Source organism: Marinobacter metalliresistant (genome assembly GCF_038098645.1).
GTDB classification, from domain to species: domain Bacteria; phylum Pseudomonadota; class Gammaproteobacteria; order Pseudomonadales; family Oleiphilaceae; genus Marinobacter; species Marinobacter metalliresistant.
Genome location: NZ_CP101118.1, coordinates 3,903,961 through 3,961,631, shown reverse-complemented (window position 1 = coordinate 3,961,631; position 57,671 = coordinate 3,903,961). Strand labels below are relative to the sequence as shown.

General features: G+C 58.0%; 52 protein-coding genes and 1 pseudogene (2 of these 53 only partly in view). 24 read left to right on the top strand and 29 right to left on the bottom strand.

Annotation, left to right across the window (positions count from 1 at the left end; translation table 11 throughout):
- Nucleotides 1–680: the 5' portion of an RNA polymerase sigma factor RpoE gene (gene rpoE, locus NLK58_RS18510; RefSeq protein ID WP_341581427.1), read on the bottom strand. 7 nt of this gene lie to the left of the window's left edge; 680 of the gene's 687 nt are visible here — the first part of the coding sequence; the start codon lies at nucleotides 678–680; the stop codon falls past the left edge of the window.
- A gap of 133 nt (nucleotides 681–813) precedes the next feature.
- Between rpoE and nadB the strand changes: the two genes are divergently transcribed.
- From nadB to NLK58_RS18485, 5 genes are all read left to right on the top strand, one after another.
- A complete protein-coding gene (gene nadB / locus NLK58_RS18505) occupies nucleotides 814–2,418 on the top strand; it encodes an L-aspartate oxidase (RefSeq protein WP_205422233.1) in 1,605 nt (534 codons plus the stop codon).
- 40 nt (nucleotides 2,419–2,458) lie between these two features.
- Nucleotides 2,459–2,731, top strand: coding sequence for a succinate dehydrogenase assembly factor 2 (locus tag NLK58_RS18500; protein WP_117619796.1), 273 nt, complete (start codon nucleotides 2,459–2,461; stop codon nucleotides 2,729–2,731).
- Nucleotides 2,715–3,179: a hypothetical protein gene (locus tag NLK58_RS18495; protein ID WP_341581426.1), complete on the top strand. Its 465-nt coding sequence runs from the start codon at nucleotides 2,715–2,717 to the stop codon at nucleotides 3,177–3,179. The genes NLK58_RS18500 and NLK58_RS18495 overlap by 17 nt, the downstream gene beginning before the upstream one ends.
- 21 nt (nucleotides 3,180–3,200) lie before the next feature.
- Complete coding sequence (locus NLK58_RS18490; protein WP_117619794.1) at nucleotides 3,201–4,196, top strand: folate-binding protein YgfZ; 996 nt, start codon at nucleotides 3,201–3,203, stop codon at nucleotides 4,194–4,196.
- Nucleotides 4,197–4,322: 126 nt separating this feature from the next.
- A complete protein-coding gene (locus NLK58_RS18485) occupies nucleotides 4,323–5,156 on the top strand; it encodes an HDOD domain-containing protein (RefSeq protein ID WP_117619793.1) in 834 nt (277 codons plus the stop codon).
- A 130-nt stretch (nucleotides 5,157–5,286) separates the two neighbouring features.
- Here the strand turns inward: NLK58_RS18485 and ung are convergent.
- From ung to ffh, 13 genes and pseudogenes are all read right to left on the bottom strand, one after another.
- Nucleotides 5,287–6,022: pseudogene (gene ung, locus NLK58_RS18480) on the bottom strand (uracil-DNA glycosylase).
- A gap of 3 nt (nucleotides 6,023–6,025) precedes the next feature.
- Nucleotides 6,026–7,561: a lysine--tRNA ligase gene (lysS, locus tag NLK58_RS18475; protein ID WP_117619791.1), complete on the bottom strand. Its 1,536-nt coding sequence runs from the start codon at nucleotides 7,559–7,561 to the stop codon at nucleotides 6,026–6,028.
- A gap of 52 nt (nucleotides 7,562–7,613) precedes the next feature.
- Nucleotides 7,614–8,709 (bottom strand): peptide chain release factor 2 gene (gene prfB, locus NLK58_RS18470; RefSeq protein WP_117619790.1). Its coding sequence is split into 2 segments (ribosomal slippage): nucleotides 7,614–8,636 and nucleotides 8,638–8,709, totalling 1,095 coding nucleotides; the frame shifts between segments, so codons are not numbered across the junction.
- A 243-nt stretch (nucleotides 8,710–8,952) separates the two neighbouring features.
- Nucleotides 8,953–10,686: a single-stranded-DNA-specific exonuclease RecJ gene (gene recJ / locus NLK58_RS18465; RefSeq protein WP_341581425.1), complete on the bottom strand. Its 1,734-nt coding sequence runs from the start codon at nucleotides 10,684–10,686 to the stop codon at nucleotides 8,953–8,955.
- A 6-nt stretch (nucleotides 10,687–10,692) separates the two neighbouring features.
- Nucleotides 10,693–12,093: a threonine synthase gene (gene thrC / locus NLK58_RS18460; RefSeq protein WP_117619788.1), complete on the bottom strand. Its 1,401-nt coding sequence runs from the start codon at nucleotides 12,091–12,093 to the stop codon at nucleotides 10,693–10,695.
- Nucleotides 12,094–12,104: 11 nt separating this feature from the next.
- Nucleotides 12,105–13,406, bottom strand: a complete 1,302-nt coding sequence (locus tag NLK58_RS18455; RefSeq protein ID WP_117619787.1) for a homoserine dehydrogenase — start codon at nucleotides 13,404–13,406, stop codon at nucleotides 12,105–12,107.
- Nucleotides 13,407–13,551: 145 nt separating this feature from the next.
- Entirely contained in the window at nucleotides 13,552–14,283 is a 732-nt protein-coding gene (locus NLK58_RS18450; RefSeq protein ID WP_117620452.1) for a DsbC family protein, read from the bottom strand.
- A gap of 138 nt (nucleotides 14,284–14,421) precedes the next feature.
- Complete coding sequence (xerD, locus tag NLK58_RS18445; protein WP_117620451.1) at nucleotides 14,422–15,324, bottom strand: site-specific tyrosine recombinase XerD; 903 nt, start codon at nucleotides 15,322–15,324, stop codon at nucleotides 14,422–14,424.
- A 111-nt stretch (nucleotides 15,325–15,435) separates the two neighbouring features.
- Complete coding sequence (rplS, locus tag NLK58_RS18440; protein ID WP_099619311.1) at nucleotides 15,436–15,792, bottom strand: 50S ribosomal protein L19; 357 nt, start codon at nucleotides 15,790–15,792, stop codon at nucleotides 15,436–15,438.
- Nucleotides 15,793–15,829: 37 nt separating this feature from the next.
- Nucleotides 15,830–16,543: a tRNA (guanosine(37)-N1)-methyltransferase TrmD gene (gene trmD, locus NLK58_RS18435; RefSeq protein ID WP_264756490.1), complete on the bottom strand. Its 714-nt coding sequence runs from the start codon at nucleotides 16,541–16,543 to the stop codon at nucleotides 15,830–15,832.
- A 36-nt stretch (nucleotides 16,544–16,579) separates the two neighbouring features.
- A complete protein-coding gene (gene rimM / locus NLK58_RS18430; RefSeq protein ID WP_117619785.1) occupies nucleotides 16,580–17,107 on the bottom strand; it encodes a ribosome maturation factor RimM in 528 nt (175 codons plus the stop codon).
- Between the two features lie 27 nt (nucleotides 17,108–17,134).
- A complete protein-coding gene (gene rpsP, locus NLK58_RS18425; protein WP_117619784.1) occupies nucleotides 17,135–17,377 on the bottom strand; it encodes a 30S ribosomal protein S16 in 243 nt (80 codons plus the stop codon).
- Between the two features lie 163 nt (nucleotides 17,378–17,540).
- Nucleotides 17,541–18,929 carry a signal recognition particle protein gene (ffh, locus tag NLK58_RS18420; protein WP_117619783.1) on the bottom strand — a complete coding sequence of 463 codons (1,389 nt, stop codon included), beginning with the start codon at nucleotides 18,927–18,929 and terminating at the stop codon, nucleotides 17,541–17,543.
- 181 nt (nucleotides 18,930–19,110) lie between these two features.
- On the opposite strand from ffh, the gene NLK58_RS18415 reads away from it, so the two are divergent.
- From NLK58_RS18415 to NLK58_RS18395, 5 genes are all read left to right on the top strand, one after another.
- Nucleotides 19,111–19,917, top strand: a complete 807-nt coding sequence (locus NLK58_RS18415; protein ID WP_117619782.1) for an inner membrane protein YpjD — start codon at nucleotides 19,111–19,113, stop codon at nucleotides 19,915–19,917.
- 85 nt (nucleotides 19,918–20,002) lie between these two features.
- The gene (locus NLK58_RS18410; RefSeq protein WP_117619781.1) at nucleotides 20,003–21,286 is read left to right on the top strand and encodes an HlyC/CorC family transporter; all 1,284 of its coding nucleotides are present in this window, start codon (nucleotides 20,003–20,005) and stop codon (nucleotides 21,284–21,286) included.
- 213 nt (nucleotides 21,287–21,499) lie between these two features.
- The gene (locus NLK58_RS18405) at nucleotides 21,500–22,102 is read left to right on the top strand and encodes a Yip1 family protein (protein WP_117619780.1); all 603 of its coding nucleotides are present in this window, start codon (nucleotides 21,500–21,502) and stop codon (nucleotides 22,100–22,102) included.
- A gap of 195 nt (nucleotides 22,103–22,297) precedes the next feature.
- Nucleotides 22,298–24,520, top strand: a complete 2,223-nt coding sequence (locus NLK58_RS18400) for a DUF1631 domain-containing protein (RefSeq protein ID WP_341581424.1) — start codon at nucleotides 22,298–22,300, stop codon at nucleotides 24,518–24,520.
- Nucleotides 24,521–24,525: 5 nt separating this feature from the next.
- Complete coding sequence (locus NLK58_RS18395) at nucleotides 24,526–25,281, top strand: TonB family protein (protein ID WP_117619778.1); 756 nt, start codon at nucleotides 24,526–24,528, stop codon at nucleotides 25,279–25,281.
- Nucleotides 25,282–25,294: 13 nt separating this feature from the next.
- Here the strand turns inward: NLK58_RS18395 and grxD are convergent, their stop codons facing one another.
- A complete protein-coding gene (gene grxD, locus NLK58_RS18390) occupies nucleotides 25,295–25,621 on the bottom strand; it encodes a Grx4 family monothiol glutaredoxin (protein WP_117620450.1) in 327 nt (108 codons plus the stop codon).
- Between the two features lie 238 nt (nucleotides 25,622–25,859).
- On the opposite strand from grxD, the gene argF reads away from it, so the two are divergent.
- Entirely contained in the window at nucleotides 25,860–26,774 is a 915-nt protein-coding gene (gene argF, locus NLK58_RS18385) for an ornithine carbamoyltransferase (protein ID WP_117619777.1), read from the top strand.
- Nucleotides 26,775–26,778: 4 nt separating this feature from the next.
- Nucleotides 26,779–27,852: an ABC transporter ATP-binding protein gene (locus NLK58_RS18380; RefSeq protein WP_117619776.1), complete on the top strand. Its 1,074-nt coding sequence runs from the start codon at nucleotides 26,779–26,781 to the stop codon at nucleotides 27,850–27,852.
- A 7-nt stretch (nucleotides 27,853–27,859) separates the two neighbouring features.
- On the opposite strand, the gene glpK is transcribed toward NLK58_RS18380, so the two are convergent.
- The 7 genes from glpK to NLK58_RS18345 form a co-directional block, all read right to left on the bottom strand.
- Nucleotides 27,860–29,341, bottom strand: a complete 1,482-nt coding sequence (glpK, locus tag NLK58_RS18375; protein WP_341581423.1) for a glycerol kinase GlpK — start codon at nucleotides 29,339–29,341, stop codon at nucleotides 27,860–27,862.
- Between the two features lie 254 nt (nucleotides 29,342–29,595).
- Nucleotides 29,596–31,215: an ATP-binding protein gene (locus NLK58_RS18370; RefSeq protein ID WP_227539342.1), complete on the bottom strand. Its 1,620-nt coding sequence runs from the start codon at nucleotides 31,213–31,215 to the stop codon at nucleotides 29,596–29,598.
- Nucleotides 31,216–31,237: 22 nt separating this feature from the next.
- Nucleotides 31,238–31,966: a response regulator gene (locus NLK58_RS18365; protein WP_117619774.1), complete on the bottom strand. Its 729-nt coding sequence runs from the start codon at nucleotides 31,964–31,966 to the stop codon at nucleotides 31,238–31,240.
- A gap of 277 nt (nucleotides 31,967–32,243) precedes the next feature.
- Nucleotides 32,244–32,714, bottom strand: coding sequence for a peptidylprolyl isomerase (locus NLK58_RS18360; protein WP_117619773.1), 471 nt, complete (start codon nucleotides 32,712–32,714; stop codon nucleotides 32,244–32,246).
- Complete coding sequence (locus NLK58_RS18355; RefSeq protein ID WP_117619772.1) at nucleotides 32,714–34,924, bottom strand: acetyl-CoA hydrolase/transferase C-terminal domain-containing protein; 2,211 nt, start codon at nucleotides 34,922–34,924, stop codon at nucleotides 32,714–32,716. The genes NLK58_RS18360 and NLK58_RS18355 overlap by 1 nt, the downstream gene beginning before the upstream one ends.
- 171 nt (nucleotides 34,925–35,095) lie before the next feature.
- Nucleotides 35,096–35,419 carry a hypothetical protein gene (locus NLK58_RS18350; protein ID WP_117619771.1) on the bottom strand — a complete coding sequence of 108 codons (324 nt, stop codon included), beginning with the start codon at nucleotides 35,417–35,419 and terminating at the stop codon, nucleotides 35,096–35,098.
- Nucleotides 35,420–35,645: 226 nt separating this feature from the next.
- A complete protein-coding gene (locus NLK58_RS18345) occupies nucleotides 35,646–36,683 on the bottom strand; it encodes an NADP(H)-dependent aldo-keto reductase (protein WP_341581422.1) in 1,038 nt (345 codons plus the stop codon).
- Between the two features lie 126 nt (nucleotides 36,684–36,809).
- Between NLK58_RS18345 and NLK58_RS18340 the strand changes: the two genes are divergently transcribed.
- Both NLK58_RS18340 and NLK58_RS18335 read left to right on the top strand, forming a co-directional pair.
- Nucleotides 36,810–38,018, top strand: a complete 1,209-nt coding sequence (locus NLK58_RS18340) for a glycosyltransferase family 1 protein (RefSeq protein ID WP_117620448.1) — start codon at nucleotides 36,810–36,812, stop codon at nucleotides 38,016–38,018.
- Nucleotides 37,984–38,562, top strand: a complete 579-nt coding sequence (locus NLK58_RS18335) for a phosphatase PAP2 family protein (protein ID WP_117619769.1) — start codon at nucleotides 37,984–37,986, stop codon at nucleotides 38,560–38,562. The genes NLK58_RS18340 and NLK58_RS18335 overlap by 35 nt, the downstream gene beginning before the upstream one ends.
- A gap of 3 nt (nucleotides 38,563–38,565) precedes the next feature.
- Here the strand turns inward: NLK58_RS18335 and dinB are convergent, their stop codons facing one another.
- Nucleotides 38,566–39,630, bottom strand: coding sequence for a DNA polymerase IV (dinB, locus tag NLK58_RS18330; RefSeq protein ID WP_117620447.1), 1,065 nt, complete (start codon nucleotides 39,628–39,630; stop codon nucleotides 38,566–38,568).
- 113 nt (nucleotides 39,631–39,743) lie between these two features.
- Between dinB and NLK58_RS18325 the strand changes: the two genes are divergently transcribed.
- The 5 genes from NLK58_RS18325 (at nucleotide 39,744) to minE (ending at nucleotide 42,317) form a co-directional block, all read left to right on the top strand.
- Complete coding sequence (locus tag NLK58_RS18325; protein ID WP_117619768.1) at nucleotides 39,744–40,022, top strand: DUF1244 domain-containing protein; 279 nt, start codon at nucleotides 39,744–39,746, stop codon at nucleotides 40,020–40,022.
- A complete protein-coding gene (locus NLK58_RS18320; protein WP_117619767.1) occupies nucleotides 40,022–40,411 on the top strand; it encodes a HopJ type III effector protein in 390 nt (129 codons plus the stop codon). Before NLK58_RS18325 ends, NLK58_RS18320 begins: the two co-directional genes overlap by 1 nt.
- Nucleotides 40,408–41,169, top strand: a complete 762-nt coding sequence (gene minC, locus NLK58_RS18315) for a septum site-determining protein MinC (RefSeq protein ID WP_117619766.1) — start codon at nucleotides 40,408–40,410, stop codon at nucleotides 41,167–41,169. Before NLK58_RS18320 ends, minC begins: the two co-directional genes overlap by 4 nt.
- Before the next feature lie 77 nt (nucleotides 41,170–41,246).
- Nucleotides 41,247–42,059: a septum site-determining protein MinD gene (gene minD, locus NLK58_RS18310; protein WP_117619765.1), complete on the top strand. Its 813-nt coding sequence runs from the start codon at nucleotides 41,247–41,249 to the stop codon at nucleotides 42,057–42,059.
- Between the two features lie 3 nt (nucleotides 42,060–42,062).
- Nucleotides 42,063–42,317, top strand: a complete 255-nt coding sequence (minE, locus tag NLK58_RS18305; protein WP_117619764.1) for a cell division topological specificity factor MinE — start codon at nucleotides 42,063–42,065, stop codon at nucleotides 42,315–42,317.
- Between the two features lie 35 nt (nucleotides 42,318–42,352).
- Here minE and NLK58_RS18300 read toward each other — a convergent pair whose 3' ends face one another.
- Nucleotides 42,353–43,360, bottom strand: a complete 1,008-nt coding sequence (locus tag NLK58_RS18300) for a DUF2804 domain-containing protein (RefSeq protein ID WP_117619763.1) — start codon at nucleotides 43,358–43,360, stop codon at nucleotides 42,353–42,355.
- A gap of 136 nt (nucleotides 43,361–43,496) precedes the next feature.
- Between NLK58_RS18300 and NLK58_RS18295 the strand changes: the two genes are divergently transcribed.
- The 3 genes from NLK58_RS18295 (at nucleotide 43,497) to NLK58_RS18285 (ending at nucleotide 46,203) form a co-directional block, all read left to right on the top strand.
- Entirely contained in the window at nucleotides 43,497–44,234 is a 738-nt protein-coding gene (locus NLK58_RS18295; protein ID WP_341581421.1) for an START domain-containing protein, read from the top strand.
- Nucleotides 44,235–44,301: 67 nt separating this feature from the next.
- Nucleotides 44,302–44,793: a CBS domain-containing protein gene (locus NLK58_RS18290; RefSeq protein ID WP_117619761.1), complete on the top strand. Its 492-nt coding sequence runs from the start codon at nucleotides 44,302–44,304 to the stop codon at nucleotides 44,791–44,793.
- A 24-nt stretch (nucleotides 44,794–44,817) separates the two neighbouring features.
- Nucleotides 44,818–46,203, top strand: a complete 1,386-nt coding sequence (locus tag NLK58_RS18285) for a PhoH family protein (protein WP_205422231.1) — start codon at nucleotides 44,818–44,820, stop codon at nucleotides 46,201–46,203.
- A 133-nt stretch (nucleotides 46,204–46,336) separates the two neighbouring features.
- Here NLK58_RS18285 and NLK58_RS18280 read toward each other — a convergent pair whose 3' ends face one another.
- The 5 genes from NLK58_RS18280 to NLK58_RS18260 all read right to left on the bottom strand — a co-directional run bounded on the left by NLK58_RS18280 (nucleotide 46,337) and on the right by NLK58_RS18260 (nucleotide 54,692).
- The gene (locus NLK58_RS18280; protein WP_117619759.1) at nucleotides 46,337–48,031 is read right to left on the bottom strand and encodes a methyl-accepting chemotaxis protein; all 1,695 of its coding nucleotides are present in this window, start codon (nucleotides 48,029–48,031) and stop codon (nucleotides 46,337–46,339) included.
- A 153-nt stretch (nucleotides 48,032–48,184) separates the two neighbouring features.
- On the bottom strand, nucleotides 48,185–49,537 hold the full coding sequence (locus NLK58_RS18275; RefSeq protein WP_117619758.1) for a sigma-54 dependent transcriptional regulator: 1,353 nt from the start codon (nucleotides 49,535–49,537) through the stop codon (nucleotides 48,185–48,187).
- Nucleotides 49,534–51,348 (bottom strand): ATP-binding protein, encoded by a 1,815-nt coding sequence (locus NLK58_RS18270; protein ID WP_117619757.1) that lies wholly within the window; start codon nucleotides 51,346–51,348, stop codon nucleotides 49,534–49,536. The genes NLK58_RS18275 and NLK58_RS18270 overlap by 4 nt, the downstream gene beginning before the upstream one ends.
- A gap of 90 nt (nucleotides 51,349–51,438) precedes the next feature.
- The gene (locus NLK58_RS18265) at nucleotides 51,439–53,625 is read right to left on the bottom strand and encodes a TRAP transporter permease (RefSeq protein ID WP_117619756.1); all 2,187 of its coding nucleotides are present in this window, start codon (nucleotides 53,623–53,625) and stop codon (nucleotides 51,439–51,441) included.
- 89 nt (nucleotides 53,626–53,714) lie between these two features.
- Complete coding sequence (locus NLK58_RS18260) at nucleotides 53,715–54,692, bottom strand: TAXI family TRAP transporter solute-binding subunit (RefSeq protein WP_117619755.1); 978 nt, start codon at nucleotides 54,690–54,692, stop codon at nucleotides 53,715–53,717.
- A 487-nt stretch (nucleotides 54,693–55,179) separates the two neighbouring features.
- Here NLK58_RS18260 and NLK58_RS18255 point away from each other — a divergent pair, with 487 nt between their 5' ends.
- Nucleotides 55,180–56,439, top strand: a complete 1,260-nt coding sequence (locus NLK58_RS18255; protein ID WP_341581420.1) for a DNA-processing protein DprA — start codon at nucleotides 55,180–55,182, stop codon at nucleotides 56,437–56,439.
- A gap of 23 nt (nucleotides 56,440–56,462) precedes the next feature.
- Nucleotides 56,463–57,671, top strand: partial view of a type I restriction endonuclease subunit R gene (locus NLK58_RS18250; protein ID WP_341581419.1) — the start only. It continues 2,028 nt past the right edge of the window; only the first 1,209 of its 3,237 coding nucleotides appear in the window; it begins with the start codon at nucleotides 56,463–56,465; the stop codon falls past the right edge of the window.

Genomic DNA, 57,671 nt, shown 5'->3' with positions numbered 1-57,671 from the left:
ACCGAGTGGTTGAGCAAAGGTCCGAGATGACGATCAACCGCATCCCGGGCCCTGAAAATTCGTGAACGCACGGTACCGATGGGGCACTCCAGTATCCCGGCAATATCTTCATAACTGAGGCCGTCATATTCCCGTAGCAAAAACGCCGAACGCAGTTCTTCCGGCAACTGGGCAATGGCCTTGGTCAACTCCTTCTGGAGCTGTTCCCTCTGCAGCAGCCGTTCCGGTGAAGCGGTATCCCGAAGCCTCGAGCCTTCATCAAAATTCTCCGCTTCAGCCGAATCGGCACTGCCCTGGGGACGCCGCCCCCGGGATTCCAGATAGTTCTTGGCAGTATTCACGGCAATCCGGTAAAGCCAGGTATAGAAGGCGCTGTCACCACGGAAGCGTTCGATCGCCCGGAATACCTTAACGAAGGTTTCCTGGGTCAGATCCATGACTTCCTGGCTATCGTAAACGTAACGGCTGATGATAGACGCAACCCTGGACTGATACTTGACTACCAGCAGGTCGAACGCGGCACGGTCACCGCTCTTGACCTTGCGCACCAACTGCAGGTCTGTCTGGCTGTCGGGGTGCTCACCCTGTTGCTTGTCTTTATCAGGAGTCATGGACTGTTTGCCGGGGTTCCCTGATTTGACGGCCAGCTGTCCGGCCTGTACCAAGTATCGTTGCGTCATTGATGCTATCCGGCGTCCGTTCATGAAACGGGTGCGCCACCTGCCGGGCGGCTCACCCTGTCAGGCCAAATAGACAGCAAGCGTAAAGTTTAGTTCAATACACGTCCACATTATGGCCTGCGATAACGACCCGATGCCACAGTCCTGCGAATACGATGTTCTTATTATCGGCAGTGGTGCTGCCGGCCTGACCGTTGCTCTCAATCTGCCAGAGCACCTGAAAGTATGCGTGGTGAGCAAGGCCGAGATCAGCAGCGGCGCCACCCTCTGGGCCCAGGGAGGTATTGCGGCGGTACTGGATGATCAGGATTCCACAGAACACCACATCACCGACACCCTGAATGCCGGGGCCGGCCTGTGCCATGAGGATGCTGTCCGTTTCACCGTGGAGCACGGCAAGGAAAGCATCGACTGGCTGATTGATTCTGGAGTCGACTTCAGCCGGGACCAGGATGCCCACTATCACCTGACCCGGGAAGGCGGTCACAGCCACCGGCGCATCATTCACGCTGCCGATGCCACCGGTCATGCCGTCTCAACCACCCTCACATCCCAGGCCCAGGCCAGGCCCAACATCGAGCTTATGTCTGGCCGGGTCGCGGTAGACCTGATCACCAACCGGAAACTGTCGCTGCCGGGTAACCGCTGTATCGGCGCCTACATCCTGAACCTTGAGGACAACCATGTGGAGTTGTTCCGGGCCCGGTTTACCGTCATTGCCACCGGGGGCGCCTCCAAGGCCTACCGCTACACCACCAATCCGGACGGGGCATCCGGCGATGGTATCGCCATGGCATGGCGGGCCGGCTGCCGGGTGGCGAACATGGAGTTTAATCAGTTCCACCCGACCTGCCTGTATCACCCCCATGCAAAGTCCTTCCTGATCACCGAAGCAGTGCGCGGTGAAGGCGGCTTGCTGAAACTGCCCGATGGCACTCGATTCATGGACCGCTTCGATGCGCGCGGAGAACTGGCACCCCGGGACATCGTTGCCCGGGCCATTGACCATGAGATGAAACGCCTGGGTGCCGATCACCTGTACCTGGATATCAGCCACAAACCCGAAGACTTTATAAAGCACCACTTCCCGACCATTTACGAGAAGTGCCTGGGCTTTGGCATTGATATCACCAGAGAACCCATTCCCGTGGTCCCGGCCGCCCACTACACCTGCGGCGGCATTGTCAGCGACGAACGCGCCAGAACCGACATCAACCAGCTTTATGTGGTGGGCGAAGCGGCGTTCACCGGGCTCCACGGTGCCAACCGTATGGCCAGCAACTCCCTGCTGGAATGTCTGGTCTATGGGCGGGCGGCGGCGGCAGATATTACCCGGCGTGAGGCAGATATTCCGCCGCCCCCGGAAGCCCCGGACTGGGATGAAAGCCAGGTGCGCGATTCCGATGAAGACGTTGTTATTTCCCACAACTGGGACGAACTGCGCCACTTCATGTGGGACTACGTAGGAATTGTGCGGACCACCAAACGACTGCAGCGGGCCAAGCACCGGGCCGACCTGTTGTCCGCGGAAATCGGCGAGTTCTACAGCAATTACCGGGTCACCAACGACCTGCTAGAGCTGCGAAACCTGGTCACCGTATCAGACCTGATAATCTGTTCTGCACTGCAGCGCAAGGAAAGCCGTGGGCTGCACTACACACTGGATTACCCGGGACTGCTCCATGAGGTCCGTGATACCGTGCTGGTACCAACGACTTATCGCACGCTTGCGCCCTGAATCAACACCGACTTTTACAAACGATTCGATGGTAAAAACTATGTCAGAGACACCTGCATCGTCCGAAAAAGCAGAATTTAACCGCCTGTGGTGGCACAGCCGTCGCGGCATGCTTGAACTGGACAACCTCCTGATCCCCTTTGTAGAGGAGGCCTACCGGGAGCTCAACGCCGACGACCAGGCCCGCTATAAAAAACTGCTCAGCTGCGAGGATAACGACATGTTCGAATGGTTCATGCAGCGCAGCCGCCCGGAAGATCCGGACCTGCAACGGATGGTCGACATAATCCTCAATCGTGTCCAGCCGGATTGAGCTGACGCTCTCACCGTCCTGGCTGGTCGGGGTCATGGCAACTGTGCCCTGGCTGGCGCTGCTGGCATTTCTGATTGTGGCGGCCCTGGCTGGCAAAGCCTGGCTGCTGGCCGCCATTCCGGTCGTTTTGGCGGGCGCGCTGGTGCAATTTCAATGCAACGGCCTGCTCAAAGGCCGTCGCTCCGTCAAAGAATTGCTTGTAGAGCAGGACCAGCTGTATGCGAGAACCGCAGACCATCGGAAGATCCCGGTAGTTGCATCGGCGGCCAGCCGGGTCTGGTCCGGGCAGGCGCTCTTGAAACTTCGCCCTGCAGACACCAGATACCGGCCATACACGATTATCCTTCTGACATCGTCATCCGGCCGGCCCGGCAACGTTGCTGAAGAGGCATTCCGTCGCCTGAGAATGTGGCTCAGACTGGGCCGGTCCAGGCCACCATCCACATGATGCATTGATCTGGAGCACTCCATGACTGACCCAGACACACCTGTACCAGCGGTTGCAGACTTTCCTTTGCCCGGTGATGGCTGGACGGTCCTGAATAACCGGATTGTCGTGCGGATCAGCGGCCCGGGGACAGACAAGTTTCTCCAGGGCCAGTTCAGCCAGAACCTCAATGAAGTAACCGCCGGGCGCTCTCCCCGGGCGGCGGCCTCAACACCCAAAGGCCGCGCCTACTGCCTGACCCGCATGGTCAGGGCCGGAGAGGATATCCTGATGGACTTTTCCACCGATCTCGCTGACGACACCATCAGCCACCTGCGCAAGTACTTGATGCTGTTCCGGGGCACTTCCATGGACGTGATTCCGGCAGCCAGCCTTGTCGGTATTCTCGGTAACCGGGTGGCCGAGACCCTGGCGGGAAATGCCATAAACAATCTGAAGGACCCCGGGGACTCTGTCGAGCTGGATACCGGGTTCCTGGTGAGAACAGAGCCGACCGCCGAGGGCACACCCCGTTTTGAGTTCTGGCAAACCACGGGGGATGAGAACAGCCTCGACACCTCTGACCAGCGGCCCCGGGCAGACTGGTACGCCTCGGAGATCGCTGCCGGCGTCGCATCCCTCACTACCGCCACCCAGGAGTCCTTCGTTCCCCAGATGCTGAACTGGCAACACGTGGGCGGTATCCACTTCAAGAAGGGCTGCTACACCGGTCAGGAGGTTATTGCCCGGATGCACTTCCTCGGCCAACTGAAGAAGAGCCTGTTTCGTTTCCGGATTGAACAGGCCGGTGAACTCCCGGTTCCTGGCAGTGCATTGGTTGCTGGCGAGCGTTCGGTGGGCGAGGTGGTCAACTCAGTGAAATACCGTAACGGCAGTTGTGAGTTGCTGGCCGTTGTACGCCATGATGCGTGTGAAAAAAACCTTCATCCGGAAGGGCAGCCCGACGCTGTCCTTATTCCGATGCCTTTGCCCTACGTTGTACCCGAGAGGGAAAAAAGCCCACAATCAGATACATAAGTTGACAGGCAAACCCCTCGGAATTTGCTATTTTGCTATGCAGTAGCTCACATATCTGATTTTTTTAGGGTAACGACCAACACCCGTGGTCGGTATCCGGAACCAACATGCGGACCGTAACTGACCATGTCGAATATTGTCGAAACCATTAAAGCCGACCTTAATGCCGCCATCGAAAATGACAAGCTTGTGCTGCCTACCCTTCCGGAAGTGGCCCTGCAGGTACGGGACATTGCGCAATCCGAGGATTCGGCCATCGCCGACCTGGTGAAGGTGATCAGCAATGACACCGCCCTTTCCGCACGCATTATCCGGGTGTGCAACAGCCCGTTGTTCCGTGGCAGCCGGGCTATTGAAAACCTGAACATGGCGGTGAGCCGCCTCGGCATGGCCTACACCAGCAATCTGGCGATGGGCCTGGCCATGGAGCAGATGTTCCAGGCCACCTCTGACATGATCGACAAGCGGATGCGCGCCACCTGGCAGACCAGCACCGAAGTTGCCGGTGTCTGCCACGTACTGGCCCAGCACTACACCAGGCTCAAACCGGACCAGGCAACTCTCGCGGGCCTGGTTCATCTGATCGGGGTTCTGCCGATCCTGCGATACGTGGAAGATCAGGATATTCAGATCAGCAGCATCATGCTGGACAACGTGATTGAAGAGCTGCACCCGAAAATCGGGGCGACGATTCTCAAGAAGTGGGACTTCCCGATAGATCTTCAGAATGTTCCGCTGGAATACGCCCGCTTCAATCGTGAGGTTCCGGCGGCAGACTATGCCGACCTGGTGATGGTTGCCAATCTCCAGCTGGTTGCGGGCTCCGAGCACCCCTGGACGGAGATGGACTGGACGAAGGTTTCTGCTTTTGATCGTCTTGGGTTGGATCCGAATATCGACATGAGCGAGGAAGAGGATCTGAACGCCCAGATGGAAGCCGCCATGGCTCTTCTGCAGTAAATCAACCTTGGGGGGCGGCTCCAGCGGGTGGGGCAGTCTCCCAAAACACGCTGTAAATACATCCCTGTACGCTCGGCTCCGCCATCCATGGCTCCGCACGGTTTTGGGAGACTGCCCCACCCGCTGGAGCTCAGGCTTTCCGGTACCGGTCGAGCAAAACTTCCTTTGAAGGCAGCTCCCACTTAACCGTGGGTTTGCCCTGCTGCTCCAACCACTCATTTGCTTTCGAGAAGTGCTTGCAACCGAAGAAGCCTCGGTAGGCGCTCAGTGGTGACGGATGCGGACCGTCCAGCACCAGGTGCTTGCTGCGGTCGATGTGCCGGCCTTTCTTTTTGGCGTAGCTCCCCCCAGAGCAGGAACACCACGCCTTCCCGTTCGCGATTGATCGTTTCGATGACCTTATCGGTGAAGGTTTCCCAGCCTTTGCCCTGGTGGGCGCCGGCCTGGCCCTGGACGACGGTGAGGACGCTGTTGAGCAGTAATACGCCCTGCTCTGCCCAGGGTTGCAGGCAGCCGTGGTCCGGCGGGGTGACGCCCAGGTCGCCCTGGATTTCCTTGAAGATGTTGACCAGCGAGGGTGGGGTTGCCACGTTCGGGCGCACGGAGAAACACAGGCCATGGGCCTGGCCGGGGCCGTGGTAGGGGTCTTGCCCGAGAATGACCACCCTTACGTTATCCAGGGGCGTGCTGTTAAGGGCGTTAAAGCAGTGATGGCTGGCGGGGAACAGGACTTTGCCGGCCTGCTCCTCAGCGGCCAGGAATTCCGCCAGGCTCTGCATGTAGGGCTGGCGGAATTCTTCCGAGAGATGCTCTTTCCAGCCACGGTCGGGCCTGAGCTGGCTGGCCAGTACCTCAACCGGGCTCATGGATCAGCCCTCGTCTTTCCGGCTGTCGGCCTTGTGCTCGGGGCGCATGGCCGGGAACAGGATGACGTCACGGATCGAGGGCGAGTTGGTCAGCAGCATGGCCAGCCGGTCGATGCCAATGCCTTCGCCGGCGGTGGGCGGCAGGCCGTATTCCAGCGCCATGATGTAATCTTCGTCGTAGAACATGGCCTCGTCGTCGCCGGCGTCCTTTTCGGCCACCTGGTCCTGGAAGCGTTCGGCCTGGTCTTCCGCATCGTTCAGCTCCGAGAAGCCGTTGGCAATCTCGCGCCCACCCACGAAGAATTCGAAGCGTTCGGTGACGAACGGGTTGCTGTCCTTGCAGCGGGCCAGGGGCGACACTTCTTTCGGATACTCAGTGATGAACGTAGGCTGGATCAGGCGATGCTCGGCGGTCGCCTCGAAAATCTCGATCTGAACCTTACCCAGGCCCCAGCCGTCCTTGAGGTGAATGCCCAGATCCTTGGCAACCTGGCGGGCACTGGCATTATCCGCCAGCTGCTCGGGCTTGATGTCCGGGTTATGACGCAGGATGGCGTCGACCACGGTCAGGCGTTCGAAGGTTTTGCCAAAATCGTACTCGACGGTTTCCTCGCTGCCATCAGCCAGGGTACGGGAGTTCACAACCGTAGTTGTGCCCAGCACCTTCTGGGTGATGGTGCGGAGCATGTCCTCGGTGAGGTCCATCAGATCATTGTAATCCGCGTAGGCCTGGTAGAACTCCACCATGGTGAACTCCGGATTATGGCGGGTGGAGAGCCCCTCATTACGGAAATTGCGGTTGATCTCAAACACCCGCTCAAAGCCACCCACCACCAGGCGCTTCAGGAACAGCTCTGGCGCGATACGCAGGTACATGTCGATACCCAGGGCGTTATGGTGGGTCACGAATGGGCGCGCGGTGGCACCACCGGGAATCACCTGAAGCATCGGGGTTTCCACTTCCATGAAGTCCCGGTCGGTGAAGTACTGGCGCATGGCACTGATGATCCTGGAGCGTGCGTAGAACACCCGGCGGCTGTCCTCGTTGACCATCAGGTCCACGTAGCGGTGACGGTAACGGGCTTCGGTGTCGGTCAGTCCCTTGTGCTTCTCTGGCAGCGGCCGCAGGGACTTGGTGAGCATCATGTACTCGTCCATGGTGACATACAGGTCGCCCTTGCCGGATTTGGACAGGGTTCCTCGCACGCCCACGATATCCCCGAGATCCCAGTGTTTGGTGTCTTTCTGGACATCCTTGGAGGCATAGATCTGGATGCGGCCGGTCATGTCCTGAACCACCTTGAATGCCTTGCGGTCGAGCATCATGCGGCCGGCAATGGCCACTTTGATGCCCAGGGACTCCAGCTCTTCCTTGGTTTTGTCACCGTATTTCGCCTGAAGCCCGGCGGCGGTGGCGTCACGACGGAAGTCGTTGGGGAAGGCACTGCCCTGATCGCGCATCTCTGACAGTTTGGCGCGACGCTCGGCAATCAGCTTGTTGTCCTCATGCTGTGCGGCATTCTGAGTTTGATCAGTCATTTTGGCTCACTAGGAATCGGGGTTGTCCGGGTTAGCGTGGCAAAGGCACTGGTTACAGCGCCATCTTCAGGCTGGCTTCGATGAACTTGTCAATGTCACCGTCCAGCACCGACTGGGTATTACTGGTTTCGACCTTGGTGCGCAGGTCCTTGATGCGGCTGTCATCCAGAACGTAGGAACGGATCTGGCTGCCCCAACCAATATCGGCCTTGGCGTCCTCGGCCTTCTGTTTCTCGGCGTTACGCTCCTGCATCTCGCGCTCAAACAGCTTCGCCTTCAGCTGCTTCATGGCCTGATCCTTGTTCTGGTGCTGGCTTCGGCCAGCCTGACAGGCCACAACAATGCCGGTGGGGTTATGGGTCAGACGTACCGCTGACTCGGTCCGGTTAACGTGCTGACCACCGGCGCCCGAGGCACGGTAGACATCCACCCGGAGATCCGCCGGGTTGATTTCAATTTCGAAGCTGTCGTCCACTTCCGGCGACACAAACACCGATGAGAAGGAGGTGTGGCGGCGGTTGCCGGAATCAAAAGGCGATTTACGAACCAGCCGGTGAACGCCGGTTTCCGTGCGCAACCAGCCGAACGCGTAGTCACCCTGAACGTGGATCGTGGCACTCTTGATGCCTGCCACATCGCCTTCCATCAGTTCGACGATCTCCGCCTTGAAGCCCCGACGCTCCGCCCAGCGCAGGTACATACGCAGGAGCATGTTGGCCCAGTCCTGGGCTTCGGTGCCGCCAGAGCCGGCCTGGATGTCCAGGTAGGCGTTGTTGGCGTCCATCTCGCCGGAGAACATGCGGCGAAATTCGAGCTTCTCGAGCTCCTTATCAAGACCGTCGAGGTCAGACTCGATCTCGGCGACCGTAGCTTCGTCCTCTTCTTCTGCAGCAATATCCAGCAGACCTTTCGCGTCTTCCAGGCCGGAGGTGAGGTTATCGATGGTCTTTACGATCAATTCAAGATCCGCACGCTCTTTTCCCAGAGCCTGAGCCCGGTCCGGGTCATCCCAGACACTGGGCTGCTCCAGCTCACGCTCAACTTCGATCAGTCGTTCACTGCGCTGATCGTAGTCAAAGATACCCCCTGAGCGCTTCAGTGCGCTCACGAAGCTCTTTAATCTTCGTAACAATCGGATTAATTTCCATGAAACCCTTACTCGCTCTTGAAAATGGAGAGTAAAACAGAGGCGGAATTCTACCGGAAATCGGTTTGTAAATCAGCCGTGGTTATCCTCGACCTGGTAGTAAGCAGGAGGCGGGGAAGTTGCTCCGGGAGACGCTGTGAATACGTCCCTGTACGCTTGACGAAAACATCCCTGTTTTCGACACTCCCGGAGCAACTCCCCCGCCTCCTGCCCAAGCTTGGTCAGTGGTATCGCTTTCCGGGAATCAGGAGAGCGGCTCGAGATAGTCCACCAGGAGCTGCAGATTGGTGCGGCCCCGAAAGGTATTGGCATCCGGTTTGTAAACCACCCGGGCCCCGGTGCGGGTATAGTCAGGCACTTCCGGACCGGTGTTGAAGGCAATGCCATCGATAATGCCGCCACCATCGACCGGCTGCAACACCAGTTTCAGATGGCTTTCCCCGACGATTCGCTGGCTCACCACCCGGAATTCGCCGTCGAACAGCGGCTCAGGGAAATGCTGACCCCAGGGGCCGGCGCGCTTGAGTAGCGCGGCGGTATCGAGAGAAAGTTCGCCCGGGCCCAGAGGCCCGTCAGTGGTGATCGCGGCTTCCAGATCCTCGGCCGAAAGGGTGTCGCGAACGGCGCGGTCGAAGGCTTCGGAGAAAGCGTCCAGGTCTGCTTTGGCGAGGGTCATGCCCGCAGCCATGGCGTGGCCACCAAACTTTTTCATGATCCCAGGGTGGCGGCAATCGACCACCGCCAGTACATCGCGGATGTGCAGCCCGGGGATGGAGCGGGCAGAGCCTTTGATGTCTTCGCCGTTGTCGTCCGGGGCAAAGGCGATGGTGGGTCGGTGGGTCTGCTCTCGAATGCGGGCAGCGAGAATGCCGATGACACCCTGATGCCAGTCGGGATCAAACAGGGCCAGCCCCCAGGGCAAACCTTCAAGGTCCAGTGACATGGAGGCGAGAAGATCCTGGGCCTGGACTTTCATCTCTTTTTCGATGGTCCGGCGTTCCCGGTTGAAGGTATCCAGCTCCCGGGCCAGACGGCGGGCCTCGTCCGGGCTGTCCGCCAGCAGGCAGGCGATGCCGATGCTCATGTCATCCAGACGACCAGCCGCGTTCAGGCGGGGGCCAACGACAAACCCGAGATCGGTTGAGCTGATGGCAGTATGGTCCCGGCCCGCGATTTCCAGCAAGGCCAGAATGCCAGGGCGGGCCTCGCCCTGACGTATCCGGCGCAGGCCCTGCTCTACGAAAATGCGGTTGTTGTGATCCAGGGGTACCACATCCGCAACCGTCCCCAGGGCCACCAGATCGAGCAGGCTTCCGAGGTTCGGCTCCGGGTTGGGCAGACGATTGGTTTCCCGGAGGTGTTTGCGCAACGCCGTAAGTACATAAAACATCACGCCAACGCCGGCGGCGTTCTTGCTCAGGAAGGGGCAGCCTGGCTGATTGGGATTGACGATGGCATCGGCGTCCGGAAGTTCTTCGCCCGCCAGGTGGTGATCGGTGACCACTACCTTCACACCCAGCTCCCTGGCAGCTTTCACGCCCTCAACGGCGGATATCCCGTTATCAACGGTGACCATCAGGTCCGGAAGCTCGCCTTCGTCGCGCAACCGTTCGATGATGCCCGGGGTCAGGCCGTAACCGTCAGCAAACCGGCTGGGAACGCGAAAATCAATACTCTGTAAGCCGAGCATCGAAAGGCCGAGCATAGCCACAGCGGTACTGGTCGCGCCGTCGGCGTCGAAATCCCCGAGCACCAGAACGTGCTGCTGCCGGTCAATGGCCTCGGCAAGAAGCTCGACGGCACGGTCTATGCCCCGAAGGGACATGGGCGAGGCCAGGTGTTTCAGGGTATAGCTCAGCTGCTCATCGGAGGTGACACCGCGGGCCGCGTACAGACGGCGAAGCAAGGGGGGCAGTTTTTGCCCCCAGCCGGTAAGCGATTCCGGCTGGGGGCGACGCAGGATCTTTTTGGGTGCCATACCAGGTCAGGTATTCTTCCAGTTCTTGGCAATGAACTCCTGAACGCCGGCGATGTTGTTATCCAGCACCGTGTAACGTTCTTCCCGCTCGAACAGGTCCGCCATGTGGGCCGGCAGTGGCGGCTGTACACTCAGGCCGGACTCGGCAACGGCATCCGGGAACTTGGCCGGATGGGCGGTTCCCAGGGTAATCATCGGCACTGCCGGGTCCCGGCGGCAGTTGCGGGCCGCGCGAACGCCGATGGCGGTGTGAGGATCCAGCAGATACTCGTTCTGCTGGTAGATCTCGCGGATGGTATCGCAGGTGGCCTTGTCGTCCACCGCGTCGCTGTCAAACAGCTTGCGGGCATGCTTCCAGCGGTAATCCTCAATGCTGACCGGCCCCTTCGCAGCATTTTCCAGCAGCGTTTTCACCGCCAGCCCATCCCGGCCATGGAGGTCGAACAGCAGGCGCTCGAAGTTGCTGGACACCATGATATCCATACTCGGAGACAGGGTGTGCTCAAGCTGATGCTGCTCGTATTTGTTGCCACTCATGAAGCGATGCAGGATATCGTTCCGGTTGGTGGCAATGACCAGTTGGGAAATCGGCAGTCCCATCTTCTTCGCCAGGTAGCCGGCAAAGATATCACCGAAATTGCCGGTGGGTACCGAGAAGGCCATGCTGCGATCCGGACCGCCCAGTGCCAGCGAGGCATGAAAGTAATACACGATCTGGGCCATGATTCGTGCCCAGTTTATGGAATTCACCGCCGCAAGCTGGGTCTTTCCGCCCAGGAAGGACTGATTGCTAAAGCTCTCTTTCACCATCCGCTGGCAGTCATCGAAATTGCCGCGCACCGCAATGTTGTGGATGTTGTCGCCCTGCACCGTGGTCATCTGGCGGCGCTGCACTTCCGACACCCGCTGGTAAGGATGCAGGATGAAGATATCCACGTGTTCACAACGACGGCAGCCCTCGATGGCCGCCGAGCCGGTATCACCTGAGGTAGCCCCCATGATGACCACGTGCTGCTGGCGCTTCTCCAGGACATAATCCAGCAAACGACCCAGTAACTGCAGGGCGAAATCCTTGAACGCCAGAGTCGGGCCACGGAACAGCTCCATCACCCACTCATTGGTGTCCAGCTGCACCAGCGGTGCAACGGCCGGGTGCGCGAACACGGCGTAGGTTTCATTCAACATCTTGCGGAAATCGTCCGCCGGAACGGCGTCGTCCACAAACGGATGCATGACATTGAAGGCGAGTTCACTGTAGGAAAGCCCGCGCCAGCTCCGGATCTCCTCCAGGCTGAAATGCGGCAGCGATTCCGGAACATAAAGGCCACCGTCGGTGGCCAGCCCGGTCAGCAAAACGTCCTCAAAGCCCAGTGCGGGCGCTTCACCCCGCGTACTGATGTATCTCACGTGCGTACCTGTCAGTTAAAGTTTTCAGCGCGGATCCGGACAACCTGACCATCGGTATCAGACAGGGCTTCCAGCTCGTCGATCGCACGGTTGATCTGCCGTTCCTGAACCGTGTGGGTCAGGATAATCACCGGAATACGGCCGTCTTTCAGCTCGGATTCCTTCTGCATGATCGATTCGATGTTGATGCCGTGCTCACTCAGGATAGAGGCAATCTTCGCCAGCACGCCCGGGCGGTCCAGAGCGGTAATGCGCAGGTAATAGGCGGACTGGATATCCTCCATGGAAAGGACATCCAGGTCCTCCATGGCGTCCGGTGAGAAACCAAGGTAAGGCACACGCTGGCTGCTTTCAGTGGCCACGGCACGTGCGACATCCACGATATCGGCAATAACCGCGGACGCTGTTGCTTCATCCCCGGCTCCCGGGCCGTAGTACATGGTCTGGCCAACGGCATCGCCATCCACCAGCACCGCGTTCAGGACGCCGTCTACCTGGGCAATCAGGTGGCTCTGGGGAACCAGAGTGGGATGAACCCGCAGTTCAATGCCATTGTCCCGGCGGCGGGCAATACCCAGATGCTTGATGCGATAGCCCAGCAGTTCGGCATGGGCAATATCGTACGGAGTGATTTTCGAAATCCCTTCGGTATAGCCTTTTTCAAACTGCAGAGGTACACCAAAGCCGGCCGAGGCGAGAATGGTCAGCTTATGGGCTGCATCAATGCCTTCCACGTCAAAGGTCGGATCTGCCTCTGCATAACCCAGGTCCTGGGCTTCCTTGAGCACTTCTGTAAACTCGCGACCTGCACGCATTTCGGTGAGGATGTAATTGCCGGTGCCATTGATAATGCCGGCAATCCAGTCGATACGGTTTGCCGCCATGCCTTCACGCACCGCCTTGATCACCGGAATACCACCGGCTACACCGGCCTCGTAGGCAACCACAACACCGGCCTTCTCGGCGGCCTCGAAGATTTCGTTGCCGTGAACGGCGATCAGGGCCTTGTTGGCCGTCACAACATGCTTGCCATTGCGGATAGCCGCCAGCACGAGTTCACGGGCCGCGTCGTAACCGCCGATGAGCTCCACCACGATATCCACACCTGGATCGTTCACCACGTCGTAAATGTCGGTGCTGAAGGGTACGTCTCCGAGGTCCATGTCCTCGCGAGCCCGGCGACTGGCAATCCGGGTAATCCGGATGTTGCAGCCAGCCCGGCCGGCAATGAGCCTGGCATTCCGGGTCAAGACATTAAAGGTACCGCCGCCGACGGTTCCCAGTCCGCAGATTCCGACACTGACGTCTTTCAAACTCTCACCTCTGATCCCGAAGGGGTGCTGATGAATTGCAATAAGGAGGCATAGTATACCGATTCAGGCCTCACTGAATAAGCCCTGAACCGGAACCAACTCAAATACTGAAAATTTCGGGAAGCCCTGACGACCGAAACTGCAATCAGAGCAGTCCAAGCCCCTCTGCCAGACGCTTCGCCGGGACATAACCACGGACCATATTGCCGTCTTCCAGGACAATGGCGGGCGTGCCGGTTACGCCAATCTGACCACCAAGCCGGTACTGCTCCTGAACCGGGTTTTCACAGCTGGCCTCATCAATGTGCTTGCCTGCCTTGGCTGATGTCATAGCCGCCTGCTGATCCTCGGCACACCAGACCGACTCGTATTTCCTGAAAGAAGCTGTGTTCGGGCCTGAGCGGGGAAACGCGTAGTAATTCACCGTAATGCCATACTCATTGAGCTGTGGCACCTCATCGTGAAGCTTCCGGCAATAGGGGCAATCGATATCGGTAAAGACGCTCACCACGGCTTTTTCATTTTTTGCCGGAAAACGGATTGCACCATCATCGCCAAACCCGGCCATCGCTGCCTTGCGGGCCTCGGCGCGGGCAACTTCGGTGACATTTGCAATGCCCTGGTCGGTAATCTTAAGAAGGTCACCGGTCATCAGGTACTGGCCATCTTCGGTGGTATAGATGGTATCGCCGTTGTTGCTCTGAACCTCATAGAGGCCTTCCGCCTCGGATTTTCGCACCGACATTACCTTCAGCCCCGGCACCGCCTTGGTCAGGCGCCCGGCAATCCGGTCCTCAACTTCGCCGGCACTGACGCTGGCCACTCCCGACAAGCCGGCAACGACACCGAGCACCACGATAAGACTTTTAATATTCATTCTGGCAAACAACCCTTTTTCAGTCATCGGTTAAACAACCCGGGCAGTATTGGCACAGGCCGGGGATCAATTCAATGCGACATCCCCGTGCGGGGAAAGTTCACCTCGAGCCCTGTCACTCCCCGGCCACCGAGCCACTCAGCCACGGGGGTGATGGGCCTGGTGCAGCGAATGAAGACGCTGCCGGGCCACATGGGTGTAGATCTGGGTCGTGGACAGATCCGAGTGACCGAGAAGCATCTGGACAACACGCAAGTCCGCGCCATGATTGAGGAGATGCGTGGCAAACGCATGCCTGAGCGTATGGGGGGACAGGTGTTTCCGGATACCCACTCGCACGGCGTAGTGCTTGATACGGTGCCAGAAAGTCTGACGCGTCATGGCGGCTGCCCGGTTACCGGGGAATAGCGCATCACAGGACCGTCCCCTCAAGAGCTCCGGACGCGCTTGTTTCATATACCGGAGCAACCAGTCCACTGCCTCTTCGCCCAGGGGGACGAGGCGCTCCTTGTCACCCTTGCCGGTAATCCGGACCACGCCCTGGCGCAGATTCACCTGATCAACCCTCAGCTCCGTCAGCTCCGATACCCGCAGACCGCACCCGTAGAGGATCTCCAGCATGGCCTTGTCCCGGAGTTCGATGGCAACACCGGGGTCCGGCTCTGAAAGCAGCGCATCCACTTCCTCTTCTGTCAGGGAATCCGGAAGGCGTCGCGGCAGACTCGGACTGTCTATACGCAGGGTCGGGTCCTCGGCGATCAGACTTTCCCGCAACAAAAACCGGTAAAACCGCCGGAGCCCCGAAAGGCGCCTTGCAGCCGTGGAGCTCTTTATCCCTTCTGCAAGCCCACGGGACATCCAGGCCAGAAGGTCGGCTCTGCGCACCTCCGTCAGTATCGGACGACCCGGCCGGCGCTCCAGCCATTCGGACAACCGTGACAGGTCACTTCGGTATGCCTGCCTTGTCTTCTCACCAAGCCCATCCTCAAGCCAGATCGCATCGACAAACCGACCGATCACTGATTCGTCTTCTGATCTCACGCCCAAGCCCTCAAACTGTGACTAACCCACAGCAAGCCTACCGGGCCACCAGACACAAAAAAGGCAGCCATGGGCTGCCTTTTTTGTGTCTGGCGCTCAGCAATACGCTGATCAGCCCAGCTTTTCCTTGATACGAGCTGCCTTGCCAGACAGGTCCCGCAGGTAATAAAGCTTGGCCTGGCGTACGTCACCGCGACGCTTCACGCTAAGGCTGTCAATCAGCTTAGAGAAGGTCTGGAAGGTACGCTCAACACCAACGCCGTAAGAAATCTTACGCACGGTGAACGAAGAGTTCATGCCACGGTTACGCTTACCGATGACAACACCCTCGAACGCCTGCAGACGCTCACGGTTACCCTCGGTTACGCGAACCTGAACGACCACGGTGTCGCCCGGCGCAAACGCGGGGATTTCCTTGGTCATCTGTTCTGCTTCAAGTTGACTGATGATGTTGTTCTTGCCGCTCATCGTAATGCTCCTGATACCCAATCTGTTAATGCCCTGATCATTCAGAGGCACCCGGTTCGTTCAAAATCTCTTCCAGCAACTGACGCTCTTCGTCCGTAAACACCCGCTTTTCAAGCAGGTCGGGGCGTCGCTGCCGGGTTCGCCTCAGCGACTGCTTGAGTCGCCAACGCCGGATCTGATCATGGTGACCGCCCAATAAAACATCCGGCACCGCCTGACCTTCGTAAACCTCGGGCCGGGTGTAGTGCGGACAATCCAGCAAACCGTCGGCGAAAGAATCCTGCTCTGCCGACTGCGCATGACCCAGCGCTCCGGGGATGAGGCGTGTAACCGCATCAATAACAGCCATTGCTGCCAGCTCGCCACCGGAAAGAACAAAATCACCCAGTGACACTTCCCGATCGACCTCCGTCGCTATCAGGCGCTCATCAACACCCTCGTACCGGCCTGCCACGAGAATCAGCGGCTTTTCTGCTGCAAGCGACTCGACAACGGACTGATTCAACGTCTCGCCCTGGGGCGACAGATAAACCACGCAAGCCTTGCCAGGCGCCGCTTCCCGGGCCGCGTGAATGGCATCCCTGAGGGGCTGAATTTTCATCAGCATACCCGGACCACCACCATAGGGCCGGTCATCCACTGTGCGGTGCCGGTCATGGGTATAGTCACGGGGATTCCAGCTCCGGAAAGTCAGAAGACCGTCCCGGACTGCCCTACCCGTGATCCCGTAATCCGTTACCGCACCGAACATATCCGGGAACAGACTGACTGCGCCAATCCACACCCGTCAGAACTCCGGGTCCCAGTCGACAACCATACGCTGCGAAGCCAGATCAACCTTCCGGACCACCTGGTCCGGAAGGTAAGGAATCAGGCGCTCACGCTGATCGATGGAGCCCGCAGTTGCCTGCACCACCAGAACATCGTTAGACCCGGTTTCTATCAGATGGTGCACTTTACCAAGGCACTCATCCTCAACCGTGAAGACCTCAAGACCTTCCAGCTGAAACCAGTAGTACTCCCCGTCGGGGAGCTCCGGCAACTCTGCCCTGGAAACCCTGACCTCAGCGCCACAGTAAGTGCGCGCCAACTCACGATCATCAATTCCTTTCAGCCTGACAACAATGGCCTGCCCTTGGCGGCGACCTTCTTCAAGCCTGGCCGGAATACGTTTACCGTCCAGATCCAGAGTCCAGTCCGGATAGTTCAGTATTCCTTCTTTGGGGTCAGTGTAGGAGAAGACTTTCAGCCACCCCTTGACCCCAAACACCGACGTAATCCGGCCGATCACAGTCTCCTGCACATTCTGTGTCATGCCACCAACCCCGGTGTCAATACTGGGTTACTCAGCGGCCGCCTTCAGCAGCTGGGCAACGCGATCACTGGCCTGCGCACCCTGGCCAAGCCAGAAGTTGACACGGTCACGATCTACGCGCAGACGCTCTTCCTGGCCACGGGCAACCGGGTTGAAGAAGCCAACACGTTCAATAAAACGACCGTCGCGTGATTTGCGGCTGTCGGTGACTGTCAGATGGTAGAACGGGCGCTTCTTGGAGCCGCCACGAGCCAAACGGATTGTTACCATTTAACCAATATCCTGTTCTGTTGTACGAACTTTGTACGATTCACGCCGACTGAACAACAGCTGGCGCGAAGACCCATACTCGAAAGGGGCGCTATTCTATGCTAAATACACGCCAAAGAAAACAGGCAAACCGGTTGTTTCCCGGTTTTCCATGTAAGGCTTTTTACATACGGCCAAATGGAGGCGCGCCACCACCTCCGCCGCCCGGCGGCATCATGCCACCCAGGCCGCGCATCATATTCGCCATACCACCCTTTTTGCCAAACTTTTTCATCATTTTCTGCATTTGCTTGTGCTGCTTCAGCAGACGATTCACATCCTGGATCTGTGTACCAGACCCGGTGGCAATCCGGCGCTTGCGGGAGTTATTGATGACATCCGGGTAGCGGCGCTCCTTCGGAGTCATCGAGCAAATAATCGCTTCCATCTGCCCCATGGACTTGTCGTTTACCTGCTGCTGGGCCATCTGGGCCATCTGTCCCATACCCGGAAGCTTGTCGAGCAAACCACCAATGCCACCCATATTCTTCATTTGCTGCAACTGGTCGCGGAAGTCTTCAAGATCAAAGCTCTTGCCCTTCTTGATCTTCCTGGTGAGCTTCTGGGCCTTTTTCTGGTCCAGCTTGCGCTCCGCTTCCTCTATAAGGGAGAGCACATCGCCCATACCCAGAATCCGGGAGGCCACCCGGTCCGGGTAAAACGGCTCCAGCGCATCGGACTTCTCGCCCACACCCAGGAATTTGATCGGTTTGCCCGTGATGTGACGGACGGACAGAGCCGCCCCCCCCCTGGCGTCGCCATCGGTTTTGGTCAGCACCACGCCTGTCAGCGGCAAAGCGTCGTTGAATGCCTTGGCGGTGTTGGCCGCATCCTGACCGGTCATGGCGTCAACCACAAACAGGGTTTCTACCGGATTGACGGCTTTGTGCAGCCTGCCGATCTCACCCATCATCTGCTCATCGACATGGAGGCGACCGGCGGTATCAAGAATCACCACATCAATATGCTTCTTCCGTGCGGCAGCAATCGCACCTTCAGCAATATCCACGGGATCCTGGTCAGCGGTGCTCGGAAAAAACTCGACGCCGACCTCGCCCGCCAGGGTTTCCAGTTGCCGGATCGCTGCCGGACGGTAAACGTCGGCACTGACAACCATCACGGATTTCTTCTGGCGTTCCTTGAGGAAGCGGGAAAGCTTGGCAACAGTGGTCGTCTTACCAGCACCCTGCAGGCCGGCCATCATAATCACGGCCGGCGGCTGAACATTCAGGTTGAGGGATTCGTTACCCTCACCCATCACCCGTTCAAGCTCCTGCTGAACGACCTTTACAAATACCTGGCCCGGCGTAAGGCTGCGCTGCACCTCCTGTCCGATAGCACGCGCGCGGACACCTTCGACAAAATCCTTCACTACCGGAAGGGCAACGTCGGCCTCCAGCAGTGCCATCCGCACCTCTCTGAGGGTGTCCTTAATATTGTCATCGGTGAGGCGCGCCTGGCCGGAAATCTTGCGCAGACTGCCGGAAAGTCGGTCTTGGAGGTTCTCAAACATGTTGCTCTTCCGTACCCCGGATAAATTGAGTGCATGAACCACAGAGCCAGCGTCGGCTCCTTGATTCCAGTTGCATAATCGCGACATTATAACCAGACTATCGCCCTGAAACGACCAGCCCGGTCAAATCGGCTGAAACCAATGCCGATCCCCAGTCAGAACAGTGGTTAATAAGGAAGTCATGGGAACGCTGATTCTCGCGGTCACCTCTCTTTTTCTGTACAGCGTAGGTACTGCGCTGCAAGCCCTGCATTTCAGGGGCCGGGTTCAAAGCAACCTCGCCATTACCACTCTGATTGGCGTACTCGCCCTGACCAGTCACGGCCTTCTGATAGCCCAGACCGTTCACCATGACGACGGCTTCGACTTCAGCTTTTTCAAAAGCTCGGTGCTGATTTCCTGGCTTATCGTCTTCCTTTTGCTTGGGCTGAACCTGAAAAAGCCGGTTCAAAGCCTGTTTCTGGGCGTGTACCCGCTGGCCGGACTCACGATTATCCTGGCGCTGATCACCCATGGACCGTCCATACTGGTGTCAGACCAGAGCTATGGCATGCTGTCCCATATCGCATTGTCAGTGACAGCCTACAGCCTCTTTACACTGGCGGCTATCCAGGCTGTGCTCCTCTATTTCCAGAATCGCCAACTGAAGCACAACTATAACAGCCTGCTGGTACGCAACCTGCCACCGCTGCAAACCATGGAGTCGCTGCTGTTCGAGATGGTCTGGGCCGGCGTGGTAATGCTTATTCTGGCGATTGTGACCGGCGCGCTCTTCATAGAGGACCTCTTCGCCCAGAATCTCGCCCACAAAACCCTGTTCTCGATACTTTCCCTGCTGGTCTTCGTGGCGCTTCTGATCGGGCGCTACACCAAAGGCTGGCGCGGCATCACGGCAAGCCGGTGGACACTGGCGGGCTCCGCGCTGCTGATGCTGGCATTCTATGGCAGCAAGTTTGTGCTGGAACTCATTTTCCAGAGAGGCGGTTGAGGCCTGATGCGCCCGGCAATCTCTTGACACAGAGCTCCCCCACACCCTATTTTCGCTACTTGTCGGTAATATAAGGACACCTCTTTTGAACGAAACATCGCTTACCGCGCTGTTTATTCTCCTTGTCGGACTGATCCTGCTCTCCGGATTCTTTTCCAGCTCAGAAACGGGGATGATGTCCCTCAACCGGTATCGCCTCAAACATATGGCCAAGACCGGCCATAAAGGCGCCAAACGTGCCCAGGGCTTGCTGCAACGCACGGACCAGCTGATCGGCGTGATCCTCATTGGCAACAATTTCGTCAATATCTTTGCATCTTCGATTGCCACGGTTATTGCGATACGCGTCTGGGGCGACGCCGGCATTGCGATAGCCACGATCCTGCTCACCATCGTGATCCTGATTTTTGCAGAAGTGACCCCCAAAACCCTGGCCGCGCTGTTTCCGGAGAAAATCGCGTTTCCCGCCAGCTACATACTCGGGCCGCTATTAAAGATCCTCTACCCCATTGTCTGGGCCGTTAACCTGTTTACCGGTGGCATATTGAAACTGCTTGGAGTTTCTGCGGCAGATGCTGCCAATGACCATCTCAGCCGGGAGGAACTCAGGACCCTCGTCAATGAGGCCGGTGCGCTGATTCCCGCCAAGCACAAAGACATGCTGGTCAGCATTCTTGATCTGGAAAAAGTGACAGTGAACGACATCATGGTGCCCCGCAATGAAGTGGTTGGCGTCGACCTGGAGGACGACACCGACACAATCCTGCGCCAGTTACGCAGCAGTCAGCATACCCGGCTGCCGGTATTCAAGGGTGACATCAATAACATTCAGGGAATACTCCACCTCCGGAGTGTCTCCAAGCTGCTCCAGCAGGAAGAAATCAACAAGGCGATGATCATGCAATTGTGCCAGGAGCCCTATTTCATTCCGGAAAGCACACCTCTGAACACCCAACTGATCAACTTCCAGAAAGGCCGGCGCCGGTTTGGCGTGGTGGTCGACGAGTATGGTGACGTCCTTGGCCTTGCAACGCTAGAGGACATACTGGAAGAGATTGTCGGCGACTTTACAACGGACTACGCAGCAACCAGCCCCGATATCATTCCCCAGGACGATGGCACGTTTATCATTGACGGCGCATCTGCAGTGCGCACCATCAACAAGACCCTGGGCTGGAAGCTGCCCACGGACGGACCAAAAACCCTCAACGGCCTGATTACCGAAACCCTGGAAAACATTCCGGACACCAACGTCTGCCTGAAAGTGGACGGGCACCGGGTGGAAGTGCTGCAGATTAAGGACAACGTCGTGAAAGCGGCTATTGTGCACCCTAAAAAACGCAAAAAGCGCTCGCTTTCGCTGACCTGAACCGACCAAACTTTCTCCTTTCCCCTCTCTCCTTTCCCCTCTCTCCTTTCCCCCTTTTTTCCCCTCTCCCCTTTCCCCGCCGCTATAGACTCTTCAGTTATAGCCGCGATCCTTCTTGAAAGATCAAAATTTAATCGCCAGCTTGACCATTATCAATCCCGCACCAAGACTGAAGGTGCGTGCGACAATAAAACAACCACAAGGAATTCGTCCATGAGCCTGGCTCACAGTTTTGGCCTGTTTACCCATCCGGACCAGGAATGGGAAGCGATACGCAAAGAATCCGAGTCTGTTACAAGACTCTATGCCGGCCATATTTTGTTACTGGCCCTGATCCCCGCCGTAGCAGGTTTTTATGGAACCACCCAGGTTGGCTGGCAAATTGGCGACGGCCAGATAACCAGACTCTCCACCGCCAGCGCGCTACAGTTATCGGTGCTGTTCTATGTCGCCATGCTCGCGGGCATATTTGTGCTGGGCAAGTTCATCGATTTTTTTGCCGCCACCTACGATGCGGTTGAGCGGATACCGAGGGGCGTCGCTCTGGCAGCCTACACGGCGACGCCGATTTTCCTGATCGGCGTCATCGCTGCGTATCCCAACATCTGGGTCAATATGCTGGCCGGGCTCGTAGCTGCTGGCTATGCAGTCTATCTGCTCTACAAAGGACTCCCCATACTGATGAAAATCCCGGAAGAGCGAGGCTTCATGTTTGCATCCGCCGTGCTCACAGTCGGACTGGTGATGTTTGTCGCCCTGCTGGCCATCAGCGTGGTCATCTGGAGTATGGGTATAGGTCCTGTTTATGTGAACTGACCCCAATATCCCTGGTAAGTCAGTAACATGCATGAGGGTGTCCTGAAGGGCACCCTATGTTTTTTGAATTCGGTCCCACGTTAGTGTTTAGTCATGTTAACTTTAGCGAAAATGCGGTAGATTTAGCCAATAACGAGAAGACAAGGATCTTGAGCTCGGTCATGTATCCGGTTGAGGCGTAAACAGGAGTCTGCCATGAACAAGCAGTCCGGCATACATTACCTCCGTGAGCATCGGGAAGCAGGGAGTGGCAAACCAGTTCCCGTGGAGGTCACCCGCATCCGGGACACTGTTGTCGCCGGGCTGGGTGATTTGCTGCAGGGTGCTTTCGACGCCGTCGACGATTCACTGTTCGAACTGGCCAATAACGCACGCAGCAATAATGAGCAGAACCGGTATTTCGAGGCTATGCGTGAAATCCGCATCAAGCGGAAGGGGGTGGAGCGACACTTCCAGAACATGGTCGCCCAGTATTTCGAGAACCCGCCCCATACCGGCCCCCTCCAGGAAGAAAACCTGAGCAAGCAGGCCAGTGCCGACACCCTGTCTCTGGTCGGAAATGACGACCTGGAAGAGCAGGTTGCGCTCAACGCTATGATTACCAAAGCGAAAGCCCATTTTCAGGGCCCGCTGCTCCAACTCCAGACCCGCTTCAGTCAGGTTTATCCGGAAGCCAACGACGAATCACCGGTTAACCCGATGGCGCCAGAACATCTTTGCAGCGCCTTTACCGAGGCGATACAGGCACTGGAAATCCAGATCCGGGAACGCCTGATTCTGCTCAAGCAATTTGACCGCTACGTTGTCTCCAACCTCGGGATGCTGCTGGACGAAGCCAACCGCATTCTGATTCAGGCCGGCGTCATCCCGAATTTCCGTTATCACGGCAAAGCGGGACAGCAACATGGTGCTTCAAAGGCACAAGGCGCCAGCAAGGAGGCATCCGAGGCGGCAGACTCCGCAACTCACACAATGGCCGGAGAGTCTGGTAACAGCAGCGCTGTTTTCGACCAGATCAGGGAGATGCTGGCACATCAAAGGGCCAATGCCGGGATTCCGCCCCGATCATCCGACCCCAACGTTCGCGTAGTCGGCGATTCGGAGCTGGCCAGTTTACTGAATTCGCTGCCTCTTGCAGGTGTCAGGCACGACCAGGGCGACCTGAGTAACGGGGAACCCATCAGTATCGATCTGAGACAGTTGATGCAACAGCTGCTTGCCAAGGCAGATGCGGGGGATGGCCGAAAACCGGCACTGAACGAGGTCGACGAAGATCTCATCAATCTGGTGTCCATGTTGTTCGAGTTTATTCTTGATGATTACAACCTGTCTGCTCCGGTCCAGGTTTTGATCAGCCGCCTTCAGATTCCGATACTGAAAGTGGTCATTCGGGACAAGAGCTTCTTCAGCCAGGCCACACACCCGGCCAGACGTTTGCTGAACTCCCTCGCCCGGGCAGGCATCGGGTGGAGCAGCAGCGACGAGAAAACCAAGGATAAGCTGTACGGCCAGATCCACAACATCGTTCAGAGGATTCTCAACGAATTTGATGGCGATATAGCGCTGTTCGAGACACTGAACCAGGAGTTTGAGCAATTCCTGGAACGGGAGAACCGCAAAGCCTCACTGGTTGAGCAGCGGACCCGGGAATCGGAAAGGGGCCGAATCAAATCCCAGACAGCACAGCAAACCGTCGATAACTTACTGAAAGAAAAAGTGTCACGCTACAAACTGCCAGAATCGATCCACGACATTCTGATGAATGGCTGGAGCCGGGTAATGTTTCTCGCCTACCTTCGGGACGACGTTGAGCATCGCTGGAATGCGACGGTGAAGGTGGTCGATGACCTGATCTGGTGCCTGCACCCACATCAGGAAGATGACGAGAGGGACCAATGGGTTCGGGTCGTGCCAGGCCTGTTAAAAGCTCTGAGATCAGGCCTGGAGGAGGTTTCCTACAATTCGTCCAGGCTGGACGAAATGATGAGCCACCTGAAACATGAACTGGCCGAAGCGTTCCGGACCAATGCGGCCATAGAGGCACGGCAGGACTCCCCGCAAGAGATTGAAGAAGAGGAAATCGCTACCGTTCACCAGACCGCGGTCGAGAGACAGCAGGAACTGGAAGAAGCTGCAGTTTCCGAGTACGTCGCCCAGATTGACAGTATTGAAATCGGTAACTGGGTTGAGTTTCGCCTGGTCAATGGCGCCAATTTCCGCTGCAAGCTTTCCGCCATTATCGAGGAAGCCGACTGCTTTGTCTTTGTGAACCGGATGGGGCTGAAGGTCATCGAGAAAACGCGGATCCAGCTGGCCCATGAAATGCGCCGTGGCCGCCTGACCCTGCTGGAACAGGGCGCGTTGATCGACCGGGCTCTGGACGCTGTTGTCGGCACCTTACGGAGTAAAACGGCCTGACATTAATGGTCGAAGAAGGCAGTGCCCGTACCCTTCCGGCAAGATACCGGATCGCCCTTGCACTATCCCTGGCGCTACTGATTCATACCCTGTTGCTCTCTGGTATTCCTTCGCCGGTCAGAGAGCAACAGGAAGCCCATCGCGAAAGCCTGAAATTTGAACTGATTCCTCCGGGTACTGATGAGACTTCCCGACCCGGCCCGCAATCCGATGCAACCAGCCGGCCAATACCTCCCATTCCACGTTTTACGGCGGAGCCTGTCGAACCGATAATAACCCGGCAAAAGCCCGCCCCTTCGGATGCCCCCAGACAGAGTGCCTCCGAGCCGCCTGCACTAAAGCCCGAAACACCGGAGAATACCCGCAAATCAACAGCCAGTAACAGCGCCCGCGCCGGGGAGATTGCGCAGCCAGAAGTGCAAGCCACCGAGGCAACGGTAACCCGCATTACCAAATCCCCGGTCGAGCAGGATCCATACGTGGTAATCCTGGCGACACATCTGGCGCGCGAGCTTGAACAAGCCAGGGTTCCGGCAATGAGGGAACTGTCCCGGACTGTGGCAATGGAAGTGGAGTTACAACTGCTTGGTAATGGTGCCCTGACCCGGGCAAGAGTACTGAAATCGACGGGAATTGAGGGTATCGATGAGGCCGCCTACCGGGCTGCCCTGGCGGCAAGCCCCTACCCCAGGCCACCCGAGGGGGAAAACAGCCAGAATCGTTTCGAGGTTGAACTGGTGTTCACCCCGAAACGGCTCTGACTCAAGACCGCTGTCAGGCTTCTGCCTGCTTCGCAGCCTCTTTGACCATCTTGGCCAATTCACCGCTCTCGGACATTTCGAGAATGATGTCACAACCGCCAACGAGCTCGCCATTGATGTAGAGCTGTGGATAGGTCGGCCAGTTGGAGTATACCTTGAGGGCCTCACGGAGCTCCTGATTGTCCAGGATATTCACGAAGGCAAAACGCTCGCCACAGGCCATCAGAGCCTGCACGGTTTTAGCGGAAAAACCACACTGGGGCGCCTGGGGGCTGCCCTTCATGTATAGGATGACCGGGTTTTCGTCGAGCTGGCTCTTGATGGTTTCATTGATATCCATGAACATTCACCTCTGTTGGAACAGTCTTGCCACACGGCAATTTGATTGCCGCTATTGTACACGGGTGCGCAACCGCTCACCAAACACCGTGATATGACCTCAGACAAGGCCATGGGTTCCCGCCCGGTTGCAGCGTTGTCATAGCTGCCCTGAAGGGCTAGACTTGATGCCCCGTTTTTTCAGGCAACGTTCAGGCAATCCCGCCCGCCGCGGGATTCGTTGAGATAAGGGCCATTTCATGGCGGCAAGACATTTTCTGACACTGAATGACATGACAACCAGTGAACTGGAAAACCTGGTTGATCATGCCACTGCACTGCGCAATGAATGGCGGCAGGGCAAGGTTCGCGACTCCCTTAAAAATCGTGTGCTTGCAATGATCTTCGAGAAGTCATCAACGCGGACCCGGGTTTCCTTTGAAGCCGGCATGGCCCAGCTCGGTGGCTCCGCGATGTTCCTGTCGCCACGGGACACCCAGCTAGGCCGGGGCGAACCCATTGAAGACTCTGCCATCGTTATTTCGAGCATGGTGGATGCGGTGATGATACGCACCTTTGCCCATGGCACGGTCGAGCGTTTTGCCGCTGCTTCCCGGGTTCCGGTTATCAATGCCCTGACGGATGAGTTCCACCCCTGCCAGCTGCTGGCCGATATGCAGACCTATCGGGAACACCGTGGCAGCATTCGCGGCGCCACCGTGGCCTGGATCGGCGATGGCAACAACATGTGCCACTCCTACATCAACGCGGCGGCCCGGTTTGATTTCCACCTGAATGTTGCCTGCCCCGAAGGCTACGAGCCCGCCGAATCCCTGATCAGGGCACACAGCGATCGCGTAACCCTGTTTCGCGAACCGGCAGAAGCAGCGCGCAATGCCAACCTGTTGGTAACGGATGTCTGGGCATCCATGGGTCAGGAAGACGAACAGAAAGCCCGCGAGAAGGCGTTCAGTGGCTACCAGATCAATCCGGAGCTCCTGGCCGTGGCGAATAAAGACGCCTTGTTCATGCACTGCCTGCCGGCACACCGGGGCGAAGAGATTTCCGCAGACATGATGGAACATCCCGCTTCGGTCGTGTGGGACGAGGCTGAAAACCGCCTGCACGCCCAGAAAGCCCTGCTTGAGTTTCTCATTCTGAACCACCTGGACTGACCCCATGAGCACGACCGCGCAATCTCCTGCAGACTGGCTGCTTGAGGTCAACAACCTGTCTTGTGGCTACGGCGGGGATTCCGTGGTCAAGGATGTCAGCTTCGCCTTGAGCCACGGCGACATCGGCTGCCTTCTGGGCCCCAGCGGCTGCGGTAAAAGTACCATCCTGCGGGCCCTGGCCGGCTTCCTGCCATTGACCGGTGGTGAAATCTGCCTCCAGTCTCAGGCCATAAGCCTGCCCGGTCGCACCCTGCCGCCCGAGAAACGTCGGATCGGCATGGTGTTTCAGGACTACGCCCTGTTTCCGCACCTGACAATCGCCGATAACGTTGGCTTTGGCCTGCGCAATCTGGGCAAGGCGGAAAAGCGGCAGAAGGTCATGGAGCTGCTCAATGTCGTTCACCTCCAGGACCTGGCCGATAGCTACCCCCATGAACTTTCCGGCGGCCAGCAGCAACGGGTTGCCCTGGCCCGGGCACTGGCACCCGAGCCGACCCTGATCCTGCTGGACGAGCCGTTTTCCAATCTGGATGCGGACTTGCGCCGGCGCCTGAGCCTGGATGTTCGCGAAATTCTCAAAACCCTGGGGATCAGTGCCATCCTGGTGACCCACGATCAACAGGAAGCCTTCGCCATGTGCGATCAGGTGGCGGTGCTGCGGGACGGCATGATCCAGCAGTGGGACGTGCCGTACAATCTCTATCATGAGCCGGCAAACCGCTTTGTGGCCAGCTTCGTCGGCCAGGGCGGATTCATCCCCGGCAAGGCCCTGGGGCCAGATACCATTGAATCGGAACTGGGCATCATTCACGGCAACCGGGCCTACAGGTGGTCCTCGGGAACCCTTGTAGACGTACTGATCCGACCGGATGACATTGTCCACGATCCGGACTCGGATCTTCGACCGAAGGTTATCGAGAAAACCTTCGCAGGCACCTCAACGCTTTACCGCTTCCGCTGTTCCGAAGACACTGAGTTCGAGGCCCTGTTCCGAAGCCATCTGGACTTTCATCTGGGCGAGCATGTGCCGGTGCGCGTGGAGGCGGATCACCTGATCGCTTTTGAGCGCACCGGCTGAACCATGCTCAGTTGTTACAGACCCGTTCCACGGCATCAATCCAGCCGGCATAGAGGGATTCACGCAGGGCTGGCCGCATGCCGGGGTGGAACTGGCGCTCACAGGCCCAAAGCCCGGATATCTGCTCGAGACTCTCGAACACACCTGTCTGCAGGCCGGCGAGGTAGGCGGCCCCGAGCGCCGTTGTTTCCGTAACCCTTGGCCGGTCAACGGTGACATTCAGGATATCCGCCAGGAACTGCATCACCCAGTCATTCACCACCATGCCGCCATCCACCCGCAGGGACTCAAGCCGGGCACCATCATTCTGGATAGCGCGCACCAGGTCTTTGGTCTGGTAACACACCGATTGCAGGCCCGCCGTGACTATCTCGCCAATCCCCGTGTCCCGGGTCAGCCCCATGATCGCCCCGCGGGCATGAGGATCCCAGTGCGGCGCACCCAGACCAGTAAACGCCGGGACAAGATACACCGGATTATCGACACCCACCGCCTCCGCGTGGGCCGAGGACTCATTGGCGTGGGCAATCAGCTTCAGCCCGTCCCTCAGCCATTGCATGGCCGCACCGGCGACGAAAATGCTGCCCTCCACGGCGTAGCAGGGCTTCCCGTTGAGGCGATAGGCCATGGTCGTTAGCAAACGGTTCTCGGAACGAACGGCCTGGTCCCCGGTATTGAGCATCAGAAAGCATCCGGTGCCGTAGGTACTCTTGGCCATGCCCGGCTTGAAACAGGCCTGCCCCACCAGAGCGGCGTGTTGATCGCCGGCAATGCCTGCAATCATGACCGGGCTTCCCAGCCAATGTGATTCCGAAGTGCCATAATCCGCGGCACTGTCCAGCACGTCCGGTAACAGGGCGCGGGGCACACGGAACAGGGCCAGAAGTTCGTCGTCCCAGCCCTGCTCGTGAATATTGAAAAGCGCTGTGCGCGAGGCATTGGTGGCATCGGTGCAATGTGACTTGCCGCCAGTCAGATTCCAGAGCAACCAGCTGTCCACCGTGCCGAATGCCAGCTCACCGGATTCTGCCCGCTCACGGGCACCCTTCACATTGTCCAGTATCCAGGCGATCTTCGTGGCCGAGAAATAGGGATCGATAAGCAGCCCCGTCCTCTCGGTGACGCTGTCTTCGTGGCCGTCAGACTTGAGCTTGGTACACCAGGAGGCAGTGCGACGATCCTGCCAGACAATGGCATGGTGTATGGGCGTGCCGGTGGCCCGCTCCCAGATCACCGTGGTCTCACGCTGATTGGTGATGCCAATGCCTGCCAGGTCGCCGGCCTCAATGCCGGCCTTCCCCAGGGCACCGCGGCACACTGCCAGAGTACTGTCCCAGATTTCCAGGGCATCATGCTCAACCCAGCCGTCCTTTGGGAAATACTGGTGGAACTCCTGTTGAGCAGTAGCAACGCTGTTGCCCGTCTGGTCGAAAACGATCGCGCGGGAGCTGGTGGTGCCCTGATCAATGGCGAGCAGATAACGGGTCATGGACGGCCTCCTGTTGTTTTTTCCGATTCTAACAGCAGAGGCCCCGGGAAAGAGTGAACAATCCGGAATTTGGCGGACAACAAAAAAAGGGCCGGAAAACCAGCCCTCAAATGACGAATGAAACAAGGAAGTTCGTAAGAACTACAACCTCAAAAGTCATCCCTTACGTTTTCAATTATTGACGCCGAAGCAGGAAACTTCAGTAGCGCTTGTGTAGCAGCTTTGTTACATCAGGTGAGTCAGTGAGGGCTGGTTCACACAATCGAATCCAGTGCTTTCTTTCTGGGCCAGACCAGGCTGAACTTCGCGCCGCCGAGGGTGTCGCTTCTGCTGACGAAAGCCTGGCCGCCATGCCAATACAGAATCCGCCGGACGATGGACAAACCGAGACCGTAGCCGCCGGAAGTACGGGTGCGGCTGTCGTCCAGCCGGGCAAAGGCCGTAAACACTTTTTCCCAGTCCTCCTCCGGAATTCCGGGGCCATCATCCTCCACGTCAATCCGGCAGTTATCCTCGTCAAAATGACAGTTTACGACGACCTTGCCAGCCGCATAGCGACCAGCGTTACCAACCAGATTCTGAATAGCCCGGTGCAGGTAACGAGGCTCGACATCCGACAGTGCCCAGCGTTCGGACATCTCATCAATATTGTCTTGAATACTCAGCTCCGATCGCACCAGTTGCTGCTCCGCAACCACCTGGCGGACGATGTCGGTTACCGAGGTTTCCTGAAGGGAGAAAACCGGGCCGCCCTGCTCCAGCCTGGCGTAGGTGAGAATCTCGTCGATCAGTTCGTCCAGTTCCTGTATATCGCCGTCAATACCGTCCAGCTGTTTCTGGAGCGAGGCCTGATCCTGACAATCCTCGATCATCTGTACACCAAACCGGATCCGGGCCACCGGGGTGCGCAATTCGTGGGACACCGCGTGAATCATTTCCCGCTGCACCTGCACCAGCCGCTGGATATGTTCGGCCATGCCGTTAAAGGAAGCTGCCAACCGGGAAACCAGGGTCCCTTCGCCCGCCTGAACCCTTGCCCCCATTTCGCCGCGGGCTATGCGAACAGCCACCGACTCGACGGTTCTGAGATTGTTATCCACTTCCCGGAGCGCCAGGAACAGGGCCACCGCAAGCACGCCACCCAGCACCATAACCAGCAGGAGAACAACGGGCCAGGACCAGGCGCTGAAGGGAGCCGGCATATCAATCCGGAACAGCTCACCGTCCGAGAGTTGAATAATGACTCTGCCAGAGCCATCAGAGCCCTCTGTGTAGACGGCCAGGCCACGGTCGGCAACCTGGCCCAGAACATCCGAACCCGGCAGCAGGGCTGAGTCATCCAAAGGACGAACCTCGACATTGAGGGCCCGTGCCATTTGGGCAGCAACATCGGGACGATTCTCGGGCGGCGCTGAACCAAGATGCCACCGGAAGATCAGCCCGGTGGTTTCAGCCACATCGTGGTAAGGATTGGTCAGGCGCAGTTGCAAAACCTGTCCGGACAGACCCGCGATGAGTACCCGGTACCCGGCACCACTCTCAATTCCGACCACCTGGCCGTAACCCAGCCTCTCGAGGGCCACCTGGGAAAGGACAAATTCGGAGGCGGCACCCACACGGAAATCAACCGTCGATCTCAGCCAATGATATTGCTGCGCCGGCGCAGGCGCGGCTGCCAGCCACCGTATCACAGGTTCAGGAAAGCGCTCATGCCAGAACTGGGAGCGGACCGAATTGATACCGGCAAACAGAAGAGCACACAAAAGAACAACCAGCGCAGTGAGGCCGGCAAGGCGGGCATAGAGCTTGAGGAAGAACTTCAGGGGCATGATACCAACCCTGGCATGGAACACCGGTGTGCAGGCCGTTTGCACGCCGGTTCCAGCGACTGAATCGTCAGGCTTCCTTTACGAACAGGTAGCCTTTACTGCGAACGGTCTTGATGCGCCGTGGATGGATAGGATCATCACCGATTTTGGGGCGAATCCGCGACACCCGAACATCAATGGAGCGATCCTGGCCGTCGTACTCAATACCGCGCAGCGCCGTAAAGATTTCTTCCCGACTCAGTACCCGGCCCGCATTACTGGCCAGCAGCCAGAGCAGGTCAAATTCGGCGCTGGTCAGATCGATACTCTCGTCGTTCAACCAGGCTTCACGCATGGAGCGATCGACAACCAGGTCATTGAACTGAAGGCGCACCGGCTCTTCGCCGCTCGATTCATCAGCTGAACCCTGCCCCGCCTCGGTTACCCGTCTCAGCATGGCGCGGATACGGGCGAGCAAAACCCTGGGTTTGACCGGCTTGCCAATGTAATCGTCCGCGCCCATCTCCAGACCAAGAACCTGATCCAGATCATCCGTGCGGGCTGTCAGCATGATGATAGGGCCGGAATAGAATGGACGCACCCGGCGACAGATGGACAGGCCATCTTCCCCCGGCAACATCAGATCCAGCACCACCAGGTCGGGCTGCTCGTTGCGGATCCGCTCCACCGCGGGACCACCGTGAGTTTCCAGGGAGACGGTCAACCCGTTGCTTTCAAGATACTCACGGGTTAACTCAGCCAACCGCTCGTCGTCCTCGACAATCAGAATTCGCCAACTTTCGTTTGTCTGTTCCACGCCATCCGTCTCTGGTTTTGTTATTCCGGTTTCAGGTCATTCTGTGTACCTGACAATACAGGCAACCTGCTGTAACAGCAATTATACATGCTATTCAGAAATATACATGGAACCGCTGTTTCGTTACAGCCCGTGACACAGCTCCGGCGAAGTCAGTTTGCCCTGCGATGTCACAGACACATCACCTGCTGGTCACCGATGTGCCACACCGGCTTCATAGGCTTGTCGGGAAATGGAAACAAAAGAGACCCGGGTCATGGGGTGTTTTATTCGCCCGTCAGAACAGCGGGTGGCCCTGAGCTACCTCGTCTTCCGTCGCTTCACGGCGGCCGACAATCTCCAGATCAAAGTACAGGGTAAAGCCCGCCAGCGGGTGGTTGGCATCAACCCTGACCAGATTGCCATCGATACCAACTACCTGCACGATTTGCGCTTCGTCCCCGGTGTTGGTCTGAAACTTCATGCCAACCTGCAGGTTTTCAATGCCTTCAAACAGTGAGCGTGGCACCTTGCGCACCAGCTCCGGCTTATGTTCGCCATAGGCCATCGCGGGCGGCACTGTCACCTCAAGGCAGTCGCCCACGTTGCGGTCCTTCACGGCCTGCTGGATACCCTCAATAATCCCGGGGCTGCCGTAGACAAAATGCAAAGGCTCGCTGCCCTCAGAAGTATCAACCAGCTCGCCGATCTTGTTCTTCAGTACATAGTGAACGGTAAAAACGTCGGGTCTTGCTTGTGAAGCTGTCATCAGGTTTTCGGGTTTCCTGTATCCGGTGGTGACTCGAGCTGCTGCAGGCCATGAATAACCAGGCGCTGGTCGAGCTTGTCCCGCAACCCCGAAGGGGCCGACAGACCCATGCGCTCAAGCAGGGCCCGATAACGGCCTTCGTCGTCCCGGGCCCGGAGGGCCTGCAACAGAGTCGCCAGTTTACCACGGCGAGTGGCGGTTGCGGCCTTCAACCCCTTAAGGGCTTTCCCCAACGCCAGTTCTTCATCGGTAAAATCCCTGCCAAACGGGAACGGAGGGAAAAGGCCACTGTCGCCGGTCACCAACACCGCGCGACGGATGCTTTCCGGGGTGTTGTTGCACCAGTCCGAAGGCAATTTGAAGGCAGCGTCCACCTTGCCAGCCTTCTGGGCTTTATTCAGAAGCTCCTGCTGGAATCGTGAATCGGCAATACGGATCAGCCGCAGGAACACCTGCTCGTCCGACTGCCCCCTCAGGTCGGCAATACCGTATTCGGTGATCACAATATCCCGCAGATGGCGGGGGATGGTGCAGTGACCATAGTTGAACACGATATTGGAGAGCACCTTGCCATGGGATGAGCGCGTGCTGCGCAACGTCAGGATGGATCGGGCACCGGGCAATTCATGGGCCATGGCAACGAAGTTGTACTGGCCACCCACGCCACTGACAACCCGGCCGTCGTCCAGACCGTCCGAAACCCCGGCGCCGTTGAGGGTGTACATCATCGCCGAATTAATGAAGCGGCCATGGACCCGTTGCGCCGCTTTCAGTTTCTGGTCGCCAAACCGGTGATCGTAGAGGTGGTTGATGAAGTTCACGCTGGTCATGCAGACCTTCTCACGCTGCTCGTCGGTCAGCTCTCTGAGACACTGGTAGAACCTCTCGGGGCCGACGTAGAAGCCACCGTGCATGGCAATGCCCCCCGTGAGGCGGTCGCCGAGGATCAGCGTTTCAATGGCTTCCCGGGCTTCCGGGTTGTCCAGATCGCCCTCAACGGACTGATCGCCAGCACGCAGCCGCCCACCCTTGAATTCCACGGTCTCCCTGAAAATCCCGTGCCGGACCAGCCAGTGCACATCCCGGGCCCGCAGCGGACTGTCGATCAGCTTCTCCCGGCGCAGCACATCCAGCGTGGCCAGGGACACCTCGCCGGTAATGTCGCCACGGTTGATCAGCGACTGGAGGCCGGCGTGATCATAAACTTCACGGGTGAGGATGCCTTCCTGCATCAGGTACAAAAAGCCATCGACCATCATCTCACTACAGCCATAAAGCCCCTGCTCGAAAGGCCCGGTTCCGCCCTCCTCGCTGACCACCGGGAAGCGCTGATCAACCCGGAGGTGATCAAACACTTTCCGCCAGGCATCGTTGTGACCGTGCCGGAGTATGGCGCTGTGGACCAGGGCGGCACCCAGTGACCCAATGCCAACCTGGAGGGTGCCTCCGTCCTTCAGCAGAGCGCTGGCATAAAAGCCAATCAAATGATCTTCCGGACTGACAGACATCGGCGGTGCGGAGAAAAGCGGATAGTCGCTGGACGGCTGGTCAAGCACAACATCAAATTTGTCTGCCTCAATGGCGGCATGGTGCCCGAACCAGGGCAGGTTCTGGTTCATCTCAGCCACCACGGCAACCGGTGTGCCCGCGGCTTCCCGCTCCCGAAGCAGAGGGATCAGGTCCAGTGTCAGGTCCGGATTAGAACTCAGACTGACCTGCCCGGGTTGGCCGTGAGCCTCGCCCGGAGCCACCATCTGTGCAACTACATTGACCCCCACCGCCATCAGGTCTCGGACGGCATGCGTGTAGTTGGTGCAAACGTAATGGCGCTGCTGGGAGCGGTTATTGAGGTAACTTCCGGCCTTGAAGAAGAACTCCGAGACCTGGACGTTCTGTGGCAGGCGATTTGACGATACGTCCCGGGCATAGGCCAGTTCCGGTATACCTCCATACAGGCGCTCGACAAACGGGCCCATGAAGCGCTGCTCCAGTGATGAACCGCCTTTGGGCGCCAGCAGCGACAGCGCCGTGACAATATGCAACCGGATTTCCGGGTCATCCTTGGCCCGCTGGTAGAGCGCATTAACAAACCGGACCGGCTTTCCAAGCCCCAGAGGCAATCCCAGCGTAATATTCTTGCCAACCCGGCGAATCACTTCATCAACACTGGCATTCACATCGTTCGAAACCCGCACTTTATCCACTGCCATTACCAAGCTCCTTAGGGGCTAGTCAGGATGTCAACGGGGATAATCACACGAGCTCCAGGCATACACAATGCGCCAGGTCATGATTCGGGGATTTGCATGCAACAACGGCAGAGATGGGACCAGACCGGACGAGCCAACCGAAACAGGCTCAGCAGGAAGAAAGGGGAATTATCAGAAGTTCCACTTCAGGTTCAGGCGGGCGCCCTCGTTCAACAGAGTAATGCCATGATCCGCCTGGGCCGGATCGGAGGCATACTGCTTACCGGTATTCCTGGAACGGGTCAGTGTGAGGCTCAGCAGCCGTGAACCGATTTCGGCGAAAGCCTCGGAGCTGTCGTTATCAAAATTGCCGGACATCCGCTCCTGCAGCTCGTAAATTTCTTCGGTCGTCGGCGCGTTTTCGACTCCTTCAAACACACGCCCGGAAGCTTCGGCGCGAACCACGAAAGCGACGAGATTGAGAGCGAGTAATGCGACAAAGATGCGAATAATCATGACACTGACTGAGACCTTTTCCGAAACGGGAGTCTACGGATACCTATGGCTAAAGTCTAATGATTCAGCGCCAGAAAGATGTGAATTTGCACACAAACACGCCGTCTTTTTGTCACCGGATCAGCGCATTTTCGTCAAAAAATAATCCCCAACATTTCAGACTGTAACTGCAACCCCGCCCGGCCTGGCGGGTGAACAGGGCTGCAGCCCGTCTGACAGAAGAACCTCAGGGGCAGGGGTAGGTGAATTCCTGGTGAATCGCCTCAATCGCCTCCTGCAGCTCGGAGCTCAGGGTGATCCGGGTGGAACCAATGTTCTCACGCAGCTGCTCCATGGACGTCGCACCAATGATGTTACTGGTGACGAAACTGCGGCTGCTAACGTATGCGAGCGCCATCTGAACCGGCGACAGCCCGTGCTGCCGCGCAAGCTCGACATAGGCCCGGGTGGCTTCCATACCACGGTCACTGGTGTACCGGCTGAATCGCTCATACAGGGTCATCCGCGCTTTTTCCGGCCACTTGCCCCCCAGATACTTGCCGGACAACATGCCAAACGCCAGCGGCGAATAGGCCAGCAAACCTGCCTGTTCCCGGTGGGCAATTTCGGCCATACCAACCTCAAACGAACGGTTCAGAAGGTTGTAGGGATTCTGGATGCTGGCCACCCTGGGCCACCCTCGCTCTCGGGCCAGGCGCAGGTATTCCATGGTGCCCCAGGGCGTCTCATTGGAAAGGCCGACATGCCGGATCTTGCCCGCCTTCACCAGCTCATCCAGCGCCTCAAGAGTCTCTTCGATTGGTGTGAATTGCTCATCAGGGTTGTGCTCATAACCGAGCCTGCCAAAGAAGTTGGTGCTGCGGTCCGGCCAGTGCACCTGGTACAGATCAATGTAATCCGTTTGCAGACGCTTCAGGCTGGCGTCGCAGGCTTCAATGATGTGGTTACGGGTCAGGCGCGGACCATTACGGAGGTAGGTCAGGCCATTGCCGGGCCCTGCCACCTTGGACGCAATCACCAGATCATCGCGCCTGCCTCTTCTGGCCAGCCAGTTTCCCAGATAGGTCTCGGTAAGCCCCTGGGTCCCGGCCCTGGGGGGCACCGGATACATCTCCGCCGCATCAATGAAATTAATGCCTTCGGCCACGGCGTAATCCAGCTGTTCGAATGCCTCCTGCTCGGTGTTCTGCTCGCCCCAGGTCATGGTGCCCAGACAGATCAGGGTAACGTCGATATCTGTTTTTCCAAGCTTTCGTGTTTGCATATCGTCTCCGGGTCGGTGCGTTTAACAGGTAAAGGGAATGTCACGGGAGTGTCGCATCACTGTCATGCCAGGTTTTCATAGTAGAGGCATGCCCGAGGAAGCACAGGAAACACCGTGACCGAGACCATGAAGGCCAGCCGGCGCCAACAACACATTACCATTGTTTCGGAGACCTTTCCGCCGGAAATCAATGGTGTGGCAAATACGCTCAGACATTTATGCCAGGGGCTGATGCAGCGTGGACACCGGGTAACCGTTATACGGCCGCGACAGCAGCATGAGCGCAACGGCCATTCCGCCGGCGCTGGCGAGGCGCTGTTTACCCGCGAACATGTGGTTACCGGATTTCCCCTGCCCGGTTATGCGGACCTGCGCTTCGGACTCGTGCGCGGCAGCCGGCTGAAAAGGCTCTGGACGGCTGACCGCCCCGACGCCGTTTATGTGGCAACCCAGGGCCCGCTGGGTGTGGCCGCCACATCTGCGGCACGGCAGCTGGGCGTTCCGGTAAGCTCCGGCTTCCATACCAACTTCCATAGTTACAGCCGTTACTACGGTGTCGGCGTGCTTGAGCGGTTGCTTTGCCTTTATGGTCGGTGGTTCCACAACCGCACCGCCATCACCCTGGTGCCAACCCGGAGAATGCAGCAGAAAACCGGTGCCATGGGCATTCCGGCAACGGGGCTGTGGAGCCGGGGAGTTGACTGTCATCGTTTCACCCCTCACAGGCGGGACAATGCCCTGCGAGAGTCCTGGGGGGTGCAGGCCAACGACCGGGCCATCCTTTATGTGGGCCGGCTGGCACCGGAGAAAAACCTTCGTATGGCGGTTGCCTGTTTCGAGCGCATCCGGGGGCTTCACCCCCAGGTAAAATTTGTATTGGTGGGGGACGGCCCCCTGCGGCGGCAACTGGCCGAGCGCCATCCGGATTACGTTTTTTGCGGCGCCCGACGCGGTGATGACCTCGCCCGGCATTTTGCCTCCGGAGACCTGTTCCTGTTCCCGAGCAAGACCGACACCTTCGGCAACGTTGTTCTCGAAGCCATGGCCAGTGGCCTTGGCGTGGTTGCTTTCGATGATGCCGCGGCGGCCGAGCATATCCGGCACGAAGAAAACGGCATGAAGGTGCCCCTGGATCAGGACGAAGCCTATGTTGACAGCGCGCTCCGCCTGGCCGACCAACCGACACTGCTGAACCGGGTCCGGGCCCAGGCCCGACTGGATGCCCTGGACCAGAGCTGGAATTCGCAGATCGAACAGTTTGAACAACTGGTTTTCAACCAAACCGCAAAGGCCGGATATCATGCCATTAACAAGCAAAGCGTCTCGCTTCTTTGAACTGGCAGACCAGCGGGAAGTCGCTTTCTGCCAGTCCATCAACCGTGTCGTTCATTTCCCGGCAGCCCTGGGCTACTTCCGCCTGGTCAGCCGGCTCGGGGACGGCTGGTTCTGGTACACCCTGATTCTGTCCTTCCCCTTTATCCATCCGGAATCCGGACTCGGCCTGGCCCTGCTCATGGCGCTGACCGGGCTCAGCTGCACTATCAGCTACAAGCTGTTGAAGCGCTGGCTTATTCGGGAACGCCCCTTTATCTCCTTTCCGGCCATCAACTGCGGCACACCACCACTGGACCGCTACAGCTTCCCCTCCGGCCACACCCTCCACGCCGCCTGCTTTCAGGTTATGCTGACCGTGGCCGAACCGGCGCTCGCGCTTCTGGTTCTTCCATTTACCGTCAGCGTTGCCGCCTCTCGGGTGGTTCTCGGGCTACACTACCCCAGCGACGTCGCCGCAGGCGCGCTCATTGGCGGCCTGATGGGTTATGCTGCGATGATCTGGCTGTACCCGGACTTCGCCAGGCTTTTCACAGGATCTGCCTGAGCGCTAGTCGAACAGGCGCAACTGCGTAACAGGGGCGTCATCATTGCGAAAACGCACGCCCAGCCCCAGCAGCCGCACCGGCCTTTCCCGATTGGTGACCAGCTCCGCAAGCAGCGGCAGGTAATCTTCCAGGGCGGGCTCCCGGACCTGCTCCCGGACCCGCTCCAGAGTGTGGGTTGAGAAATCACTGTAGCGGATCTTGATGAAGAGTTTGTGGATCGGTTTCCGACGCGCCTTGCGGGATAGCCGCAGATTGAGGTCGGCTACCAGAGAGGCCATAACAGTCTCGCAGGCCGCCATATCCGGCAAATCCTGGGAAAAGGTTCGCTCCACGCTGACCGACTTGGCAATCCGCGACACCACCACTGCCCGCTCATCCCGGCCATGGGCCATTTCATGGAGACGGTAACCCTGTTTACCGAACCGCTCGATTAACACATCCGCCCCGAGTGCCTGCATATCACCGCAGGTCTGAATACCGAGCGCGTGCAGTTTCGAGGCAGTTACCTGCCCCACCCCGAACAGCTTCTCAACCGGCAGCCCCTGCACGAAGCCCTCGACATCGTCCGGGCGGATAACAAACAGTCCGTCGGGCTTTTCCCAGTCACTGGCAATCTTGGCAAGAAACTTGTTGGGGGCGACGCCGGCGGAAATGGTGATACCGACGTCCCGGAAAACCCGCTCCCGAAGATGGCGGGCCATCAGTGTGGCGCTGCCCTTGTAATCGGATACATCGGAGACATCGAGGAACGCTTCATCCAGCGACAGCGGCTCCACCAGGTCCGTCAGCTCCCGCAGGATAGCCATCACCTGCTGTGATACCGCCCGGTACCGGCCCATATCCGGCGGCACCGTCACCAGCCCAGGGCAAAGCCGCCGCGCCTCGCTACCCGGCATCGCCGAGCGAACCCCGAAGGCACGTGCCCTGTAGTTGCAGGTGGTCACCACGCCCCGGCCCCCATCGCCACCTACTGCCAGCGGCACATCCCGGAGGCTGGGATCGTCCCGCATCTCCACCGCCGCATAGAAGCAGTCACAATCCACATGGATGATCTTGCGTTGTGGCATAATCAGGGCTCGCGTCGACTTTCTGTACATTTATACAGCCTTGTATCTTAAGCTAACATGCAGAGAATGTCAGGAACCCTATCAACCGACGCACCAACCATTGCGAGGCCACCATGAGCAACCCGATTCCTGAAGCAGAACGCACCGAAATTGAAGCAGCCGCCTTTCGCCGACTGGTCAGCCACCTGCGTGAGAACACCGGTGTGCAGAATATCGACATGATGAACCTGGCGGGTTTCTGTCGAAACTGCCTGTCCAAGTGGTATCGGGCGGAGGCGGATGAGCGGGGGTTCGAGATTTCCGATCCGCAAGCCCGGGAAGAAATCTATGGCATGCCCTACGAGGACTGGAAAGCCCTCTACCAAAAAGGCCCCAAGCAGGAACACAAATAATGACCATAAAAGATGCCGTGAGGATCCATCTGGCATCCCTGGACGCTGGCCATGCCAACTTCGAAGATTCCCTGGCCCTGATTGAACAGCACTTTGAGTATCAGCCCTGTGGGTTCCGGAACGGCCCTCTGGTCAACGCGGAAGGCGAAAACGCCGGCTCCTGCCGGATCTTTGCCCTTGGCCAGTACTGCAACCTGAGTGAAGTTGACACACTCAAACTGTTTGCCCAGCACTATCAACAGGTTCTGGACGACCCGGCCGGCGAGGGCCACGGCAACATCCGCCAGTTTATCAGCACCGGATGGTCCGGCATCCGATTCGAAGGCGTGCCACTTCGGCAGCGCCCGAACCCAACCGATAACATGACCAGGGAAGAGACTCCTTCATGAGCGATACCGCCACCTCCGGGGTAAAACAGGGTTTTCAGCTAAAAAGCGCCAGCGTGTCCATGACAGCCCTGGAGCTCTACTACTTTGACGACGGCGAGTTCGAAGAGGTCCTGCGGGACAAGATCAGCCAGGCACCCGGGTTCTTCAAGGATATTCCGCTGATCATCAGCCTGGAAAAGTACCAGGGGCTGGACAGTGAACTCGACTTCTTCAAGATTATTGGCACCTGCCGGCGCAACCACATCCACGTCATCGGCGTCCGGGGCGGTAATGAAGACCAGCGCCGCCTGGCCCGTGGAGCGGCCCTGGCACTCCTGCCCGGCAGCGGCCAGCGGGACCGGAGCCACGAAACCGATCAGCCCGCCGCTCCGGAAGCGGAGACAGCGGCTGCTCAGGCGCCTTCGGCCGGCGCTGGTGATCCGCCCCCTGCCCGCATCATCAGCCAGCCCGTTCGCTCCGGCCAGCAAATCCACGCCCCGGAAGGCGACCTGGTGATTCTGGCGCCGGTCCAGGCCGGGGCCGAAGTGCTTGCGGCAGGCAATATTCATGTCTACGGCCCCTTGAGGGGCCGGGCACTGGCAGGCATCCACGGGGCGGAGTCCGCGCGGATATTCTGTCAATCCCTGGAGGCAGAGCTTGTGTCCATTGCGGGACACTATAAAATCTCTGAAGATCTCCAGGACAATGGCTGGAAAAGCGCTGTGCAGATCCAGCTCAGGGACGACCTGCTGGTGGTGACGCCACTGGACAAGGCCTGATATTGGAGCTGAATACAATAACTTGACCGGATAATTCGGCAGACACGACGAATCCACCGCGAAACAGGAACAGAACCTTGGCTAGAATCATTGTCGTTACCTCAGGAAAGGGCGGCGTTGGCAAAACCACCACCAGCGCCTCAATCAGCACCGGCCTTGCCAGACGAGGCCACAAAACCGTCGTTATTGATTTCGACGTGGGCCTGCGCAACCTTGACCTGATCATGAACTGCGAGCGCCGCGTCGTGTACGATTTTGTCAACGTCATTCAGGGCGAGGCGTCCCTCAATCAGGCACTGATCCGGGATAAACGGGTCAACACGCTATATATCCTCCCGGCGTCCCAGACCCGGGAAAAAGAAGCCCTGACCAAGGAAGGCGTCGAAAAAATCATTAACGAGCTGTCCGAGACGTTTGACTACATCGTCTGTGATTCTCCGGCCGGCATCGAGCACGGCGCCATGATGGCCCTGTACTATGCCGACGAGGCCGTGGTGGTCACCAACCCGGAAGTGTCTTCAGTCCGGGATTCGGATCGCATTCTGGGCATTCTGCAGAGCAAATCCCGACGGGCCGAAATGAGTCAGGACCCGGTGAAAGAACACCTGCTGCTCACCCGCTACAACCCCTCCCGGGTAGAAAGGGGCGAGATGCTGTCGGTGGCCGATGTCGAGGAAATTCTCGCCATCCCGCTACTGGGTGTTATCCCGGAGAGCCAGATTGTACTGAACGCGTCCAACCAGGGCGTGCCGGTTATTCTGGAAGAGGACAGCGACGCGGGCCAGGCCTATGAAGATGCGGTAGCACGCCTGCTGGGTGAGGACCGGGAGCACCGTTTCATGACCGCCCAGAAAAAGGGTTTCTTCTCACGGATGTTCAAGGGAGGCTAAGGGATGAGTTTCCTGGATTACTTCAAAGGCAAAAAAAGCAATAACACGGCCAGTGTGGCCAAAGAACGGCTCCAGATCATCGTCGCCCATGAACGCGGCCAGCGTGACCAGCCGGACTACCTGCCCCAACTGCAACAGGAACTGCTCGCGGTCATCCGCAAGTATGTTCAGATCAGTGACGACATGGTGCAGGTAGAAGTCGACCGCAATGAAAGCTGTTCAGTCCTGGAGCTGAACGTCACACTTCCCGAACGATAACCCCGAACACCTGCCCTGCACAGGGCAGGTTTTTCCTACCACCGGGCAAAATGATCCTCCATCAGTCCCCGTAAGCCCCTCACGGGAATTCGGGTGCCCGCCTCATCGGTCACCGTTCCATTAAACGTGCCAACGTACTGGCGAAAGTTGGATGCCAGCACCAGGGCATTCAGCTTCTCCTTACGCACACCGGCCGGAGCGAAGTGCAGATCTACACTGCCATCCTCCGTGGCCACGCGCCAGTCACTGCCCGGCTGGTAACGGTCGAAACGGAATTGCGCGGCGCCCAGTTTGTGGCACTTGCCATCCAGCCAGAGCGCATTTTCTGTCATACCGGTTTCATTCACGCCAGCGGCCAGATTCAGACCAACGGACCGGCCATCCTGTAAACGGCCGGCCAGGCAAGCCCAGTTCCAGGCGGTTTCCCGGCGCATAAAACCGCAGCTCCAGTCAATCGACCCCCGGGTATCCCTATCACAACGCCAGATCCTGTGATCCCAGCGCACTTCCCCCTCCACCGGTAAACCTGCGGATTTGCGGGTAAACACCCAGCCGTTGTAGCCCGCCGGGCAAACCAGACGGAGAGGGTCCTGGTCCTCCTTCAGGGTCAGTTCGATGCGGATTCCCCCGGGGGCAGACACCGAAACATTGCGACCTCCCGCAAACGGGAGAATACGCATGGCAACGTCGCCCTTGCCAAAAGAGGCCATACCATGCTCAGGAAAGGGCTCGATGCGGGTTTCACGGGCCAGGGGCTGCAGAAACGTCTGCTCCATCATCTGGCCGGTCTCGAAGTCGTAGAGATAGAAAAAGCCGTTTCCAAGCAGCCTCAGATCCACCACCGCCAGGCCAAACACCCACCCGGGACCCATCGCGCTGACAAACTGGAACTGGTTAAACCGCCAGCGCCGGGCCAGGCGGGATCGGGGACGGTCCATCACCGTGCGCAGGTCGTAATCCAGGTAGTTGATCTCGTCTACCGGCTCATCCAGAACACCGGGAACAACCTGCCCCTTACCATTGATCAGTTTTTTTATTGTCATAGTCGCGCCAGATCAGGCCAATGTGTAGGACGTGACCGACAGGTAGTTACCTGGTTCACAATCCACTGTTTCCGTCGCCGTGCCGGTCGGAACCTCATGCTAGACTCGGCCCACCATCGTCAAGGAAGTGTACCTTATGAGAAAGACCAGAGCCCATCGCATTACGGGCTGGGCCTCTGTCATCAGCGGGCTTGTCTGTGCATTACTGGTATCGGCCCTGGCGGCCGCCACTGCCCGGGCAGAACTGCCGGCCGAGGATGACGAGGCATGGACGCTACGCAAGGAAGCAGACCACATCCGTATCTATACCATTGATCAGCCAGACTCCAGCTTCAAGGCCTTCAAGGCCGTTGGCGTACTTGATGCCCCTATCGAAAACCTGATGGCGGTGATGATCAACCCCGGCTCCTGCGTTGAGTGGGTTCACAACTGCACCGAATCCTATGGCTTTGGCAAGGGCGACTTCCACGACCGGTATGCCTATTCAGTAAATGATATGCCCTGGCCCGTCACCGACCGGGACTATGTGCTGCGCATCCGGACCCGGGGTGATGAGACCTCCGGTGAAATTGTCATGGATCTGAACGCCACCCCGAACCAGCGCGCGGAGAGCAGCAGCCGGGTCAGGGTTGACCGCTCTGACACCCTGTACCGGTTTACTCCGGAGGGCGACAAGACCCGGATGGTCTGGGTTCAGCATACCGACCCCAACGGTTCGCTGCCCGGCTGGCTGGTGAATGCTCTGCTGGTGGATATCCCCCTGCGGTCCATGGAGGAACTGGAGCGGGTCGCCAACCTGGATAGGTACCAGAGCTATCGGCTGGTCTACGACGAAAACGGCAAGCTTGCCGGAGTGAGCCGGTCAGAGCCCTGAAGGGATGACGCAACAGGCATCACACGCTAAGCTTTGGGAAAGGACTTCACAAGGCAGGCCCCGTTCAATGACCGTTCTCGCTTTTGAGATAATGACACCCAGCATCAAAGCCGTTCCGCAATCCTGGACCATGGACCGGCTTGCCCGCTTTCTCACCGACAACGAAATAACCGGCAGCCCCGTGACGGACGGCGATGGCGAGATCGTGGGCATTGCCACCCTGAAGGACATCACCGAGTTCCGCTGGAATGCCACGCGCTCCGACGCTGACCGGCACCTGACGCCCGAGGAGCATCAGGAAGCGCGGCGCCTGCGCATGGTTCTCTTTGAAGAAATGGGCAAGGTGCCGGTGGAAGTCCGGGATATCATGACCCCTATCGTTTTATCGGTTGACGAGACGACGCCGGTGCGCGACATTGCGAATATCATGATGCGTGAACACCTGCACCGGATCTTTGTCACCAGGGATGCGAAAATTACCGGCATCATAACCACTTACGATATGCTGAAAGTGATCTCGGATGAGGAACTCACGCAACGCTGCGCCCGTAACGACTGAGCCACCAGAGAGGTAGCGCCACCTATGCCCAGAGCACCGCAAGCTCGCCGGAAGATGTACGTCCTCGACACCAACGTCCTGATTCACGACCCGAACGCCCTCCTGAACTTTGAAGAACACGATGTCATCCTCCCGATGACGGTCCTTGAAGAACTCGACAGCCTCAAATCCGGCAAACAGGCCGTGGCCGCCGACTGCCGCCAGGCCATCCGTAACATCGACAAACTGCTGGGCGATGCCAGCCCGAAGGAGATCGAGAAAGGCGTTCCCATCGTGCGGGGCAAAAAGGCCGAGCCCCTGGGCAGCCTGTCGATCCTGATGAGCACAGAGCACACGGGCAACCACTCCCTCCCGGAGCACCTCAACGACAACAAGATCATCAATACCCTGGCGGCACTGCAGGACCGGCACAAATCCCGGGACATCATCCTGGTGTCCAAGGACATCAATATGCGCCTCAAGGCGCGGGGTTTCGGGGTCGAAGCCCAGGACTACCACAACGACCAGCTTCTGGACGACATTGACCTGCTGCCCAAAGGGTACCGGGAGTTTCCCAACTCGTTCTGGGACACCATCGAAAAGGTGGAAACCGTCCAGCGGGAAGGCACGACGGAACATATCCTGAAGCGGGAAGGGGAACTGGCCAAGCTGAAGATCAACGAGTTTGTGGTGGATGAACTGGGCTTTGTCGGCAAGGTGGTAGACCTCACGGACACCCAGGTCATCATTAAGGACCTGCATCAGCACGATCTTCTGAACGAGGAGGTCTGGGGTCTGGTGCCTCGGGATATCTACCAGGCCATGGCCCTGAACCTGCTCCTGGACCCCGATATCCATCTGGTGAATCTCACCGGCTCCGCCGGTTCCGGTAAAACCATCCTGGCCCTGGCCGCCTGCATCGAGATGACCGTGGCCAGCAAACTGTACAAACGGATTATTGCCACCCGCTCCACCCAGGGGCTGGACGAGGATATCGGCTTCCTGCCCGGCACCGAGGCCGAGAAAATGGAGCCCTGGCTGGGCGCCATCGTCGACAATCTGGAAGCGCTGCACGAAGACGACGAGAACATGACCGCCAGCGTAGATTACATCCTCAGTAAGGTGCCCCTGCACTTCAAGTCGATGAACTACATCCGCGGCCGGAGCTTCCAGCATAGTCTGATCATCATCGACGAATCCCAGAACCTGACGCCGCACCAGATCAAGACCATCATTACCCGCGCCGGCAACGGCTCAAAGGTAATCTGCCTTGGCAACCTGGCACAGATCGACACACCCTACCTCAGCGCCCTGAGCTCTGGCCTCACCTACATGACGGAACGCTTCAAGGATTTCCGCCACGGCGGCCACATTCACCTGCAGGGCGTTCCCCGTTCGGTACTGGCGGAATTTGCCGAATCCAACCTCTGATCCGGGTTTATGAAAAAAGGGGTCAGAACCAAAGTTCTGACCCCGTGTTCAGCCGGCCGGCGTCCCACCCGATAGCGACTCATAAAAAAGGGGTCAGAACTGTGGTTCTGACCCCCTGTTCAGCCGACAGGGCTCATACCCGATAACGGCTCACCTGATCCGACATGTCGGAAGCCAGGTTCCTCAGGCGCTGGGTAGCATCGCCCGCTCGCCGGGTGCCCTGAGAGGTCTGCTCGGTGATCGCAACAATCTCGTGGACATTCTGATTGATGGCTTCAGAAACACTGGTCTGCTCTTCGGCTGCACTGGCAATCTGGGTATTCATATCCGTGATGGTGGCCACCGCCTGGCCGATGCGCTGCAGGGCTTCGTTGACCTGACGGGTTTCCTCAACGGTTGCTTCACTACGTTCGCTGATTGAACCGATCAGTTTCACGGCATTGCCCGCGCCGGACTGGAGACGTTCGATCATGTCCTGAATTTCCTGGGTGCTCTGCTGAGTACGACGGGCCAGGGTGCGCACTTCATCCGCTACAACCGCAAAGCCACGACCGGCATCACCGGCCCGGGCCGCCTCGATGGCGGCATTCAGTGCCAACAGGTTGGTCTGGTCGGCGATTTCGCGGATGACCTCCAGCACGCTGTCAATCCGGCGGGAATCGGCACCCAGTTGTTCAATCACCTGAACACCTTCTTCCACCTGTTCCGAAAGCCCGCCAATAACGCCAATGGCCTGATGCACCAGGCCCTGGGCATCACAGACCTGCCCGTTGGCACGATCAGCAGCCTCGGACGCCTCACTGGCATTATTCGCCACCTCCTGGGCGGCGGCGGTCATTTCGTTCATGGCCGTTGCCACCTGGTCACTCTCGGATTTCTGGCGATCAACGCCCCGCTCGGCTTCGCTCATGACCTGGGTAAGATCAGCCGTGGCTTCGTTCAGTGTCCGGGTTGATGACAGCACGCGCTCAACCAGCCCATGCACCTGGTCAGCGAAGCTGTTGAATGCCGTTGCCAGCTGGCCGAGCTCGTCCTTGCCGGAGACATCGAGGCGACGGGTCAGGTCACCATCACCGCTGGCAATATCGTTCATCGCCGATACGGCGGATTTCAGCGGCCGGATAATGCTGCGCACCACAATCAGGGCCAGAAGCACTATGACCGCCAGGGCAATCAGGGACGTGGTAACCGAACCGATCACGGCGTCGGCAAGGGAATCCCCCACCTGGGCGTCCATCGCGGCCACCTGACTCTCCAGACCGTCGATCCAGAACCCGGTCCCGATCATGATTCCCCACTTCGGAAGCATTTCCGCGTAGCCCAGCTTGGGCGCCACCTCACCGGTGTCACTGTTTTTCCAGCCGTAGGGAACGTAACCGCCACCGCTACGGGCAACCTTTACCAGCTCACGAATCAGGTAGGTGCCATTGGGATCCTGGAAATCCCATAGGTTCCTGCCCTCCAGAGACTGATTGACACCATGCATCACGTTAACGCCGCGGGTGTCGTAGGCAAAGAAATAGCCGGCGCTTCCGGAATCGTCGAAACGGAGCTGGCGCAGGATGTCCCAGGCCTGCTCGCGTACTTCCGGATCATCGGCCGAACCTGGCTGATTGTACAAATGCGCGATGGACGTCCTGGCCAACTCCAGGTAATTCTTCAGCTCCTGGCGCTTGCTTGCTTCCATGTCCGTGGAGAAACCGGCAACGGCTTCTTCGCCAATATCGCTGGCCTGGTTCAGGTTGTAGCTGGTAAGAAACGCGGTGAGCAGGATAACCGGCACAAGAGCCAGTAACAGCACCCGGGTCTGGATAGTCAGGTTTTTCATGACAGGTAGTTTTCTCTTACAGGCAAACGATCCGCCGGAACATCCGGCCCAGAACAAAGGTTGGCAACACTACGAAAAAAAGACCGGCAATGTCATTGATGATACTGCGTATTTTGTTTCTACCCTGTAACGACAACGGTAAAATTTTGTAGCTCAGTCCTTGAACTGCGCCTTATCCAGGCCGTGTTTACGCATTTTGTCGTACAGGGTTTTCCGGGCGATACCGAGCTGCACCATGGTGTCCTTGATACTGCCGTGGCAGGCATTCAGGGCACTGATAATAGCCGAACGCTCGAACCCGTCCATCATCTCGGCGAGGGTCTGCCGGCCTGACACATTGGCGGTAGCCGCGGGCTCGTTCTCATCCAGTGCGGCCGCCCCCAGCAATACATAGCGTTCCGCCAGATTCCTCAGTTCCCGGACGTTGCCGGGCCATGTGTGCTGCATCAGGCGAGCCGCCTGGCCGGCATCCAGAGGAATACTCTCCCGGTCATACCGGGCGGCGGCGATCAGTACGAAGTGGTGAAACAATGTCGGAATATCGTCCTTGCGCTCCCGCAAGGGCGGAATATCCACCTTCACAACATTCAGGCGATAATAAAGATCGGACCGGAAGTCACCTTCCTCACTGAGCGTCTTCAGGTCCGCCTTGGTGGCCGCGATGATACGCACATCCACCTCCTGTACCTGATTGCTGCCCAGGCGCTCCACCCGCTGTTCTTCCAGTACACGCAACAGTTTCACCTGCAGCGGCATGGGCATGCTCTCCACCTCATCCAGGAACAGGGTGCCCTTGTGGGCATGCTCGATTTTACCGATGCGGCGTTTGTCGGCGCCGGTAAAGGCACCGGCCTCGTGGCCGAACAGCTCGCTCTCGATCAGGTTTTCCGGAACCGCGCCACAATTGATGGCGACAAAGTTGTGGGCGCTGCGGGCACTGTTCTCGTGAATATACCGGGCCAGCGCATCCTTGCCGGAGCCGGTTTCGCCGTGCAGCAGGATATTGGCGGAGATATCCAGGATTGGGTCGATGGTTGCCATCACTTTCCGCATTGACGGCGAATCCCCCAGAATCCGGGGTCCCGGCCTCGCCAGATGGCGTAACTGCGCCTTCAGTCGCCGGTTCTCAAGGGCCAGATGGCGTTTTTCCAGAGCGTGCCGCAGGAGCTCAATCAGCTCGTCGTGATCAAAGGGTTTTTCGATAAAATCATAGGCACCCTGCTGCATGGCCGTTACGGCGGTACTGATGTCCCCCTGGCCGGTCAGGATGATCACCGGGATAGTCTCATCCACAGTCCGGATCCGCGCCAGCATCTCCAGGCCGTTCATCTCCGGCATGTTGTAATCACACAAGACAACGCCGTCATAGTCGGCATCGATCTGCCCGAGCGCGGACGGCGCACCTTCATAACAGCTGACCGGCAGGTCTTCCAGTGTCAGAGTCTGGGCAATGGCCTGACGGATATGGGGGTCATCGTCCACAAAGATTACCGAGGGTTCTGTCATTCCGTCGCCTCCCGCTTCCTAAGGGTTAACACAAATTCGGCACCCGGGCCGTCCATACGGTTCCGTCCTGTAAGGGTGCCACCGAGGGCGTCGACAATCTGGCGTGAAATTGACAACCCCAGGCCCAGCCCCTGTTTCACCGATTTGGTGGTGAAAAACGGTTCAAAGATCTGCTCGGTATTGCCCTTAAGGCCGGGACCGTTATCCCGAACCAGGCATTTCCAGCAATCTTCGGCTTCCTCAATATCAATCCCCACCTGCGGATGCCGCGATTCCTCCACCGCCTGCACCGCATTGGCCATCAGGTTCACCATCACTTGCTCAATGCGAATCAGGTCACCGTGGCACATCACCGGGTGGTCCGGCCGGTTCCACCGGATGTCGATATCGGCACTGGATTTCTGAGCCAGGATGATCTTGAGGGACGCATCAACAGACTGTCGCAAGTCTACCACCGCCGGCGGCCCTTCGGATTTGCGGGCAAACACCTTGAACTGCCGCGTCAGCTCCGCCATCTTGTCACACAGCGCGATAATCTCCGACAGGTTGGCGTCGACCATGTCTTCCGCGCCTTTCTCAAGGAAACGGCGGCTGTTTCTGGCGTAAGTCTGTATCGCAGTCAGTGGCTGGTTCATTTCATGGTTCAGGCCCGCCGACATCTGCCCCAGAACGGCCAGCTTGGCGGCCTGGATCAGTTCCTGCTGGGTTTCCCGGAGTTCGTTCTGGGTACGCTCACGCTCGCGGATTTCTTCCAGTAGCTTGCAGTTAGAGCTCTCCAGATCGGCGGTTCGTTCGGCCACCCTCCTCTCCAGCTGCTCTCCCCTCAAGGCCAGTTCAGCCTCCCGGCGATAACGCTCCCGGAGATAGAGCCAGGTCAGCAAGCCTCCGAAAAACAAGGCCGCACCGCCAACAAGAAATGCCAGCCGGGTCCAGATAACGGAGCGGGTGCTCACCATTACCTGCAGTGTCCAGTCCAGCCTGGGCAGATCGGTACGGACACTCAGATAATCCCCGCCAGCATCACTCCCAACCAGATGGATTTTTTCAGACCGGTCAGACACACCCCAGGGACGCCCGAGCCGCTTCATGTTGATGGGCGTCAGGTCCCGGTCCGGATAGCGTTGGTAGGATTCAGCCGCCGGCGTTGTGCCGGTATAGGGTTCGAAGTCCCGGTAAAGCCATCGTGGCTTACTGGCCAGGAAGCTGATGCCGTCCCGGTCCAGCACCACCATTTCCGCCTCACTCAGCGACGCAGGGCGGTGCCACTGGGACTCCAGCTCGTGAACAAGGACCTTGACGGCAATAACGCCCAGCACCGAGCCCTGGCTATCCAGAACGGGGTGCGAAAAATACAGGCCACGCACATTGGACATCAGCCCCAAAGCAAAATAGATGGCCGAATCCCGGGTTGCCAAAGCCTCTGAAAAGTATGGGCGAAAAGCGTAGTTGCTACCCACGAAGCTGTCTTCCTGCTGATAGTTGTTGGCAGCAATGGTCAGGCCGTTCACATCCATCAGATAGACATCAGAGCTGCCCACGATCGTGGCCATCCGCTGCATCTCTTCGTTGGCTTGCAGAATGACCCCCGGGTCGTCCGGAGTTCTCAGGGCTTTCTCGAGCAGGGGATGCTCGGCCATGAGCTCAGGGATGGGGAGATACCGGTTCAGTTCGTTGGCGACAAGCTGACGGTAACGAAACGATTCCTCAAGGCTTTCCTGTTCCACCTGCCGATAGCCAGCCCAGCCTCCGAGTGTCCAGGACACCAGAAGGGTCAGGCCAAAAATAAGGAAAACGCCAATCCGGTAGGACATAAACCCGGTTCCCGAGAAAACCGCTAGCGTAGCGCCCGGAACCAGGCAGGACAACCGTGCGCCGGCACGATTACCCTGCCCTGCACCGGCTCAGACTGCCAAAGGCGCCAGACGTTGCCTGCGCTGGCGCTGAACCAGGAACGAGATTACCGCCAGGGCGACACCCGCCATATCCGTCCACAGGCCGCCTTCGATCATCAGCAGCGCCGCGGCAATCAGCATGATACGGACCACCCAGGCAGCACTGACCTTGCCGAACCAGCCCAGTACGCCACCAGACAACAGGTACACACCAAAGGTTGCGGTCACCAGGGCGCGGGCGATAACAAGCCAGTCCCCATCCATCAACAGTGCACTGTTGTAGAAGAACATGAACGGGACGATAAACGCCGCAATGCCAATCCGGAACGAAGCCACCGACGTTTCCATGGCGTTGGCTCCGGAAATACCGGCCGCCGCGTAGGAGGCCAGCGCAACCGGCGGGGTAATGGCAGAGACCACGGCAAAGTAGAACACAAAGAAGTGTGCTGTCAGCGGCTCAATACCCAGTTGAACCAGGCCCGGCGCCACCACCGACGCAGCCACCGCATAGGCCGCTGTCGTGGGCATTCCCATGCCCAGCAGGATGGAAATGAACATGGCAAATATCAGTGCCAGCAGTTGGCTGGCTTCGGCCACATCCAGCAACAATACCGAGAACCGAGCTCCGACACCGGTGAGAGAAATCACACCCACAATGATACCGGCAGCCGCACAGACCACGATGATCTGGATGGACATCATCGAGGCAATATCCAGGGCCCGAAGGATGGCACGGAGCCCCATCTTGTTCGGGGAGAACCAGCTCACCACCGCCGCCGAGACGGTCGCCAGGGTGCCGGCACGAATCACCGAATAGCCCTCAAAGAGGGCATAGATCAGAATAATGATGGGAATGAACAGGTACACCTGCCTGATCAGCTTGCGAAGCTTCGGCAGCTCGTCCTCACGCATGCCACGCATGCCCAGTTTCGCCGCCTCGAAATCCACCATGAAGTAGACCGATGCAAAATACAGCACCGCAGGAATGATCGCCGCAACAGCGATTTCGGTATAAGGAATACCGGTGATTTCCGCCATGATGAAGGCGCCCGCCCCCATAATCGGCGGCATTATCTGTCCACCTGTAGATGCCGCAGCCTCAACCGCGCCAGCGGATTTCTTGGAGTAACCCACCTTTTTCATCAGCGGGATGGTCAGCGAACCGGTGGAAACCACGTTACCGGCACTGGTGCCATTGATCATACCCATCAGACCAGAGGCAAAGATGGCCACCTTCGCGGGGCCGCCGCGGGAGCGGCCGGCTGCCGCGAAGGCGAAGTTAACGAAGTAATCGCCGACCTTCGACGCCTGAAGGAAAGCGGCAAAGATGATGAACAGAATGATGTAGGTGGAGGACACCGCCGTGGTGGGCCCCAAAATTCCGGCATCGGTATACACCTGACTGAAAAAGCGCTGCACGGACAACCCCGGAAAACCCAGGAAGCCAGGCAGATAAGGACCGGCAAAAACATAAACCAGGAACACCAGACTAATTACCACCAGCGCCAGCCCGGCGACCCGGCGGGTCAGTTCCATGATCAGGGCGGTGCCGGCAACGGCGGCGAAGGAAATGCCCACCGGCGCAAACGAGGTGCCAGTGGTCATACGCATGCTTGTGTTGTAAACCACCAGTAAATAGGCAGCGACGGCAATCGAGCACACAATCAGCACCAGATCGGGCATGCTGAACCGCGAGCGCTCACGCTGATGGAACCAGCCCAGAACAATACCAAGAGCGGTGGCCGCCAGCAGAGGCCAGCCAAAATGCCAGGTTTCCAGCTCGGGCGGAATCCGTATGGTGCCGTTGGCTACCATCTGGCTGAAGGAAAACGTCTGGTAAAGCGCATAAAGGGCAGGCAACAGGGCAACGCCACCAAACCAGGTGGTCCACTTATGGCGCGCGCCACCCTCTTCACGGGATAGAAACCGGGCACCGGCATACAGTATAAAGCCGAGTACCAGCGCACCCGCCACGTGAACGATGCGGTAACTCCAGGTTTCCATCGGGGCAATGTTCAGGGAATAGAGATGGAATGACGAATAGCTGATCGTCAGCACGGTAACAAATTTCAGCAACCAGCCTTCAAACAGGCGACGATTGGCCTCAACCGGCTCCTCGTCAACATCGTGGGCAAGAATATGGTCGTCGTCCGGCAGCGCCGGGGTCGGATCCTTGGGGGAGTGTTCGGTGGTCATGATAAACCCTGCCTACAGGAAAAACTGGGCCAGCATTAAGCCGGCCGGCCGACGGGGGCCAGCATCGGCCCCCTGACACATAACGATAGTTACTTGATCTGGCTTTCAGGAATCTCGTAACCGTTTTCGTTGAACCAGCGAGCCGCACCCGGATGCCAGGGCAGAACGGTGTTCTTGGTATAGTTTTTCGGGATGGACGTCTTTGCCGCCTTGTGGATGGAAACCATCTTGTCGTTGTTCTCCATGGTCAGCTTGGTAATTTCATACACCAGGCTTTCCGGAACGTCGCAGTTGGCGATGGCAAAGTTCCACATGGATACCACACGAGAGTCTTTTTCCAGGGATTGGTAAGTGCTCGCCGGAATGACAAACTCGGAGACCGGGAAGTTATCGGTGATCTTCTTGGCTTCCGCGTCGGTCATGCCGATGATGTTCACGTCGGTCTGAACTTCCAGTTGGCTGACAGCCGGGATGGGGATACCCGCGGCAAAAGCCACCACGTCAATCAGACCATCCTGGAGCTGCCCACCCAGATCAGACCAGCTGCCATTACGGCGCTCGAAATTCACACCCAGGGTTTCCATCATGCGCGGGAAATAGGTATCCGAAGTGGAGCCGGCAGGGCCAAAGCCGATCGTGGCGCCATCAGGAATATCAGAAATGGAGGTAATGCCCGAGCTGGACAGGGCGGTAACAGAGAACGGGGTCTGGTACATCGGGAAGATGGCGCAGACGTTGTCCATCTGTAAACCCGGAGCCAGAGGGCTGTTGCCTTCCATGGATTCCCGGGCCGGACCCATGGTGGTCAGACCAAACTGCAGATCACCGGTGTGCACCAGCGCCATGTTCTGCATCGGGCCGCCAGTAATCTCGGCGCCGCCGGAAATCCCAAGGTTCTCAGCCACAAAGTTGGCCCAACCGGAACCATAGGCGAAATAGGTTCCGCCCTGACTTGCCGTACCCACGGTAAAGTTGTCCGGCCAGCCTTCACGATCCTGAGCAGCAACCGGATTAGCCACGACCAGGGTAGACGCGAACGCTGCCGCCATAACGATTTGGGTTTTCATAAAGAATGCTCCCCGTTTCATTTTGTTTGTTTGTTTGTTTGGGTTCTCGACGTCGCCTCAACCGGGCGGCGTTGGCACATCTGAAGGCAAGGACCAGACCAGGTATGAAACTACCTTATAAAACAGTGCATTCCTGCAATCATCTGAACATCCAAGGTAAGAGAATGGGTGGATCTCCACCCATTCAAATAAGGCAATGGGTGAATACCTACAACTTTGGCCAGACAAAAGTAGAGTTCGTTAGTTTGATATCAACACTCGCTTCTATATATTGAGGATGGCGATATCCACGAGTTCTTCAGGGATTCGGCCCTCCCTTCCCAGGCGCACGTTCACGAAATATTGCAGGTACTGGCACAAAGCAACGGATTATAGATGATATTGTTGATTCAGGCTGGACGCTCACCGTCATCGCAGCTTTGCTACAACAGTCCGGCAGCGGTGTTGTTTACCCGGTTGCACTGGCTTCTTCTTCGGTAAAAGACTCATGAATCTATCCCATACCGCACAGGCCACCTTATTGCTGACCAGCTTCTTTTCCAAAGCCGGGTCGGAACAGGCGCGGCCGCTGACCAACAAGGAGTGGGGTCGGTTTGCGCTCTGGCTGAGAGACCACAACAGCACCCCCGCCGATTTGCTTAAGTCCGACCCGCTAGCCCTGTTGAAGAGCTGGCATGATGCCAAAATCACCCATGACCGGATTGTCAGTTTGCTCAACCGCGGGCACAGCCTGGCGTTGGCGGTCGAGAAGTGGCAACGAGCTGGCCTTTGGGTGGTTACCCGCTCAGACAAAGAATACCCCGTGCGTCTGAAACAAAGGCTCAAAACCGACTCACCTCCAGTGCTGTTCGGCTGTGGTAACAAAGCGCTTCTCAATAGCGGCGGCCTTGCGGTTGTCGGTTCCCGCAGTGCCAATGAAGAGGATCTACAGTTTACCCAGCGGGTCGGTGCCAAGGCTGCCTCAGAGGGTATCGCCATTGTGTCTGGCGGTGCTCGCGGCGTGGATGAAACCGCAATGCTTGGAGCTATCGACCAGAGCGGCCCGGTGATTGGTGTCATGGCAGACAGCCTGCTGAAGGCAGCCACCAGCGCAAAATGGCGTAAAGGCTTGATGGACGGCAATCTTGTTCTGGTTTCCCCATTCTATCCGGAAGCAGGTTTCAGCGCCGGCAACGCCATGGCAAGAAACAAATACATTTATTGCCTGGCCGACAGTTCTCTAGTGGTTCACTCCGGTAAAAAAGGCGGCACCCTCAACGGCGCTCAGGAAAACCTGAAACACGGTTGGGTGCCGCTCTGGGTAAAACCGACTGATGACGATGACCCTGCCGCCGCCAATGCGGACCTGGTAAATCAGGGCGGGTATTGGTGTGAAGGCAACCTGGACAAGCTTTCCGTCAGAGACGTGCTGGAGAGCAGCAGCGTTAATGGCCAGCAAATCAATGAAAGCAATGATCTGTTTGCTGAACAGCAGCAGCCGCCTTTGTTTGCCGCCAGAGAAGATGCTGAAAATTTTTCGGTCAACAAAGCAGAATCGTCTCTAAGCGTGGAGCCTGCAGACTTCTACCAGCTTTTCCTGAGGGAACTGGGCCGCCTGGCCGAAGAACCGGTTACAGCGGAAACCCTTACGGAAAACACGGGGCTGCACAAGACCCAGGTCAATGAGTGGCTGAAGCGCGCGGTTGATGAGGGTCAGGCCAGGAAGCTGAGTCGCCCGGTACGCTATAAATTCATTAAGGCCGAGTAGTTAAGGATGCCGTTGTTACAGCCATGACTGAAGAAACCCTGGTTCAGGAAGTAACAGCCGATTATCTGTTGAATGAACTCCAATGGAATGAATCCGTCATGGGCATGCATGAGCGCCTGGGTAAGGAAGGCGACCTTGGCCGTACCTCTGAACGTGAGGTGGTGCTAACCCGCTATCTGGGGGAAAAGCTGGTCGAACTTAACCCCGGATTGCCGCAGGTGGCCTATCAGGAAGCCCTGCGAATCGTGACCGAGATCCCGGCAACAGCCAACATTCTGGCGGTAAACCGGGGGAAATACGCCCTGCAAAAGAACGGCGTTGAGGTGAGCTTTCTGAACGACAAAGGTGAACGGGTAAAGAAACGGCTGAGACTGTTCGACTTCAACGACTACACCAACAACCACTTTCTGCTGGTGCGCGAGTTCTGGGTAAAGGGTGATATTTACCGCCGCAGGGCGGACCTGGTCGGGTTTGTGAACGGCATTCCCCTGCTATTCATGGAAGTAAAAAACGTCCACAAAGACATCCGTGCGGCCTATGAGCAAAATCTGGCCGATTACAAAGACACGGTGCCCCATCTGTTTTACCACAACGCTTTTATCGTTCTGGGCAACGGCATTGATGCAAGGGTTGGCTCGGTTTCAAGCAAATTCGAGCACTTCAACGACTGGAAGCGCCTGAAAGAAGATGATGCCGGTGTCGTTGATATGGAAACCCTGCTGAAGGGCACCTGCACCCGACACAATCTGATGGACATTTTCGAGAACTTTACCCTGTTCGACCAAAGTTCAGGCCGGCTGGTAAAGATTGTCGCCCGGAACCATCAGTACCTTGGGGTAACCCGAGCCATCGAAGCGGTAAAACACCGGCAGGAACGTTCGGGAAAACTGGGTGTGTTCTGGCACACGCAGGGGTCCGGCAAGTCCTACTCCATTGTGTTCTTCGCCCAGATGGTTCACCGGAAACTCGGCGGCAACTACACCTTCGTGGTGCTGACCGACCGGGAAGATCTCGACACTCAGATCTACAAAACCTTTGCTGGGTGTGGTTTGGTCGACAACGACAGAGACCCCTGCCGAGCCGAAAACGGGAAGGACCTGAAAGCGCTGATCGGGCAACAAAAAGCCTTCATGTTCACGTTGATCCAGAAGTTTAACCAGAAGGTGGACCCGGAGAACCCCTACTCCGGCCGCGATGACATTATCGTGGTGACCGATGAAGCACACCGGACC

Bases quoted from the DNA above. Each gene is read 5' to 3' on its own strand.
- nadB (WP_205422233.1), top strand. From the start codon at position 814: ATGCCACAGTCCTGCGAATACGATGTTCTTATTATCGGCAGTGGTGCT.
- NLK58_RS18500 (WP_117619796.1), top strand. From the start codon at position 2,459: ATGTCAGAGACACCTGCATCGTCCGAAAAAGCAGAATTTAACCGCCTG.
- NLK58_RS18490 (WP_117619794.1), top strand. From the start codon at position 3,201: ATGACTGACCCAGACACACCTGTACCAGCGGTTGCAGACTTTCCTTTG.
- NLK58_RS18485 (WP_117619793.1), top strand. From the start codon at position 4,323: ATGTCGAATATTGTCGAAACCATTAAAGCCGACCTTAATGCCGCCATC.
- lysS (WP_117619791.1), bottom strand. From the start codon at position 7,561: ATGACTGATCAAACTCAGAATGCCGCACAGCATGAGGACAACAAGCTG.
- recJ (WP_341581425.1), bottom strand. From the start codon at position 10,686: ATGGCACCCAAAAAGATCCTGCGTCGCCCCCAGCCGGAATCGCTTACC.
- NLK58_RS18450 (WP_117620452.1), bottom strand. From the start codon at position 14,283: ATGAATATTAAAAGTCTTATCGTGGTGCTCGGTGTCGTTGCCGGCTTG.
- rplS (WP_099619311.1), bottom strand. From the start codon at position 15,792: ATGAGCGGCAAGAACAACATCATCAGTCAACTTGAAGCAGAACAGATG.
- trmD (WP_264756490.1), bottom strand. From the start codon at position 16,543: ATGTTCGGTGCGGTAACGGATTACGGGATCACGGGTAGGGCAGTCCGG.
- rimM (WP_117619785.1), bottom strand. From the start codon at position 17,107: ATGACACAGAATGTGCAGGAGACTGTGATCGGCCGGATTACGTCGGTG.
- rpsP (WP_117619784.1), bottom strand. From the start codon at position 17,377: ATGGTAACAATCCGTTTGGCTCGTGGCGGCTCCAAGAAGCGCCCGTTC.
- ffh (WP_117619783.1), bottom strand. From the start codon at position 18,929: ATGTTTGAGAACCTCCAAGACCGACTTTCCGGCAGTCTGCGCAAGATT.
- NLK58_RS18415 (WP_117619782.1), top strand. From the start codon at position 19,111: ATGGGAACGCTGATTCTCGCGGTCACCTCTCTTTTTCTGTACAGCGTA.
- NLK58_RS18405 (WP_117619780.1), top strand. From the start codon at position 21,500: ATGAGCCTGGCTCACAGTTTTGGCCTGTTTACCCATCCGGACCAGGAA.
- NLK58_RS18400 (WP_341581424.1), top strand. From the start codon at position 22,298: ATGAACAAGCAGTCCGGCATACATTACCTCCGTGAGCATCGGGAAGCA.
- NLK58_RS18395 (WP_117619778.1), top strand. From the start codon at position 24,526: ATGGTCGAAGAAGGCAGTGCCCGTACCCTTCCGGCAAGATACCGGATC.
- grxD (WP_117620450.1), bottom strand. From the start codon at position 25,621: ATGGATATCAATGAAACCATCAAGAGCCAGCTCGACGAAAACCCGGTC.
- argF (WP_117619777.1), top strand. From the start codon at position 25,860: ATGGCGGCAAGACATTTTCTGACACTGAATGACATGACAACCAGTGAA.
- NLK58_RS18380 (WP_117619776.1), top strand. From the start codon at position 26,779: ATGAGCACGACCGCGCAATCTCCTGCAGACTGGCTGCTTGAGGTCAAC.
- glpK (WP_341581423.1), bottom strand. From the start codon at position 29,341: ATGACCCGTTATCTGCTCGCCATTGATCAGGGCACCACCAGCTCCCGC.
- NLK58_RS18360 (WP_117619773.1), bottom strand. From the start codon at position 32,714: ATGACAGCTTCACAAGCAAGACCCGACGTTTTTACCGTTCACTATGTA.
- NLK58_RS18355 (WP_117619772.1), bottom strand. From the start codon at position 34,924: ATGGCAGTGGATAAAGTGCGGGTTTCGAACGATGTGAATGCCAGTGTT.
- NLK58_RS18350 (WP_117619771.1), bottom strand. From the start codon at position 35,419: ATGATTATTCGCATCTTTGTCGCATTACTCGCTCTCAATCTCGTCGCT.
- NLK58_RS18345 (WP_341581422.1), bottom strand. From the start codon at position 36,683: ATGCAAACACGAAAGCTTGGAAAAACAGATATCGACGTTACCCTGATC.
- NLK58_RS18340 (WP_117620448.1), top strand. From the start codon at position 36,810: ATGAAGGCCAGCCGGCGCCAACAACACATTACCATTGTTTCGGAGACC.
- NLK58_RS18335 (WP_117619769.1), top strand. From the start codon at position 37,984: ATGCCATTAACAAGCAAAGCGTCTCGCTTCTTTGAACTGGCAGACCAG.
- dinB (WP_117620447.1), bottom strand. From the start codon at position 39,630: ATGCCACAACGCAAGATCATCCATGTGGATTGTGACTGCTTCTATGCG.
- NLK58_RS18325 (WP_117619768.1), top strand. From the start codon at position 39,744: ATGAGCAACCCGATTCCTGAAGCAGAACGCACCGAAATTGAAGCAGCC.
- NLK58_RS18320 (WP_117619767.1), top strand. From the start codon at position 40,022: ATGACCATAAAAGATGCCGTGAGGATCCATCTGGCATCCCTGGACGCT.
- minC (WP_117619766.1), top strand. From the start codon at position 40,408: ATGAGCGATACCGCCACCTCCGGGGTAAAACAGGGTTTTCAGCTAAAA.
- minE (WP_117619764.1), top strand. From the start codon at position 42,063: ATGAGTTTCCTGGATTACTTCAAAGGCAAAAAAAGCAATAACACGGCC.
- NLK58_RS18300 (WP_117619763.1), bottom strand. From the start codon at position 43,360: ATGACAATAAAAAAACTGATCAATGGTAAGGGGCAGGTTGTTCCCGGT.
- NLK58_RS18295 (WP_341581421.1), top strand. From the start codon at position 43,497: ATGAGAAAGACCAGAGCCCATCGCATTACGGGCTGGGCCTCTGTCATC.
- NLK58_RS18290 (WP_117619761.1), top strand. From the start codon at position 44,302: ATGACCGTTCTCGCTTTTGAGATAATGACACCCAGCATCAAAGCCGTT.
- NLK58_RS18285 (WP_205422231.1), top strand. From the start codon at position 44,818: ATGCCCAGAGCACCGCAAGCTCGCCGGAAGATGTACGTCCTCGACACC.
- NLK58_RS18280 (WP_117619759.1), bottom strand. From the start codon at position 48,031: ATGAAAAACCTGACTATCCAGACCCGGGTGCTGTTACTGGCTCTTGTG.
- NLK58_RS18275 (WP_117619758.1), bottom strand. From the start codon at position 49,537: ATGACAGAACCCTCGGTAATCTTTGTGGACGATGACCCCCATATCCGT.
- NLK58_RS18270 (WP_117619757.1), bottom strand. From the start codon at position 51,348: ATGTCCTACCGGATTGGCGTTTTCCTTATTTTTGGCCTGACCCTTCTG.
- NLK58_RS18265 (WP_117619756.1), bottom strand. From the start codon at position 53,625: ATGACCACCGAACACTCCCCCAAGGATCCGACCCCGGCGCTGCCGGAC.
- NLK58_RS18260 (WP_117619755.1), bottom strand. From the start codon at position 54,692: ATGAAAACCCAAATCGTTATGGCGGCAGCGTTCGCGTCTACCCTGGTC.
- NLK58_RS18255 (WP_341581420.1), top strand. From the start codon at position 55,180: ATGAATCTATCCCATACCGCACAGGCCACCTTATTGCTGACCAGCTTC.